At 68.3% G+C, this 56,379-nt stretch carries 53 protein-coding genes and 2 tRNA genes (1 of these 55 only partly in view); 20 read left to right on the top strand and 35 right to left on the bottom strand.

Features of this window, described 5'->3' with window-relative positions:
* Both ACFWYS_RS15930 and ACFWYS_RS15925 read left to right on the top strand, forming a co-directional pair.
* Positions 1–32, top strand: the end of a protein-coding gene (locus tag ACFWYS_RS15930; protein WP_384768164.1) for an IclR family transcriptional regulator. 727 nt of this gene lie to the left of the window's left edge; only the last 32 of its 759 coding nucleotides appear in the window; its start codon lies off the left edge, out of view; the stop codon is at positions 30–32.
* Between the two features lie 109 nt (positions 33–141).
* Positions 142–215, top strand: a tRNA-Lys gene (locus ACFWYS_RS15925).
* Here the strand turns inward: ACFWYS_RS15925 and ACFWYS_RS15920 are convergent.
* From ACFWYS_RS15920 to ACFWYS_RS15900, 5 genes are all read right to left on the bottom strand, one after another.
* Positions 181–1,851, bottom strand: coding sequence for an AMP-binding protein (locus ACFWYS_RS15920; protein ID WP_384768160.1), 1,671 nt, complete (start codon positions 1,849–1,851; stop codon positions 181–183). The genes ACFWYS_RS15925 and ACFWYS_RS15920 overlap by 35 nt on opposite strands.
* A 40-nt stretch (positions 1,852–1,891) precedes the next feature.
* Positions 1,892–2,452: a DUF3592 domain-containing protein gene (locus ACFWYS_RS15915; RefSeq protein ID WP_384768157.1), complete on the bottom strand. Its 561-nt coding sequence runs from the start codon at positions 2,450–2,452 to the stop codon at positions 1,892–1,894.
* A gap of 89 nt (positions 2,453–2,541) precedes the next feature.
* Positions 2,542–3,147: a lytic polysaccharide monooxygenase gene (locus ACFWYS_RS15910; RefSeq protein WP_384768154.1), complete on the bottom strand. Its 606-nt coding sequence runs from the start codon at positions 3,145–3,147 to the stop codon at positions 2,542–2,544.
* A gap of 119 nt (positions 3,148–3,266) precedes the next feature.
* Positions 3,267–4,397 carry an SPFH domain-containing protein gene (locus ACFWYS_RS15905; RefSeq protein WP_384768151.1) on the bottom strand — a complete coding sequence of 377 codons (1,131 nt, stop codon included), beginning with the start codon at positions 4,395–4,397 and terminating at the stop codon, positions 3,267–3,269.
* A gap of 180 nt (positions 4,398–4,577) precedes the next feature.
* Positions 4,578–5,942 carry a peptidoglycan-binding protein gene (locus ACFWYS_RS15900; protein ID WP_384768148.1) on the bottom strand — a complete coding sequence of 455 codons (1,365 nt, stop codon included), beginning with the start codon at positions 5,940–5,942 and terminating at the stop codon, positions 4,578–4,580.
* Between the two features lie 183 nt (positions 5,943–6,125).
* Here ACFWYS_RS15900 and ACFWYS_RS15895 point away from each other — a divergent pair.
* From ACFWYS_RS15895 to ACFWYS_RS15880, 4 genes are all read left to right on the top strand, one after another.
* A tRNA-Lys gene (locus ACFWYS_RS15895) sits at positions 6,126–6,199 on the top strand.
* Positions 6,200–6,432: 233 nt separating this feature from the next.
* Positions 6,433–7,149, top strand: coding sequence for a FadR/GntR family transcriptional regulator (locus ACFWYS_RS15890; RefSeq protein WP_384768145.1), 717 nt, complete (start codon positions 6,433–6,435; stop codon positions 7,147–7,149).
* Positions 7,150–7,472: 323 nt separating this feature from the next.
* Complete coding sequence (locus ACFWYS_RS15885) at positions 7,473–9,473, top strand: glycosyltransferase family 2 protein (protein ID WP_384768142.1); 2,001 nt, start codon at positions 7,473–7,475, stop codon at positions 9,471–9,473.
* Complete coding sequence (locus ACFWYS_RS15880) at positions 9,470–11,407, top strand: galactose oxidase-like domain-containing protein (RefSeq protein WP_384768138.1); 1,938 nt, start codon at positions 9,470–9,472, stop codon at positions 11,405–11,407. The genes ACFWYS_RS15885 and ACFWYS_RS15880 overlap by 4 nt, the downstream gene beginning before the upstream one ends.
* A 115-nt stretch (positions 11,408–11,522) precedes the next feature.
* Here ACFWYS_RS15880 and ACFWYS_RS15875 read toward each other — a convergent pair whose 3' ends face one another.
* A complete protein-coding gene (locus ACFWYS_RS15875; protein ID WP_384768135.1) occupies positions 11,523–12,554 on the bottom strand; it encodes a glycoside hydrolase family 6 protein in 1,032 nt (343 codons plus the stop codon).
* Positions 12,555–12,737: 183 nt separating this feature from the next.
* On the opposite strand from ACFWYS_RS15875, the gene ACFWYS_RS15870 reads away from it, so the two are divergent.
* Positions 12,738–13,505, top strand: coding sequence for a GAF and ANTAR domain-containing protein (locus ACFWYS_RS15870; RefSeq protein ID WP_384768133.1), 768 nt, complete (start codon positions 12,738–12,740; stop codon positions 13,503–13,505).
* A 234-nt stretch (positions 13,506–13,739) separates the two neighbouring features.
* Here the strand turns inward: ACFWYS_RS15870 and ACFWYS_RS15865 are convergent, their stop codons facing one another.
* The 13 genes from ACFWYS_RS15865 to ACFWYS_RS15805 form a co-directional block, all read right to left on the bottom strand.
* Positions 13,740–14,408 (bottom strand): class F sortase, encoded by a 669-nt coding sequence (locus tag ACFWYS_RS15865; protein WP_384768130.1) that lies wholly within the window; start codon positions 14,406–14,408, stop codon positions 13,740–13,742.
* A gap of 2 nt (positions 14,409–14,410) precedes the next feature.
* Complete coding sequence (locus ACFWYS_RS15860) at positions 14,411–14,965, bottom strand: hypothetical protein (RefSeq protein WP_384768128.1); 555 nt, start codon at positions 14,963–14,965, stop codon at positions 14,411–14,413.
* Positions 14,966–15,057: 92 nt separating this feature from the next.
* The gene (locus ACFWYS_RS15855) at positions 15,058–15,837 is read right to left on the bottom strand and encodes an HAD-IIA family hydrolase (protein WP_384768125.1); all 780 of its coding nucleotides are present in this window, start codon (positions 15,835–15,837) and stop codon (positions 15,058–15,060) included.
* Between the two features lie 83 nt (positions 15,838–15,920).
* Positions 15,921–17,459, bottom strand: coding sequence for an alkaline phosphatase family protein (locus ACFWYS_RS15850; RefSeq protein ID WP_384768122.1), 1,539 nt, complete (start codon positions 17,457–17,459; stop codon positions 15,921–15,923).
* Positions 17,460–17,606: 147 nt separating this feature from the next.
* Positions 17,607–18,668, bottom strand: coding sequence for a 2-aminoethylphosphonate ABC transporter substrate-binding protein (locus tag ACFWYS_RS15845; RefSeq protein WP_384768119.1), 1,062 nt, complete (start codon positions 18,666–18,668; stop codon positions 17,607–17,609).
* A gap of 38 nt (positions 18,669–18,706) precedes the next feature.
* On the bottom strand, positions 18,707–19,504 hold the full coding sequence (locus tag ACFWYS_RS15840) for an ABC transporter permease (RefSeq protein ID WP_384768117.1): 798 nt from the start codon (positions 19,502–19,504) through the stop codon (positions 18,707–18,709).
* The gene (locus ACFWYS_RS15835; RefSeq protein ID WP_384768113.1) at positions 19,491–20,273 is read right to left on the bottom strand and encodes a 2-aminoethylphosphonate ABC transporter permease subunit; all 783 of its coding nucleotides are present in this window, start codon (positions 20,271–20,273) and stop codon (positions 19,491–19,493) included. The genes ACFWYS_RS15840 and ACFWYS_RS15835 overlap by 14 nt, the downstream gene beginning before the upstream one ends.
* Entirely contained in the window at positions 20,266–21,327 is a 1,062-nt protein-coding gene (locus ACFWYS_RS15830; RefSeq protein ID WP_384768110.1) for an ABC transporter ATP-binding protein, read from the bottom strand. The genes ACFWYS_RS15835 and ACFWYS_RS15830 overlap by 8 nt, the downstream gene beginning before the upstream one ends.
* Positions 21,324–22,031, bottom strand: a complete 708-nt coding sequence (locus tag ACFWYS_RS15825; protein ID WP_384768107.1) for a phosphonatase-like hydrolase — start codon at positions 22,029–22,031, stop codon at positions 21,324–21,326. Before ACFWYS_RS15825 ends, ACFWYS_RS15830 begins: the two co-directional genes overlap by 4 nt.
* Positions 22,032–22,036: 5 nt before the next feature.
* Positions 22,037–23,161 (bottom strand): TIGR03364 family FAD-dependent oxidoreductase, encoded by a 1,125-nt coding sequence (locus tag ACFWYS_RS15820; RefSeq protein ID WP_384768104.1) that lies wholly within the window; start codon positions 23,159–23,161, stop codon positions 22,037–22,039.
* Between the two features lie 174 nt (positions 23,162–23,335).
* Positions 23,336–24,091 (bottom strand): GntR family transcriptional regulator, encoded by a 756-nt coding sequence (locus tag ACFWYS_RS15815; RefSeq protein WP_384768101.1) that lies wholly within the window; start codon positions 24,089–24,091, stop codon positions 23,336–23,338.
* Between the two features lie 94 nt (positions 24,092–24,185).
* Entirely contained in the window at positions 24,186–24,986 is an 801-nt protein-coding gene (locus ACFWYS_RS15810) for a hypothetical protein (RefSeq protein ID WP_384768098.1), read from the bottom strand.
* Positions 24,987–25,101: 115 nt separating this feature from the next.
* Positions 25,102–26,178, bottom strand: a complete 1,077-nt coding sequence (locus ACFWYS_RS15805) for an ROK family transcriptional regulator (protein WP_384768096.1) — start codon at positions 26,176–26,178, stop codon at positions 25,102–25,104.
* A 209-nt stretch (positions 26,179–26,387) separates the two neighbouring features.
* On the opposite strand from ACFWYS_RS15805, the gene ACFWYS_RS15800 reads away from it, so the two are divergent.
* Both ACFWYS_RS15800 and ACFWYS_RS15795 read left to right on the top strand, forming a co-directional pair.
* Positions 26,388–27,479: a Gfo/Idh/MocA family oxidoreductase gene (locus tag ACFWYS_RS15800; RefSeq protein ID WP_384768093.1), complete on the top strand. Its 1,092-nt coding sequence runs from the start codon at positions 26,388–26,390 to the stop codon at positions 27,477–27,479.
* The gene (locus ACFWYS_RS15795; RefSeq protein WP_384768090.1) at positions 27,476–28,003 is read left to right on the top strand and encodes a heme-degrading domain-containing protein; all 528 of its coding nucleotides are present in this window, start codon (positions 27,476–27,478) and stop codon (positions 28,001–28,003) included. Before ACFWYS_RS15800 ends, ACFWYS_RS15795 begins: the two co-directional genes overlap by 4 nt.
* Before the next feature lie 90 nt (positions 28,004–28,093).
* Here the strand turns inward: ACFWYS_RS15795 and ACFWYS_RS15790 are convergent, their stop codons facing one another.
* The 4 genes from ACFWYS_RS15790 to ACFWYS_RS15775 form a co-directional block, all read right to left on the bottom strand.
* Positions 28,094–28,951, bottom strand: a complete 858-nt coding sequence (locus ACFWYS_RS15790) for a fumarylacetoacetate hydrolase family protein (protein WP_384768087.1) — start codon at positions 28,949–28,951, stop codon at positions 28,094–28,096.
* A gap of 208 nt (positions 28,952–29,159) precedes the next feature.
* A complete protein-coding gene (locus tag ACFWYS_RS15785; RefSeq protein ID WP_384768084.1) occupies positions 29,160–29,873 on the bottom strand; it encodes a YidC/Oxa1 family membrane protein insertase in 714 nt (237 codons plus the stop codon).
* A 168-nt stretch (positions 29,874–30,041) separates the two neighbouring features.
* Positions 30,042–30,353: a DUF6412 domain-containing protein gene (locus ACFWYS_RS15780; RefSeq protein ID WP_384768082.1), complete on the bottom strand. Its 312-nt coding sequence runs from the start codon at positions 30,351–30,353 to the stop codon at positions 30,042–30,044.
* 43 nt (positions 30,354–30,396) lie between these two features.
* The gene (locus tag ACFWYS_RS15775; protein WP_384768079.1) at positions 30,397–31,218 is read right to left on the bottom strand and encodes a class E sortase; all 822 of its coding nucleotides are present in this window, start codon (positions 31,216–31,218) and stop codon (positions 30,397–30,399) included.
* Between the two features lie 273 nt (positions 31,219–31,491).
* On the opposite strand from ACFWYS_RS15775, the gene ACFWYS_RS15770 reads away from it, so the two are divergent.
* Complete coding sequence (locus tag ACFWYS_RS15770; RefSeq protein WP_384768076.1) at positions 31,492–32,964, top strand: beta-1,6-galactanase; 1,473 nt, start codon at positions 31,492–31,494, stop codon at positions 32,962–32,964.
* Positions 32,965–33,108: 144 nt separating this feature from the next.
* Here the strand turns inward: ACFWYS_RS15770 and ACFWYS_RS15765 are convergent, their stop codons facing one another.
* A complete protein-coding gene (locus ACFWYS_RS15765; protein ID WP_384768073.1) occupies positions 33,109–33,543 on the bottom strand; it encodes a hypothetical protein in 435 nt (144 codons plus the stop codon).
* A 185-nt stretch (positions 33,544–33,728) separates the two neighbouring features.
* Positions 33,729–34,670 carry a helix-turn-helix domain-containing protein gene (locus tag ACFWYS_RS15760; protein ID WP_384768070.1) on the bottom strand — a complete coding sequence of 314 codons (942 nt, stop codon included), beginning with the start codon at positions 34,668–34,670 and terminating at the stop codon, positions 33,729–33,731.
* Between the two features lie 479 nt (positions 34,671–35,149).
* Here ACFWYS_RS15760 and ACFWYS_RS15755 point away from each other — a divergent pair, with 479 nt between their 5' ends.
* Positions 35,150–36,172: a hypothetical protein gene (locus ACFWYS_RS15755; RefSeq protein ID WP_384768067.1), complete on the top strand. Its 1,023-nt coding sequence runs from the start codon at positions 35,150–35,152 to the stop codon at positions 36,170–36,172.
* 53 nt (positions 36,173–36,225) lie between these two features.
* Here ACFWYS_RS15755 and ACFWYS_RS15750 read toward each other — a convergent pair whose 3' ends face one another.
* Together ACFWYS_RS15750 and ACFWYS_RS15745 are read right to left on the bottom strand one after the other, a co-directional pair.
* On the bottom strand, positions 36,226–36,708 hold the full coding sequence (locus ACFWYS_RS15750; protein ID WP_384768065.1) for an HNH endonuclease signature motif containing protein: 483 nt from the start codon (positions 36,706–36,708) through the stop codon (positions 36,226–36,228).
* A 108-nt stretch (positions 36,709–36,816) separates the two neighbouring features.
* The gene (locus tag ACFWYS_RS15745; RefSeq protein WP_384768063.1) at positions 36,817–37,554 is read right to left on the bottom strand and encodes a DUF222 domain-containing protein; all 738 of its coding nucleotides are present in this window, start codon (positions 37,552–37,554) and stop codon (positions 36,817–36,819) included.
* Positions 37,555–38,287: 733 nt separating this feature from the next.
* On the opposite strand from ACFWYS_RS15745, the gene ACFWYS_RS15740 reads away from it, so the two are divergent.
* Both ACFWYS_RS15740 and ACFWYS_RS15735 read left to right on the top strand, forming a co-directional pair.
* The gene (locus ACFWYS_RS15740; protein ID WP_384768060.1) at positions 38,288–38,755 is read left to right on the top strand and encodes a very short patch repair endonuclease; all 468 of its coding nucleotides are present in this window, start codon (positions 38,288–38,290) and stop codon (positions 38,753–38,755) included.
* Between the two features lie 236 nt (positions 38,756–38,991).
* Positions 38,992–40,998 carry a DUF262 domain-containing protein gene (locus ACFWYS_RS15735; RefSeq protein ID WP_384768058.1) on the top strand — a complete coding sequence of 669 codons (2,007 nt, stop codon included), beginning with the start codon at positions 38,992–38,994 and terminating at the stop codon, positions 40,996–40,998.
* Positions 40,999–41,035: 37 nt separating this feature from the next.
* Here ACFWYS_RS15735 and ACFWYS_RS15730 read toward each other — a convergent pair whose 3' ends face one another.
* The 3 genes from ACFWYS_RS15730 to ACFWYS_RS15720 all read right to left on the bottom strand — a co-directional run bounded on the left by ACFWYS_RS15730 (position 41,036) and on the right by ACFWYS_RS15720 (position 45,124).
* Positions 41,036–41,647, bottom strand: coding sequence for a protein NO VEIN domain-containing protein (locus ACFWYS_RS15730; RefSeq protein WP_384768055.1), 612 nt, complete (start codon positions 41,645–41,647; stop codon positions 41,036–41,038).
* 223 nt (positions 41,648–41,870) lie between these two features.
* Complete coding sequence (locus ACFWYS_RS15725) at positions 41,871–43,715, bottom strand: DEAD/DEAH box helicase (RefSeq protein ID WP_384768053.1); 1,845 nt, start codon at positions 43,713–43,715, stop codon at positions 41,871–41,873.
* Positions 43,715–45,124: a transcriptional regulator gene (locus tag ACFWYS_RS15720; protein WP_384768050.1), complete on the bottom strand. Its 1,410-nt coding sequence runs from the start codon at positions 45,122–45,124 to the stop codon at positions 43,715–43,717. Before ACFWYS_RS15720 ends, ACFWYS_RS15725 begins: the two co-directional genes overlap by 1 nt.
* Before the next feature lie 119 nt (positions 45,125–45,243).
* Between ACFWYS_RS15720 and ACFWYS_RS15715 the strand changes: the two genes are divergently transcribed.
* Together ACFWYS_RS15715 and ACFWYS_RS15710 are read left to right on the top strand one after the other, a co-directional pair.
* Entirely contained in the window at positions 45,244–45,933 is a 690-nt protein-coding gene (locus ACFWYS_RS15715; protein WP_384768048.1) for a hypothetical protein, read from the top strand.
* A gap of 189 nt (positions 45,934–46,122) precedes the next feature.
* Positions 46,123–47,547, top strand: coding sequence for a DNA cytosine methyltransferase (locus tag ACFWYS_RS15710; protein ID WP_384768046.1), 1,425 nt, complete (start codon positions 46,123–46,125; stop codon positions 47,545–47,547).
* Between the two features lie 55 nt (positions 47,548–47,602).
* On the opposite strand, the gene ACFWYS_RS15705 is transcribed toward ACFWYS_RS15710, so the two are convergent.
* From ACFWYS_RS15705 to ACFWYS_RS15695, 3 genes are all read right to left on the bottom strand, one after another.
* Positions 47,603–48,196: a hypothetical protein gene (locus ACFWYS_RS15705; RefSeq protein ID WP_384768043.1), complete on the bottom strand. Its 594-nt coding sequence runs from the start codon at positions 48,194–48,196 to the stop codon at positions 47,603–47,605.
* Between the two features lie 123 nt (positions 48,197–48,319).
* On the bottom strand, positions 48,320–49,738 hold the full coding sequence (locus ACFWYS_RS15700) for a PIN-like domain-containing protein (RefSeq protein ID WP_384768040.1): 1,419 nt from the start codon (positions 49,736–49,738) through the stop codon (positions 48,320–48,322).
* 145 nt (positions 49,739–49,883) lie between these two features.
* Positions 49,884–50,516, bottom strand: coding sequence for an ATP-binding protein (locus ACFWYS_RS15695; protein WP_384768038.1), 633 nt, complete (start codon positions 50,514–50,516; stop codon positions 49,884–49,886).
* Between the two features lie 218 nt (positions 50,517–50,734).
* On the opposite strand from ACFWYS_RS15695, the gene ACFWYS_RS15690 reads away from it, so the two are divergent.
* The gene (locus ACFWYS_RS15690; protein ID WP_384768035.1) at positions 50,735–51,580 is read left to right on the top strand and encodes a helix-turn-helix domain-containing protein; all 846 of its coding nucleotides are present in this window, start codon (positions 50,735–50,737) and stop codon (positions 51,578–51,580) included.
* Positions 51,581–51,790 carry a DUF397 domain-containing protein gene (locus ACFWYS_RS15685; RefSeq protein ID WP_384768032.1) on the top strand — a complete coding sequence of 70 codons (210 nt, stop codon included), beginning with the start codon at positions 51,581–51,583 and terminating at the stop codon, positions 51,788–51,790.
* 519 nt (positions 51,791–52,309) lie between these two features.
* Here the strand turns inward: ACFWYS_RS15685 and ACFWYS_RS15680 are convergent.
* Positions 52,310–53,479: a serine hydrolase domain-containing protein gene (locus tag ACFWYS_RS15680; RefSeq protein WP_384768029.1), complete on the bottom strand. Its 1,170-nt coding sequence runs from the start codon at positions 53,477–53,479 to the stop codon at positions 52,310–52,312.
* Positions 53,480–53,551: 72 nt separating this feature from the next.
* Positions 53,552–54,895 (bottom strand): transcriptional regulator, encoded by a 1,344-nt coding sequence (locus ACFWYS_RS15675; protein WP_384768026.1) that lies wholly within the window; start codon positions 54,893–54,895, stop codon positions 53,552–53,554.
* A 252-nt stretch (positions 54,896–55,147) separates the two neighbouring features.
* Here ACFWYS_RS15675 and ACFWYS_RS15670 point away from each other — a divergent pair, with 252 nt between their 5' ends.
* From ACFWYS_RS15670 to ACFWYS_RS15660, 3 genes are all read left to right on the top strand, one after another.
* A complete protein-coding gene (locus ACFWYS_RS15670) occupies positions 55,148–55,639 on the top strand; it encodes an ATP-binding protein (RefSeq protein WP_384768022.1) in 492 nt (163 codons plus the stop codon).
* Positions 55,640–55,683: 44 nt separating this feature from the next.
* Positions 55,684–55,956: a hypothetical protein gene (locus tag ACFWYS_RS15665; RefSeq protein WP_384768019.1), complete on the top strand. Its 273-nt coding sequence runs from the start codon at positions 55,684–55,686 to the stop codon at positions 55,954–55,956.
* Between the two features lie 147 nt (positions 55,957–56,103).
* Positions 56,104–56,271, top strand: a complete 168-nt coding sequence (locus ACFWYS_RS15660; protein WP_217458995.1) for a hypothetical protein — start codon at positions 56,104–56,106, stop codon at positions 56,269–56,271.
* The last annotated feature ends 108 nt before the right edge of the window (positions 56,272–56,379 follow it).

Raw genomic sequence — 56,379 nt, 5'->3', positions numbered from 1 at the left:
CGGCCCCGGTGCTGCTGTCCCTCGCGATCTAGCCCCGGCCCGGCACCCGCTCCAGGTGGTCAGAAGCACCCCTGCGGACCAGGTACTATTTTCTCCGTCGCCCGCCGCGAGAGCACAGTGAACGCGGTCGGCGGGAGTCATGCGCCGCTAGCTCAGTTGGTTAGAGCAGCTGACTCTTAATCAGCGGGTCCGGGGTTCGAGTCCCTGGCGGCGCACCGGTGAAGGGCCTCTCGTGGGAGCGAGGGGTCCTTCGGCGTGTGGGAGGGCGTTCGCCTCGGTCAGGAGTCGGTACGTCCGCTCCCCCTGTGGCCGCCACCACACCGGGTCGGCGCACCGTACGCCCTCCTTCCGCAGCCGGGCCCGGTGGATCTTGTTCGTGGCCGTGACCGGCATCCGCTCCGCCACCCGTACGAACCGGGGCGCCATCTTGGTCCCGAGATCGGGCTGGGCGGCCAGGAAGTCCGTGAAGGCCACCGGGTCGAAGGTCCCGGCGATCGTCGCCATCACCTGGTCTCCGGTCACCGGATCCGGCACGGCGTACACGGCGACGGCAGCCGCCCCCTCGTAGCGCGCGAGGATGTTCTCGATCAGCGCTGCGGCCAGGTTCTCGCCGTCGACCCGGATCCGGTCGTCCGTCCGGCCGGCGAAGTAGAGATAGCCGTCGCGGTCCCGGTAGAAGAGGTCGCCGGTCCAGTACCAGCCGTCCCGCCGCCGCTCGGCCTCCGCCTCGGGGTTGCGCCAGTACCCCTCGAAGGGGTTCGGCGCCCGGTTCACCAGCTCCCCGATCGCCTCGTCACCGTTGAGCAGCCGCCCGGCCGGATCGAAGACGGCGGCCGGGCACTCCTCGCGCGTCCCCTGATCCAGTACGAGGAGCCCGGGCCCCGCCCGCCCCACGGCCCCCGGCGGCGTCCCCGGCGACCACTGCACGGCGGCCCCGCCCTCGGACGACCCGTACCCCTCGACCAGCCGCACCCCGAACCGCCGCTCGAAGGCCACCGCGTCCCGCGCCCCGGCCTCGGTACCGAAGCCGAGCCGCAGCGAGTGGTCCCGGTCGTCCGCACGCGGCTCGGTGGCCAGGACGTACTGGATCGCCCGGCCAACGTAAGTGAAATACGTCACCCCGTACCGGCGTACATCCGCCAGGAACCCCGACGCCGAGAACCGCCGTCTGAGCGCCACCCCCGCGCCGCTCGCCAGCGCCGGCGCCCAGTCGGCGATCACCGCGTTGCCGTGGAACATCGGCATGCAGACGTAGTGCACCCCGTCCGGCCCGAGCCCGAACTGCTCCGCCAGGGAGCGGCCGGCGGCGGCCAGGCGGCCCTGGGAGCAGAGCGCGGCCTTCGGGGCGGCGGTCGAGCCCGAGGTGAAGTAGAGCAGGAGGCGGTCGGCGGGGGTGGCCCGGGAGGCGTCCGGCCGGGCGTCGGCGTAGGGCGCGAGCAGGTCGTCGTACTCCTCGGTGCCGCTCACCAGGAGGCGTACGCCGGGCAGGTCGAGGCCCTTCAGCAAGGGCAGCCGGGTCCGCTCGGTGATCAGCAGGCGGCACTCGGTGTGCAGGATGTCGCGGGCGAGTTCGGCGCCCCGGCGGGTGGGGTTGATCCCGGCGACGGCGGCTCCCGCGAGGGCGGCCGCGCCCAACCACATCGGGTACTCGGGGGTGTTGTCCAGCAGCACGCCGATGTGCGGCTCGGCGCCGGGCGGCAGCAGGTCGGCGAGCAGCGCCGCCCGGACTGCGGCCCCGGCCGCCGTCTCGTGCTGCGTGAGCGTCTGCCCCTCGAACCACAGCCCCGGCCGGTGGTCACCCCACCGCGCCGCTATGAGCTCCGCGACCGTGCGTTCCGTGGTGGACTCCATGGGCGCGCACGGTAATTGACGCAGCGTCAAATGGGGAGCGTCACGGCTCCATGAAGACATCGTCCCCGGTGGGGAAATCGTCTCCGGTGGGGAAATCGCCCTCGCCGGGGACATCGTTCCCGCCGAAGAAGCCGTCCCCGCCGAAGAACCCGTCCTCGATGGAGAACATCGAGTGCGCCACGAGGATGAAGACGATGGCCACGAGGATGAACACGCCGAGGAACGCCAGAATGCACCCCGTGCCCGCCGCGAGGCGTCCGGGCGCCGGAGGCCTGGCCGTGGCCTGCTGCGGATCGTCCGCCACGTAGTACACGGTGACGATGTCGCCCTCGACGATCGTCCCGGGCCCGCCCCCCTCCTCGAACCGGACGCTGCGGCCGTCCCGCGTGATGAACTCGTAGACGTGGTGCAGGGTCGTGTGCACCGCGCTGTCCCCACGGCCGCCACTGGTCGTGGTGTACGTCCGCAGACAGCGCGCCTCGGCGGTCAGGCCGCTGTTCCAGGCGCGGCTGACCCGCATAGAGCGACGGATCACCAGGACCGCGCCGCAGCCCGCGATCCCGATCATGATCGCGGGCACGAGGTAGAAAAAGACTTCCATGAGGTCCCCCGAAGGCCGTGCACGGCCCCCGTTCGGCCGGCGTGGGAGGAACCTACCCACGCCGACCTGGTCTTTTACTCAAGAGAACCTCAGAACGTGACGTCCGAGCAGGCGTAGAACGCGTTGCCGGTGTCCGCGATCGTCCACACCGCGAGGATCACGTGGTGACCGCTCAGCCCGGACGGCAGGGTGCCCGAGTGCGACAGGGTCTGCGGCGGGCGCTGCCCGTTGTAGGGCACGGTGAAGAACGGGGTGAGGTTGAGGTCGGAGCGGGTCAGGTTGTGGTTCTGGTTCCAGCCCGGCTTGGTGACGTAGTACTTGAAGTCGGTCGTGGCGTGCATGGCCGTGAACTGCCAGCGGAAGGTGTAGCTCTGACCGCCCGTCACCCTGGTGGTGGGCCAGGCCGCGCCCGACGGCGTCTTCGGTGCGCTGAGCTGGGCGAACTGCCCCAGTCCCGCGTTGCATATCTGCCCGTCGGCGGGACCGGAGCCCGGGAAGCCCTTCGGGCCCTCGACGCTCTGCGGCTCCCACTGGATGGAACCGCAGTTGGTGACGGTGCCGTTCTGGCAGAGCTTCTGCCTGCTGATGGGGAGGTCGGTGTAGCCGTGGCTGCTGGCGCCTCCGGCGGAGAGCGCGAAGGCCCCGGCCGTGGTGAGTCCGAGTGCGGCGGCGTACCACTTGGTCTTTCTGCGCATGCTGCTGCTCCTGGGAACGTGGGGGAAGTTCGGCGAGCTTGCAGGTCTAGACCAAGTCCCAGATTATTGCTGACCCTTGAACATGTCCATACCAATCGAGGAACCTGTTCGACCGGCTGTCAGGCGCCCACCTCGCCCCGTCCCATGCAGAACGCCACCGTCAAGTCCTTGACCAGCGCCTTGCGTTCGTAGTCGTCGAGCTCGACCAGACCCCGCACCGTCAGCCGGGTCACCGTGTCCTCCACCGAGTCCACGACCGAGGTGAGCACGGCCGCCCGGTGCTGCGCGTCCAGCGCGGCGATACGGCGGCGATGCATGGCGGCGGCCACCTCCGGGGCGTACTCCACCCGCACCGGCCGTACCGAGAACACCTCAACGCCGACCGCGCCCGCGTCCCGCACCACCAGGCGGGTCAGCGCGTCCGAGGCCGCCTCGGCGGACCCCCGCGAGGCACCCGGCAGTTCCACCGGCACCCGGGCCAGCGCCGCCTCGACGCACTCGCGCAGATATGTCTCGTGGTCCTCCACCCCGAGCATCGCCCGCGCGGTGTCCTTCACCCGCCACACCACCAGGACGACCACCCGCAGCTCGACCCCGCCGCCGTCGGCCGCCGGCATCGGCTCGCTGCGCCAGTGCCGCAGCCGTACGTCCACGCGTCGGCGCAGCAGCAGCGGGTTGACCCACAGCAGTCCGGTGCGCCGGACCGTCCCCCGGTAGCGGCCGAACAGCCCGAGCACCCAGGCCCGCCCGGTCCGCCCCCGCGCCAGCCCGCCGAATCCGAAGAGCCCCAGCGCCCCGGCCCCCGTGTACGCCGCCCACTGCACCGGCCCGAGGCCCGCGCCCGCGGACGCCGGCAGCCGCAGCGCCTCCACCGCGAGCGGCGGCAGCGACCCCGACCACCACGAGGTGGCCAGGCACCCGACCGCCCCGCAGGCCCCGGCGAGCACACCGGCCGCCCCGGGCAGCACCCTCGCCGGCATCTCCGCCAGGCCGGGGTCCATCTCCGGCACGGGACGCGGCTCCGGCCGCACCGGCTGGCGCACGCGCGGCTGCTCGCCGGTGCCCTGACGGCGCGCCACCACCGTGGGTCTGATCGGCACGGACACCGTGGGGGGTTCGTCGCGGAAGAGGAGGTGGACGGGGATCTCGGTGGTCACCTCGTTCTGGATCAGCCGCCCGGGGCGAGCCGCCGTCGTCCCTCCGTCCGGGACTCCCTCCGAGTCGGACGAGTGGGAAGTGGTCGTGGTCATGCGTGCCTCCAGCCTCCGCGCCAGACGCGTCACAGCAGGGGTTGTCGGGGATGCAGGGGTGCGGGGGTGTCGGGATGTCGGGGGTGACGGGGAGGTCGGGGGTGACAGGGATGTCGGGATGTCGGGGACGCCTGGGAGCGGCCGGGCCCCCGGTACCTCGGGAACTTCGGGAACTCCGGGTCAAGAGAAGAGCCGCCGCCAGGTCTCCGGCCCCGGATAGCCGTCCGCCGCACCGCCCCGCCAGCCCTGTCTGCGCTGGAACGCCTCGACGGCACGCCGGTCCGCCTCGCCCCAGCTCGGTCCGGGCCCGGCCTTGTAGAGCTTGCCGAACCCCTTCTTCACCAGTTGCTCGCCGAGCTGGGTGACGTACTTGTTGCTGACGCCCGGCCGGAACATCGCCCGCCCCGGATACCCCGGCACCCCGTGCGACGCCGGCTTCCCGGGCGGACGCGGCCCGGCCGCCGCGACCTGTACGTCCTTGCCCTTGCCGGTCACCAGCAGCTCCCAGGTGTGCGGCCCCGGCAGCCCGTCCGCCTCCCGGCCCCGCCAGCCCTGCGCCAGCTGGAAGGCCCGGGTGGCCCTGCGGTCCGCGTCCGTCCAGCGTGGGCCGGGGCCGTCGGAGTAGTGGGCGCCGGCACCGCGTTCGACGAGCAGGCGGCCCAGCTCGGTGACGTGCTTGTTGTTGGCGCCGGGTCCGAAGTACGCGCGTCCCGGGTACGGCGTCCCGTGCTCCGGCTTCCCCGGATCCGGTGTGTGCGGTGTCTGCGGGTCGGCGGTGACCGGCTCCTGGCCGGTGTCCGGTTCCGCGCCCGTCGAGCCGGTCACCAGCCCCTTGTAGCGGTAGGCGACGTAGCGGTCGGAGTGGGTCCAGTAGGCGTACGGGGTGACCTTGCGGCGGGCGTGCGGGCGGGTCGCCTCGTAGGCGACGTAGTGACTGCGCGTATGGTCCGCCCAGCCGCCGAAAATGACGACATGCGAACCCTGCTGCGGGTCCGCCGGATTGTGGAACAGCAGCATGTCGCCGGGCTGGAGATCCTCCCGATTAATGCGTACGGCGTACTGGCCGAGGCTTCCGGTCCATTCATTCCGGGGCAGTTTCCAGGCCATCGAGACGAAGCCGGAACAGTCCTGCCGGTATCCGTCCGACCAGTACCGGGACATGTTGTACGGCACCTTCGCCGCGACCCATTTCCTGGCCCGCTTGATGATCTCCGCGCGCGTGGTCTTCGGCGTCTTCACCGCGCCCGGCATGGCCGGCTGCCCTCCCGGGCCGTGCAGCGGGGCCAGGCCGCCCTGGGGTGACGCGGGCTCGTCACCTGCGGGAACGCCGGGTCGGTCGTGGGCGTGGGGGGCGGCGAGGGCGGGGGCCGGCTGGCCGACGGCGAGGGTGGCGGAGGCGGCTGCGGCGACGATCAGAGCGCGGTTCGCGGCCGGGTGGCGGCCGGTCGTGGAATGCGGCAGGACGCGTCTCCAGTGAACGCATCCGGGGCAGTCGCAGTCACTCTCCGGATCGAATTCCTCGAATACCGGAGTCCGAGTCTCCATGCGATTCCCCTCACACTCCAGATGGAAATGTCCGCGGCTGTACACACCGTCAGTTTCACAACTGTCTTCCGGACTCGCATGTTGACGGTCCGAATGGTTTACGGAGCCCGCGACCACTCCCCGGCCCCCCGGCCGGCGGTCAGGAGCACCCCGGAAGGTCATGTAGAGTTACGACGTCAGCAGGCGCCGCTAGCTCAGTTGGTTAGAGCAGCTGACTCTTAATCAGCGGGTCCGGGGTTCGAGTCCCTGGCGGCGCACAGACAGTGAAGGCCCCTCGCGGAAGCGGGGGGCCTTCGCTTTTGCGGCAGATCACCCAGAGCCTCCCGGGGTCTCCCGGGACGTGCAGAAGCGGCTGGGGGTCCGGGGGTTATCCCCCGGGGAATGCAGCATCAGCGGGTCCGGGGTTCGAGTCCCTGGCGGCGCACAGACTGAAGCAGCCCCTCGTGCAAGCGAGGGGCTGTTCTCGTGTTTGGCCGGATACTCTCTGGCCATGGCAGCGCGTGACCTTCAGGAGCGGATCAAGAAGCTCATCATCGACCGCCGGCTGCCCTCCGGGGCCCCGCTGCCGACGGAGCCCGAGCTGATGGCGCACCTCGGTGCCAGCCGGAACTCCGTGCGCGAGGCGCTCAAGGGGCTGCAGGCGATGGGCATCGTGGAGATCCGGCACGGGTTCGGGACGTATGTCGGCGCCATGTCGTTGGCGCCGATGATCGAGGGGCTCGCCTTCCGCACGGTCGCCGGGCACTACCGCGGCGAGGACACCCTGCTCCAGCTGCTGCAGCTGCGGGAGGCCGTGGAGAGCGGGCTGGTGTCGCGGCTCGCGGGGCGGATCCCGGATGCCGATCTCGTTGAACTGGACGCGCTCGTCGACCGTATGGAAGAGCAGGCGGCGCGGGGCGGCGACGGTATCGCCGAGACCGACCGGGCGTTTCACGCCACCCTCTACCGGGGGCTGGACAACGCGTTGCTGGGCGAGGTCATGGAGGCGTTCTGGGACGCCTTCCACCGCGTCCACACCGATCTCGGCGGGGCGCCACAGGATCCCCTGGTCACCTGTCGGCAGCACCGGGAGATCGTGGACGCGGTGCGGTCGGGAGACGCGATACGGGCAGAGGAGGCCATACGGGAGCACTTCGGCAACATCCGCGCCCGTGTGTCCACAACGGATACACAACACCCCCACAGGTGTCACAATGAGCGCGTATGACCGGTAAACACCTCGTTTCGCATCTTGCGATCATGTGCGACGACGTAGAACCTGGTGATTGGTTTTTCAAGATGCTGCGCATTCGCGGCAGTTGGGGGGCAAGGAGCCGGTTGCCGGTTTTTGCCGGGGAGTAGGGGGCCCCGTTCATGACCACATGCCGAGGGGGGCATGATGCAACCGGAAGGTCGCAGTTCCATGTCTAAGGTGTGGAGGATGTGGTGACTGCGGCCCACCACTGATACGCCTGTGAAGGTCGAGGGGGATCGACACAGTCGTAAAGGAACCGACAGACACGCGGTGACCTGCGTGTGGGGGGATGACTCATGACGTCGACGCCGACGGGCGCCCGGCAGAACTTCGACCCGTCTCAGACCACTCAGCTACGAGTGCCTTCGCAGACCCGGACCGGAGCCTTCCGCCGAATCAAGAAGACGCTGCCGAAGTACGACTACGAGCACTACAGTCGGCTGGCCGGCCCCCTCACGCAGCCGGATCCGAACAAGCCGTACCGGGTCGAGTACCGCTCGCTGATCTCTCAGGAGCCGCACCGGATCAGGGTCGCGCTGATGCTCGCGGCGGCCCCGGTGCTCTCGCTGGTGCTGCTGTTCTGGCTGCTGCAGCCCGAGCACTGGACCGAACGTGACTACCCCGCCTATGACTTCCTGCCGGCGCTCGACATAGTCATGCTCGTCTCGATCGGTCTGATCGAGTTCTTCCGCTGCATGAACGTGCTGTCCAACGCGCACGCCACGCTGGTCGCCCGCGACCCGATCCCGGTGGTGCCGGAGACCGGCACGAGAGTGGCCTTCCTCACCTCCTTCGTGCCCGGCAAGGAGCCGCTGGAGATGGTGACGAAGACCCTGGAGGCGGCCGTCAAGCTGCGCCACCGGGGCCTGCTGCACGTCTGGCTGCTCGACGAGGGCGACGACCCGGAGGTCAAGGAGGTGTGCGCCCGGCTCGGCGTGCACCACTTCTCCCGCAAGGGCGTCGCCAAGTGGAACCAGCCCAAGGGCCCGCACCGCGCCAAGACCAAGCACGGCAACTACAACGCCTGGCTGGACGCGCACGGCGACGACTACGACTTCTTCGCCTCGGTCGACACCGACCATGTGCCGCTGCCGAACTACCTGGAGCGGATGCTCGGCTTCTTCCGCGACCCGAACATCGGCTTCGTCATCGGCCCGCAGGTGTACGGCAACTACGACAACTTCGTCACCAAGGCCGCCGAATCGCAGCAGTTCCTCTTCCACGCCCTCATCCAGCGCGCCGGCAACAAGTACGGCGCCCCGATGTTCGTGGGTACGTCGAACGCCGTACGCATCAAGGCGCTCAAGCAGATCGGCGGCCTGTACGACTCGATCACCGAGGACATGGCGACCGGCTTCGAGATCCACCGCCACAAGAACCCGGCGACGGGGAAGAAGTGGCGGTCGGTCTACACGCCGGACGTGCTGGCCGTCGGTGAGGGCCCGAGCGCCTGGACGGACTTCTTCACCCAGCAGATGCGCTGGTCGCGAGGGACGTACGAGACGATCCTCAAGCAGTACTGGAAGGGCTGGTACTCGCTGCCGCCGAGCAAGCTCTTCAACTACACGATGATGATCATCTTCTACCCGATGTCCGCCCTCAACTGGATCCTGGCGGCGCTGAGCTGTGCGCTGTTCCTGGGCCTGGGCGCCTCGGGTGTGAACATCGACCCGACGATCTGGCTGATGCTCTACGGCAACGCCTCCGCGCTCCAGATCGGCCTGTACGTCTGGAACCGCCGCCACAACGTCTCGCCGCACGAGCCCGAGGGCTCCGGCGGTGTGGCCGGCATGGTGATGTCCGCGCTGTCGGCGCCGCTGTACGCGAAGGCGCTGATCGACTCGGTGCTGCGCAAGAAGAGCAAGTTCGTGGTGACGCCCAAGGGTGACTCCGCGAGCCCCGACCGGTGGTTCGGGACCTTCCGTTACCACTGGTACTTCATCGTCATCTTCGGCGCCTCGATCACGGCCGGATTCGTGTACGGGCACTCGCACCCCGCGATGATCACCTGGGCGACGTTCGCCATGCTGATCACCGCGACGCCGATCTTCGCGTGGCGCTACATGCTGCGTCAGGAGAAGAAGAAGCCCGCCGCGACCGTGCCGGCCCAGCCCACGCCGGCCCAGCCGGCGTCCTACCAGCCGGAACCGCAACCGCTGCCCACTCAGCACGCGTCCCATGCCCCGCATGCGACGCACGCGCCGCAGCAGAAGCCGAGCTGGGCCGCTTCGGGCAACAGCGGCAATGACCAGACCATGCAGATCGCCCTTGGTGGACTTGGGGGACGTAAGGAATGAACGACCGTGCAGGCCGCCGCCGCGCCCGTCGACTCGCGATAGGTACGGCGGTGGTACTCGCGCTGGCCGGGATGAACGGGCCGTGGCTGTACCGCTTCGGGACCGAGAAATACCACCAGTACCAAATCAACAAACCGGAGTACAAAGCCGAGAACGGCCACTGGGAGATCGTCGACTTCCCCGAGGAGTACCGGCAGAACACCATCCACGCGGCGCTGCTGCACACCGGCAAGGTGCTGCTGATCGCGGGTTCCGGCAACAATCAGGACAACTTCGACGCGAAGCAGTACGACACCCGGATCTGGGACCCGGTCAAGGGCACGATCAAGAAGGTGCCGACGCCGAACGACCTGTTCTGCACCGGCCACACCCAGCTGGCCAACGGCAACCTGCTGATCGCGGGCGGTACGAAGCGGTACGAGAAGCTCAAGGGTGACGTCACCAAGGCCGGCGGCCTGATGATCGTCCACAACGAGAACCCGGACGAGCCGATCACGCTGCCCGCGGGCACCAAGTTCAGCGGCAAGGAGAACGGCAAGACGTTCGTCTCCAAGGACCCGGTGCTGGTGCCGCGTGCGAAGAAGGTCTTCGACAAGGCGACCGGCAAGTTCCTGCGCAACGACCCCGGTCTCGGCCGGATCTATGTCGAGGCGCAGAAGAAGGGTGCCAAGTACCAGACCGGCACCCAGGACAACTACCGCATTCAGGGGCTGTCCGGCGCCGACGCCCGCAACACCTACGGCATCGCGCAGAAGATCGCCCTGGACAAGAAGGACTTCCAGGGCATCCGGGACAGCTATGAGTTCGACCCGGTCGCCGAGAAGTACATCAAGGTCGACCCGATGCACGAGGCCCGCTGGTATCCGACGCTCACCACCATGGGCGACGGCAGGATCCTCAGCGTCTCCGGCCTCGACGACATCGGTCAGCTGGTGCCGGGCAAGAACGAGCTGTACAACCCGAAGACCAAGAAGTGGACCTACACGGCGAAGACGCGTCAGTTCCCGACGTACCCGGCGCTGTTCCCGATGCTGAACGGCAAGATCTTCTACTCGGGTGCGAACGCGGGCTACGGCCCTGACAACGTGGGCCGCGATCCGGGCATCTGGGACGTGGACACCAACACGTTCACCAAGCTGCCCGGGCTGAGCGACGCCAAGCTGATGGAGACCGCGGGCACGGTGCTGCTGCCGCCGGCGCAGGACGAGAAGTACATGGTGATCGGCGGCGGTGGCGTCGGCGAGTCCAAGGAGTCCAGCAACAAGACGCGGCTCATCGATCTCAAGGCGAACGACCCGAAGTTCGTGGACGGGCCGTCGCTGGAGAAGGGCACGCGGTATCCGCAGGCGTCGGTGCTGCCGGACGACACCGTGCTGGTGTCGGGCGGTTCCGAGGACTACCGGGGTCGTGGTGACTCCAACATCCTCCAGGCGCGGATCTACCACCCGGACACCAACGAACTCGACCAGGTCGCCGACCCGCTGGTGGGCCGCAACTACCACTCGGGGTCGATCCTGCTGCCCGACGGCCGGGTGATGTTCTTCGGCTCGGACTCGCTGTACGCCGACAAGGCCAACACCAAGCCGGGCAAGTTCGAGCAGCGCATCGAGATCTACACGCCGCCGTATCTGTACCGGGACGCGCAGCCGTCGCTGTCGGGCGGGCCGCAGACCATCAGGCGCGGCGGGACGGGCACGTTCACCTCGCAGCACGCCTCGTCCGTCCGGAACGTACGGCTGATCCGGCCGAGCGCGTCCACGCACGTCACGGACGTGGACCAGCGGTCGGTGAAGCTGGACTTCAAGAAGTCCGGCGACAAGCTCACGGTGACTGTGCCGACGAACCGGGATCTGGTGCCGTCGGGGTGGTACATGCTGTTCGTGACGGATGACCAGGGGACGCCGTCCAAGGCGCAGTGGGTGAAGGTGCCTTAGGTGTCATAGATGCCATGAATGCCGTAACGCTCCCGCACCTCGTTCTTCGGGTGCGGGAGCGTTTTGGCTTGTCGCGCACACGCGGCGGAGCCGCATATGTCACAGCCCCGCGCCCCTAGGGCGTTGTGGCTTTCGCGAGTTTCAAGGCGTAGTCGGCCCACCACTCGCCCGCCTTCGGGCCGCCCTTGCACTCGCCGTCGGACTCGCCGGGGCGCTTGACCCAGACGAACGCGTCCACCAGCTGATCCGGTGTCTTCGTCGTCGGCGCCTCGCCCAGCGCGCGGCCGGGCGGGTTGCACCAGCGCTCGTCCGGCTTGCCCTCGGTGTAGGGGCCGTTGCCGTTGCGGCTGGTGTCGATCACGAAGGGCTTGTTGCCCACCTTGGCGGAGAGCTGTTTGCCGTACGCGATCGAGTCCTTGGTCGTGTAGAAGTTGGAGACGTTGACCGAGAAGCCGTCGGCCTGGTCGATGCCCGCCCACTTCAGGGGCTCGAAGATCTGGTCCGGGTGGCCCCAGCCGGCGTTGCCCGCGTCCACGTAGACCTTGGTGTTCTTCAGGGACTTGAGCTTGCCGATGGCGCCCTTGAGGAGGTCGTAGCGCTCCTCGTGGAACTCGTCCGGGGTGCAGCCGTCGACCAGGTGCAGCAGGGCGTCCGGCTCCAGGATCACCGTGGTGGACCGGTCCCCGATGCCCTTGGCGACGCCGTCGATCCAGGTCCGGTAGGCGTTGCCGTCGGCGGCGCCGCCCTGGGAGTACTGGCCGCAGTCGCGGTGCGGGATGTTGTAGAGGACCAGCAGGGCGGTGCGCCCGGCCTTGTCGGCGGCCTCGGTGAAGCCGCGGGCCTCCTGCTCCGGGTTCTCCGGGCCGATCCATTCGCCCGTCGGCTGCTGCGCTATCTTGCGGATCTCCTCGGCGTCCTCCTTCTTGCCGTCCTTCTCGAAGTCGGCCACCTGCTGGGCCGCGTTCCCGTCCGGGTTCACCCAGAACGGGTCGGTGTCCTTGGGCTGTTGGGTTATCCCGGCGTCGGCCTTGTCGTCCGGCTCGTCTCCGTCCCCGGAGGAACAGCCCGCGATCAGCAGTGCCGCCCCCAGCAGCACCGCGGACGTCCGCGTACGAGCGCCCCTCCAGGCCCCCCTCTTCAGGTACATCCAGCTCCCCCTCGGGTGCACGTTCCAAGACTCAATCCTGACATACGTGTCGCGGGGCTTACGAGGTCGCCGAGCCTTGTCGGAGAGCTGTTACAGGCACCGTTACGGCTCCGATGAGCAGGGTAGGCGTGCGCCTTCGGGCCTCGGCCGCCAGGGGAGACAAGGGGAAGGGGAACGTGCGTCATGCACCAGGTCACCCGGGAGATCAGGCTGGCGGAAGCGTTGGTGGAGTCGGCGGACACCCTGATCGACGGGTTCGATGCGGCGCACTACTTACCTCGGGTCGCCGACCACTGTGTGGAGTTACTGGCCGCGCGGGCCGCCGGGTTCATGCTGATCGACAAGACCGAGGCGGTGTCGCTGGCGGCGAGCGGCGCCCAGCGGGAGCTGGCGCTGGATCTGCTGGAGGCGCAGCACGGGGGCGGGCCCTGTCTGGACAGCTACAGCTCCGGAAGGCCGGTGAAGCCCGTCTCGATCAGGGCGGCCCGGGCGGCGGGGCGCTGGCCGGAGTTCACCGAGCGGGCGCTGGCGCATGACATCGAGACCACCTTCGCGGTGCCCCTGCGCCGCCACGAGCGGCTGCTGGGTGCGCTCAACGTGTTCCTCACCACGCTTCCCGTGGACGACCCGCCCGGCGGCGGCATCGACCTGCGGCTGGCCCAGCTCATCGCCGACTGCGCGGCCCTCGGACTGCAGAACCACACGACGTACGTCCGATGTCGTACCCTCTCCGGTCAGTTGCAGCAGGCGCTGTCCAGCCGGGTGCGCATCGAGCAGGCCAAGGGCATGCTCGCCGAGCGCTGGAACACCGTCGCCGACCACGCCTTCGTGGCCCTGCGCCAGTACGCGCGACGTCGTCGGCTGCCGCTGGACCGGGTCGCGCAGGCGGTCATCGACCGGGTCGCGGACGACGCCGAGCTGCGCCGGGAGGCGAAGCGGGCACAGGACTGAGACACGGGCCCATGGCATGGAACTCGCCTCTAGGCCCCGGCCCGCTTCCGTTCTAGAGTCTTGCCCGGACGACCCCAGCCCCCGGTCGGACAGCCTCCACTGGTCACCCCAGACCTCCCGCGCCGGACGCCGGGTTTCTCCCGCAACCCGTGCGCGCGCGGTCGAGGACCAGCCCGGTCGGCGGCTTCGGGGGAGCGGGTCGTCGACCGGGCCTGGTGGTGGCCCCGCACTGGGTCAGAGGCCCGTGCCCGTCAGGTACGCCGACACGATCACGTTCGCCGTGTAGGCGTGGGCCGCCGGGTCGAAGGTGCCGCCGCAGGTGATCAGGCGGAGTTCGGCGCGGCCGGCGTGGCGGGCTCCGTAGGCCTGGTGGGCGTCGAAGCGGTCGCGGGTGAGGACCCGGACGGTGTCCACGGTGAACTCGGCGACCCTGCCGTCGTCACGGAGGACCCGGATCGTGGCGCCCGGCTTGAGCGCGGCGATGCGGTGGAAGACGGCTGGCCGGGTCGCGGTGTCGGCATGGCCCACGAGCAGCGCGGCCCCGGCGGCCCCCGGCTTCGCGCCGGACGCGTACCAGCCGACGGTGCCGGGCCGGTCGTAGGGCGGCGGATCGATCGCCCCCCGCGGATCGAGTCCACGGGCGACGACCGGTGCGCGTACGTCGAGATCGGGGATGTCCAGGCGTTGCGGCAGCGCGTCCCCCAACGGCCGGGCGGCGGGCGGCAGCTCCACCTGCTGCGGCCGGCCGACCGCGGCGACGTCGCCCGACACGGGGGCGGACATGGCCTGCCGCACCTCGGTGATCTCCCGCCCCCACAGCCACAGCCCGAGCAGCAGTACGGCCCAGGCCGCGCCCATGAGGAGACGGCCGCCGCCGCGCCGGGAGTGTTCCGACTCGGCCATCGTCAGCGCCGCTGGCGGCCGCGGCGGGCGCTCCTGAGCGCGACGGCGGTGGCGGCGACGCCCGCGAGGACCAGCCCGGTCACGGTGTGCGCCGTACCGGGACCGGCCTCGCGCGCGTCCACGGCGGCGAGCTTCACCGCGCCACCGCCGCCGGCCTCGACCGGGGCCACCGGGGAGGCGGGGGCCGACGGCTGCGGCCCGTGCCGTACGGACTGCTTCGCGCCCTTCGCCACGACGGTGAGGGCGCCCGTGCGGTCGGCCTCACCGCAGGCGACCCGCACGTCGTAGCTGCCCGCCGCGGCCGTGGACCGGATGCGGCTCTCGCCGACGAGGGTGCCGTCGGGACCGACGGTGAGGCGGGCGTCGGCGACGAAGGCCGGGGAGACGGCCGTGGCGGTCTGCTGCGGGCATCCGCGCACCCGCAGGGTGATGTCGCCGCCCGGGGACGGGGACGACGGTCCGATCGAGACACCCCCGTCCGCAGCGTGTGCCGCCGGGCTGACGGCGACCGCCCCCAGGGCGGCGATCGCACAGAGAGTGACCCGCAGTGATCCCATCGTGAACCTCCAGATATCTGGAGGCTCCCCCCGCGGCACGGGCACCGCATCCTCAACGGGGCCCGCGCTGCTCCGTACGGGTGTGCCGGGTTTCAGATCCGGTCGACGAGGTCCGCGATGGAGTCGACGATCTTGGACGGCCGGTACGGGAAGTTCTCCACCTGCTCGGGCCGGGTCAGCCCGGTGAGCACCAGGAATGTCTGCATCCCGGCCTCCATGCCGGCCAGCACGTCGGTGTCCATACGGTCGCCGATCATGGCGCTGGTCTCGGAGTGGGCGCCGATGGCGTTCAGACCGGTGCGCATCATCAGCGGGTTGGGCTTGCCCGCGAAGTACGGCTGCTTGCCGGTCGCCTTGGTGATCAGCGCGGCGACGGCGCCGGTCGCGGGCAGCGGGCCCTCGGTCGACGGGCCCGTCTCGTCGGGGTTGGTGCAGATGAAGCGGGCGCCGGCGTTGATGAGGCGGACCGCCTTGGTCATGGCCTCGAAGGAGTAGGTGCGGGTCTCGCCGAGGACGACGTAGTCCGGGTCGTGGTCGGTGAGGATGTACCCGATGTCGTGCAGCGCGGTGGTCAGTCCCGCCTCGCCGATGACGTACGCCGAGCCGCCCGGCCGCTGGTCGTCCAGGAACTGGGCGGTGGCCAGCGCCGACGTCCAGATGTTCTCGATCGGCACCTCCAGGCCCATGCGGTTCAGCCGGGCGTGCAGGTCGCGCGGGGTGTACATCGAGTTGTTGGTGAGGACGAGGAAGGGCTTGCCGGAGTCGCGCAGCTTCTTGATGAAGGCGTCGGCGCCGGGGATCGGCACGCCCTCGTGGATGAGCACACCGTCCATGTCGGTGAGCCAGGACTCGATGGGCTTGCGGTCTGCCATGGTGCTGTGACTCTCCTGGCCTGCGTGCGGGATGAGCGAGCTGGGGGCGCCGGAACCACACCGTACCGACGCCCCCAGGGTAATCAGGACTGGCTGATCCTGACCCCGTCGATCACCCAGTACCAGTTGTTTGACCCGGTGTAGCGGAACCGGAAGTTAACGGTGGACGCCCCGGACGGGACGTCGACGGTCACCGACTGGGGCTGGGATACGACATCGGAGGTGTAGCTCTTGACCACGGTGGGGGTGCCGCCGTTGAAGGAGGCGAGGATCTGGGCCGTCTGGGAGCCCTCCTGCCGGTAGAAGGTGGTGAAGTCCAGCCGCACCTTGGTCCTGCCGGTGACGTCGTGGGCGGGGGTCACCAGGGTGGAGTCGTACGTTCCGGAGAAGTTCTTGTCCGCCCATTCGTCGGAGTCGGCGACCGCGAAGACGCCGCGCGCGCGGACGTTGAGTTCACGCCACTGGTCGCGCTGGGTGCGGGACCAGAACTCGTCGGTGGCGAAGGCCCAGCCGCGCCACTCGGTCATGCCGCCGGTACCCATGGCGTTGTTGATGACGGACCAGCCGCTGGGCGCCGTGTGCGTGAAGCCGAGCACGCCGGCCGGGATGCCGGTCTCGTCGACCCGCCCGGTCAGGGAGGGCCGCAGCGCCTCGAAGGGGTCCGTGGACCGCTCCTGGATCGGTTTGCCGTCCAGGCCCCAGGCGGGGTCGACGGCGATGCCGAGCTGCGTGAGGACGGTGGGTACGACGTCGACGAGCCGCGTGTCGATCGGGCGGGCGCCGGCGGCGATGCCGGGCCCGGCGGCGAGGACGAAGGTACGTCGCTCCTCGATGGTGGACCCGCCGTGGCCGCCCGCGTCCTTGTGGCCGTGGTCGGTGGCGACGATCACGGTCCACCGCTCGGTGGTGTAGCCGGGCCGCGCCTCGATGGCGGCGCGCAGCCGGCCGACGTAGGCGTCCTGTACGGCGATCTGGTCGAGGTAGGCCTGGCTGCCCGCGCCCAGGGTGTGGCCGACGATGTCGGACTGGCCGAAGTAGACGAACAGGACGTCCGGGTTCTGGTCGCGGATGATCGCCTCGGCCTCCCCGGCGATGGTGGCGTCGTGCGCGGTGTAGCCGTCGGCGTCGCCGTCGAGGACCAGCTTGGCGTCGGCGCCGGGGGTGACGGTGCCCTGGGCGTCCAGGGGCTTCCAGTCGACGGCCGCGTAGGTGGAGAGCGCGGGGCGGACCTGGGCGAGGCGGGCGAGGAAGCCGGGGTAGGTGCCGTAGTTCTTGCCGGCGAAGGTGTTGTCCTTGACGCCGTGCTTGTCGGGCCATACGCCGGTCGAGATGGTGGACCAGCCGGGGCCGGAGGAGGTGGCGGCCATCGGGCTGGCGTACAGCAGCGAGGTGCCGTAGGTGCCCTCGCTCATCATGGCCTTCAGGTGCGGGGCGTTCGCCGCGTCGATGCGGTCGTGGCGCAGGCCGTCCATGCCGATGACGAGCACCTTGTCCTTGCTGGTGCCGTCGGGGAGCGTGGGGACGGCGTGCGCCTGGGAGGCGGCGGCGGTGCCGAGGGCGAGGGTGGCGGTGGTCGCGGCGGTGGTGGTGAGGACGGTGCGGCGGGACAGGTGTGACGTCACGTGATCCTCCGAGGGGGCTGTGGAGCGAGCGGTCGGGTGCGGGCACGGCGACGCCCCCGGTGGTGGTGCCAGGGGCGTTGCGGTGGTGCGGCTTTGCAGGTGTGGTGTTGGTGATATGGCCCTGGTGGGTGGCCTTGAGGGGGCGAGTCAGCTGCCGGTGGCCGACTTCCAGGCGTCGACATACGTCGTGAGGTTCTTGTCGATGTCGTCCCAGTCGGGTTCGAAGACCTCGACGCCGTCCATGAGCCGGGCGAGCGCGACCGCGTTGGCGTCGGTGGCCTTGACGTCCTGGCGGGCGCTGAAGCCGCCGCCGATCTCGCTGACCTGCTGCTGGGCGCCCTGGCTCAGCATGAAGTCGAGCAGCTTCTTGCCGTTCTCGGTGTGCGGGGCGTCGGTGACGAGGCCGGCGGCGTAGGGCAGGGCGAAGGTGGTGGGCCTGCCGCCGTCCTTCGCCGGGAACCAGATGCCGAGGTTGGGCATGGTCTTGGCCTGGGCGAAGTTCATCTGGACGTCACCGTTGGCGACGAGGAGTTCGCCCTTGTCGACCTTGGGGGCGAGCTTGCCGGTGGAGGCGGACGGGCCGACGTTGTTGGCCTGGAGCCTGCCGAGGTAGTCCATGGCGGGCTGCTCGCCGCCGAAGTCGTGCATCGCCTTGATGAGCACGGCGGTTCCGTCACCGGCGACGCCCGGGGTGGAGTACTGGAGCTTGTTCTTGTACGAGCCGTCCAGCAGCTCCTCCCAGGTCGTGGGCGCCTGCTTCAGCTCCTTCTTGTCGTAGACGAACCCGAAGTAGTTGTTGACGACGGAGGTCCAGGTGGCGTCGGCTCCCTTGTCGGCGCCGCTGACCTGGTCGGAGCCCTTGGGGGCGTACTTCTGCAGCAGGCCCTTGCCGTCGGCCTGCTGGATGAACGGCGGGAGCGTGACGAGTACGTCGGCCTGCGGGTTGCCCTTCTCCCGGGCGGCGCGCTGCACCATCTCGCCGGAGCCGCCCTCGACGTACTCGACCTTGATGCCGGTCTGCTTCTCGAAGTCCTTGAAGACCCGGTCGTACCAGCCGTCGCCGTTCTCGCCCTTGAGGCCGTCGGCGCTGTAGACGGTGACGGCCTTCTCGTCGGAGGAGGCGGAGCCGGTGCCGCACGCGGACAGCGCCGGGGCGGCGAGGAGGGTGAGGGAGAGGGCGATGGCGGGCTTGAGGGTGTTTCTGGGCATGGCGGGGTGAACTCCTTGCACGAGGAGAGATGTTGGGGTCAGCGGTACGAGGCTCTGGTGCGGATGCGCGAGACGGCGAACAGGGCGAGCAGCGTCGCCGTCATCAGGACCACCGCGAGGGCGGACCCGGCGAACAGGGCGCCGCGGTCGGTGGCCGCGTAGATCAGGACGGGCAGCGGGGTCCAGTCGGGCGGGTAGAGCATCATCGTGGCGCTCAACTCGCCCATGGACAGGGCGAAGCAGAGGCCGGCGGCAGCGGTGAGCGAGGGCAGGAGCAGCGGGAGTCTGACCCGCCGCAGGACGTACGCGGGCCGGGCGCCGAGGGAGGCGGCGGCCTGTTCGTAGGCGGGGTCGAGGCGGGCGAGGGCGGCGGACACGGACTGGTAGGAGAAGGCGGTGACCAGGACGGTGTGGGCGAGGATCACGATCTCCCGGGTGCCGTTGAGCAGGAACGGCGGCTTGGAGAACGCGACCAGGATCGCGAGGCCGACGACGACCGAGGGGACGGCGACCGGAAGGACGAAGAGCGCGTCCATGAACCTGCGGTGCCGCTTCTTCAGCGCGGCCGCCGCGAGCGCGGCCCAGGTGCCGGCGGCCAGGGCGAGCAGGCTCGCGGCGGCGGCCGTGACCAGGCTGGTGGTGAGGGCCTGGAGGGCCTCGCCGCGGGTGGCGGTCGCGTAGTGCCCGGTGGTGAACCCGGAGGGCAGCACGCCCGACCAGTTGGTGGCGAAGGAGGCGCCGAGGACGACGAGCAGCGGCAGGGCGAACAGGGGCAGGAACAGGACGAGGAACAGGGCCCATACGGCCCACCTGGCCCCGCGGCTATGCACCAGCACGTCGGCTCACCACCCGGTAGAGGCCGTAGAGGCTCACGGAGATCAGGACGTTGACGACGGCGACCACACAGGCGCCCGGGTAGTCGGACTCCAGGATCGCCTTGCTGTAGACGAGCATCGGCAGGGTCGTGACTCCTTTGGCGCCGGTGAACAGGACGATCCCGAACTCGTTGAGGCACAGGACGAGGACCAGGCTGCCGCCCGCCGCGAGAGCGGGCAGCGCCTCCGGGAGGATCACTCGGCGCACGATGCGCAGGGGGCGCGCGCCGAGCGAACTGGCCGCCTCCAGCTGGGCGGTGTCCAGCTGGGAGAAGGACGCGAGCAGGGGTCGTACGACGAAGGGCGTGAAGTAGGTGACCTCGGCGAGGAGCACGCCCCAGGGGGTGGTGAGGAACTGGAAGGAACCGATGATGCCGGTCGTGCCGTAGATGAACAGCAGGGCGAGGGTGATCAGGAAGGACGGGAAGGTGAGGAAGACGTCCACGAACCGGGCGACGATCCTGGCGCCCGGGAAGGGCACGAAGGCGATGACCAGCGCGAGCAGGAAGCCGAGGACCAGGCAGCCGACGGTGGAGGCGACGGCGATCCACACGGTGGTCCACAGCGCCTCGCGGAAGGCGGCCGAGGCGAAGACGTCGGCGTAGGGCTGGAGGGAGGTGCCGCCGGAGTCGGGCTGGAAGGACTGCTGGACGACGAGGGCGAGGGGGTAGAGGAAGACCAGTGCGAGGAGGGCGACGGGCGGGCAGGCCCACAGCAGCCTTCTAGTCATGGGTGACTCCCGCGGTCAGCAGCACCGCGTCGTCGGGCGAGAAGTGCAGGGTCACCTCGTCACCATGGACCGGCGGATCCTTGAGTTCCCGCAGATCGGCGATGACCCGATGCCCGTCGACCTCGACGTACAGCCGATGCGTGGCGCCGCGCCACTGAATCTCGCTCACCGTCCCCGCGAGCCGGTTGGGTCCCTCGCCGAGGCCGACGAGATGGGGCCGTACGCACAGCGTCGCCTTCGCGCCCGGCGCCGCGCCCCCCGTGTCCACCGTCAGCTCGCCGCCCCCGAAGGCAACACCTCCCGAACCGACCGTCACCGGCAGCAGGTTGGCGTTGCCGACGAAGGACGCCGTGAACTCGTTCGCGGGCGCCCGGTACAGCTCCCGCGGGGTCCCGCAGGCCTGGAGCCGGGCGCTGTCCATCACCGCGATCCGGTCGGCGAGGGTGAGGGCCTCGACCTGGTCGTGGGTGACGTACAGGATCGTCACGTCGGGCAACTCGCGGTGCAGGCGCGCCAGTTCGGCGAGCATGCCGGAGCGCAGACGGGCGTCGAGTGCCGACAGCGGCTCGTCCAGGAGGAGGACGCCGGGGCGGATGGCGAGGGCGCGGGCGATGGCGACGCGCTGCTGCTGGCCGCCGGACAGCTCGCGCGGGTAGCGGCGGGCGTAACCGGCCATGCCGGTCATCTCCAGGGCCTCGGCGACCCGGGCGCGGATCTCGGCCCTGGGTACCTTGGGCGCCTTCCGCGCCTTCAGTCCGAAGGCGACGTTCTCCTCGACCCGCATGTGCGGGAACAGGGCGTACTGCTGGACGACCATTCCGATGCCGCGCCGGTAGGGCGGCAGGTCGGTGACGTCCCGCCCGCCGAGGAACACCCGCCCGGAGGCGGGCCGTACGAACCCGGCGACCGCCCGCAGCGCGGTGGTCTTGCCGGATCCGGACGGCCCGAGCAGCGCCATGACCTCGCCGGGCTCGACGGTGAGGTCGAGCGAGTCGAGGACGACGTTGCCGTCGTAGGCGACGCTGACGGAGTCGAAGCGGATGCCGCCCTTCATGTGAGCACTCCCGTGAGCACTCCCGGCAACTGCGCCACGCCGTCCAGCACATGGGTCGCCCCGGCCGCCCGCAGCGCGCCCGCGTCATGCGCGCCGGTCAGGACGCCGGCGACGACGCCCGCGCCCGCACGGACCCCGCTGAGCATGTCGTAGGAGGTGTCACCTGCGACGGCGATCCGGCGTACGTCATCGGCGGCCGCCGTCCGCAGCAACGCGGTGAGGACCATGTCCGGATACGGCCGCCCCCGGCCCCCGGCGTCCGCGGGGCACAGCGTGAGCGGCACCAGGTCCTGCCAGCCCAGCGCGGCCAGGATCGCGTCCTGGGTGGGGCGCGCGAAGCCGGTGCTCAGTACGACGGTGCGGCCCTGGGCCGTGAGCTCCTCGATGGCCTCGCGCGCACCGGGCAGGGCCGCGACCTCGCCGGCGTCGACCAGTTCGGCATAGGCGGCCTCGAAGGCCCTGTTCGCCTCCTGCGCCGTCGCCTCCTCCCCGAACAGATGCCGGAAGACGGAGATCTTGGACTCGCCCATGGTGGCCCGCACATGCTCAAGACCCGCCTCGGGGTCCGCGCCGACGTGGCGTGCGGCCGCCGCGAAGGCCCGCTCGACGAGGCCGCCGTCGGCGACGGTCGTACCGGCCATGTCGAGGACGACCAGCCGGATGTCCTGCCGCGTCTCCTGCCGGATCTCCTGTTGCAGCGTCATGTCAGTCACCAGCCCAGTTCGTTCGCGGTCGTCTCGGCTATCGCGGGCGAGCAGGTCATGCCGCGCCCACCGGGCCCGGTGACCAGCCACACCCCGTCGCGCACCTGCTGCCGGTGCACCACCCGCCCCGGGTCGGTGCACTGCGCGTACACCCCGGCCCAGCGGCGTCGGATCTTCGGCAGCGGGCGGCCGAGGAGGGACTCGACGACCTCGGTGAGGTGGTCGTAGGGGTCCTCGACGGTGTCGAAGGCGAAGGGGTGCTCGTACTCGTGGGTGTCGCCGATGGTCAGCCCGCCGTCGGCGCGCTGCACCATGAGCAGCTGCATACGGTGGGCCGCGGCGGTCTCGGCCTGCGCCTGACCGGCGTTGAGCGCGTCGAGCGCGGCGGAGGCGTACGCCGGGTAGTAGCGGAAGCTGTCGGCGTCGGCGACCGAGGTGGTGAGCGGTTCGCCGAGCGGGTCGGTCTGCATCATCTGGAGACGGACGCGGCGGACGGGGAGGTCGGGTCCGGCCAGCTCGCGGACCAGGCCGCCGAGCCAGGCGCCGGTGCACAGAATGACGACATCGCCGCTGTGCACGTCGCCGTGGTCGTCACGGACGGCGCTCCCGCCGATGACCTCCCGGACCTCCCTGCTCGGCCTGAAGGTGTAGTTCGGGGACTTCAGCAGCTCCTCGCGCAGGGCGAGCTGTGCGGTGCGCGGCTCGACGGCGGCGTCCCGCTCGCAGTACAGGGCGGCGGTGAACTCGCCGCGCAGAGCGGGGTTCAGGGCCCGTGCCTCATCGGGGGTCAGCAGCTTGTGGCCGCGGGCGGCGGCGTCCTCGCGGGCCACGGCGGCCTCGGCGACGGCGAGTTCGAGGTCGCCGCGGACGGGAGTCAGGGAGCCGTTCGGCCGGAAACCGAGGCCCGGCACCCGAGCCCCCATCCCCTCCCACAGCTCCCGGGCCCGCAGCGCGGTCTCCAGCTCCTCGCCGCCCGCGCGTCCGCTCACCCAGATCTGCCCGAAGTTGCGCAGCGAGGCGCCGCGAGCCTCCGCCTCGCGCTCGATCTGTACGACCTCATGGCCGCGTTCCACTGCTTGCCAGGCGTGCATGGTGCCCACCACGCCGGCTCCGACGACTATCACTCTCACGACGGCAACGCTCCTCGGGATCGGGGAACCGGAAGGGTCCGGCTGACAACGAGAGCGTGAACTGGCCATCACGTTTGGGCTAGACCCGTTATCTGTTCGTGATATTTGGAGAGGGGTGAAGTAGGGTCATTTCTGGACTTTTCTCCAGGCTTTTCAGCCACCTAGCCGGGTTTCTCAGCCACGCAGGTGCGTGGTGAACGAGAACCGGTCGCCGCGGTACAGCGACCGCACCCGCTCCAGCGGCTGCCCTTCCGAGTCCCTGGACACCCGGTGGATCAGCAGCATCGGGAGGGCCGGCGGGGTGCCGATGAGCAGGGCCTCGCGCGGGGTGGCCAGCACGGTCTCGATGCGCTCGTCGGCGTCCCCGAAGGCGATGCCCTGCTGATGGAGGAAGCCATAGAAGGAGGAGTCGGGGTCGAAGTCGGCGTCCAGACGCGGCACCCGGGCCACGGCGACGTAGGTGCTCTCCAGGCCGACCCGCTCCTCGTCGGCGAGCAGAACGCGCTCCATGTGCCAGACGGACTCGCCGTGTTCCAGACCGGTCTCGGCGGCGAGGGAGGCGGGGCAGGGGAAGCGGTCGAGGGTGACGAGGGTGCGGCCGGGGGTGCGCCCCTGCCGTCGTACGCCCTCGGTGTAACTGGCCAGGGACAGGGGCTGTTCGAGCTTGGGTCCGGCGACGACCGTGCCCCGCCCCTGCCGCCGCAGCTTGCCCTCCAGCACCAGCTCGCGGATCGCCTGCCGGACGGTCTCGCGGGCCACCTCGTACTGCTCGGAGAGGTCGCGTTCGGTGGGCAGCGGGTCGCCCTCGCCGAGTCCGTCGATGAGGCCGTCGAGCCGGGCCTTCACCGCGTAGTACTTCGGGATGCGGCCGTGCTCGGGGATGCCGTGGCGCACGGGGGCGCCGGGGGCCTGGTCGTTCGGGTAGTCCACGCAGGGATCGTCGCAGACGGGGAGGCGTGCGGGGGCGGCGCCCTCAGTGGGCCTCTCGGTGGGCCCTCTCGGCGTGCCCCCGTCGGTGGCACCCTCAGCGGCGTCTTCGGGCGACGAGCAGCACGGCGCCTGCCAGGAGGAAGGCGGTGGTGGTTGCGCCGAGGGTGACGGCGGGGGGCGAGGTGAGGCCGGTGCGGGCGAGTTCGTCGGCGAGGGTGAGGTGGTCGCGGGTGGAGTCGGGGTCGGCGCCGGGGGGCGCGGAGGAGTCGGGGGCGACGGACGCGGCGGCGGAAGCGCTGGGGTCGGCCGTACCGGTCCGGTCGCCCGGGTCGGCGTCGATGGTGAAGCGGTAGTCGTTGGACTGGCCGACCCAGTCGCCGTCGCCGTCGTGACGCTGGATGACGGCCGCGTTGGCGGTGACGTCGTTCGGTACGGCGTCCGAGGTGACCGCGAGCCGGACCTTCACGGAGACGGTCTCGCGGGCGCCGACGGTGAAGCCGGGGAAGCCGTCGAAGGCGCCGACGAGTTCGTCCTGGTCGGTGGTCTCGAAGCGGACGCGGCGGGGGCGGGTGCTGTCGGGGGCGCCGTAGAACTCCAGGCGGGGCTGGGACGGCTTGAGGGCGCGTTCGCCGTCGACGAGGACGACGACCGGGTGGATGCCGGTGCAGGTCCGCCCGGTCCTGTTGGTGAGGTCCAGGTACCAGGTGCCGAATCCACCGCCGGCCGCGTAGGAGCCGGGCCCGCCGTGCAGGCGGGTGGTGAGCGGGAAGGTCCGGCCGTCGGTGGCGCAGCTGGGCAGCTCGGCCGGGGAGTCCGCGCGTACGGGGGGCGCTGCGGCGAGGAGGGCGGCTGCTGCGAGGCAGAGGGAGGCTGGTGTGTGCAGTCGCATAAACACATGACCATGCCGGTCGACTACGGCTTCCGGGGGGCGCCATTCCGTACGGCCCGCCAAGTCCCCTCGATCAGCGCACGCCCACCGCCCTCACCCGTCCGCCCTCACCCGTCCACCCTCACCCCTCCGCCCGCCCGAACAACGGCGCCAGCAACAACTGCGCCGCCCCCTCGGCGACCCCGCTCCCCCCGCCGGAGGCGATCCGTACCGGCACCGCGTCCTCGCCCGCACGCCGGGCCCGCTCGTCGAGGACGGCGGCGACCCCGCGTACGAAGGTGTCCGGCGCCGCGGCGACCGTACGGCCGCCCAGCAGCACGAGATCGACGTCGAGCAGCGCGACCAGGTTGCCGGTCGCGACGCCGAGCACCCGGGCCGCCTCCGCCATGTCACCCCGCGCCACCGCCGCCAGGCACAGCGCCTCGACGCAGCCGCGGTTGCCGCACCCGCAGGGCGGTCCGTCCAGCTGGACGACCTGATGCCCGAACTCCCCCGCTCCGGTACGGACGCCCCGGTGCACCGCTCCCCCGATCACGAGCCCGCCACCGAGCCCCGCCCCGAAGTGCAGATACGCGAAGGACGCGCCCCCTCCCCCGACCGCAAGCCCGAGCGCGGCGGCGTTGGTGTCCTTGTCCACCACGACCGGCAGCGAGAGCCGCCGCGCGAGTACGTCACGCAGCGGGAAGCCGTTCCACTCCGGGAACCCGGTGACCCGGTGGAGCACTCCGCGCCGATGGTCGAGCGGCCCGGGCAACGCCACCCCGACACCGAGCAGCGCATCTGGCCGGCCGCCCCCGGCCACCGCCACCAGCTCCCCCACCTCGCGCACGGCCCGCTCGACGACCGTCTCCGCACCGGCCCCCAGATCCAACGGCGCCCGGCGCTGCGCGACCACGGCGCCCGTCAGATCGCAGAGCACGGCCGTCAGCTCGTCCCGGTCCAGCTGCACGCCCACCGCATGCCCCGCCTCCGGCACGAGCCGCAGCACCGTACGCGGCTTGCCGCCCGTCGACGCCCGGTGCCCCGCCTCCGCCGCGAGCCCGTCCTCACGCAGCCGTGCGGTGATCTTGCTGACCGCCTGCGGGGTCAGGCCGGTGCGCTCGGCGAGTTCTAGCCGGCTGATGCCCTCGGGACCGGCCGTGCGCAGCAGATCGAGCACGAGCGCGGCGTTGTGGCTGCGCAGGGAACCGAGCCGCATCGAGGTCCGGCTCCGCCACGCGGCACCACCGGCGCCACCGATACCACCGGCACCACCGGCACTATTGGCACCACGGACACCATCGGCACTACTGGCACCACCAGCACTACTGGCACCACTGGCACCACCGACATCGCCTTCCGTCCTGTTCACGCCCCCATTGTCCCCGGCGCTTGCACTTTGGCAACAGCGTTGCGAAAGTGGGTTCCATGAGTCCCACGAGTTCCCTGAGCGCCGCTCCCCTCCGCGTCGGCCTGATCGGCTACGGCCTCGCCGGCTCCGTCTTCCACGCCCCGCTGATCTCCACCACCGAGGGGCTCGCCCTGGACACGGTGGTCACGTCGAACCCCGAGCGGCAGGAGCAGGCCCGCGCCGAGCACCCGGGCGTACGCGTCGTCGCCACACCCGACGATCTGCTCGCCCGCGCCGCCGACCTCGACCTGGTCGTCATCGCGTCCCCCAACAAGACGCACGTCCCGCTCGCGACCGCCGCCCTGAAGGCCGGCCTCCCGGTCGTCGTCGACAAGCCGATCGCCGGCACGTCGGCCGAGGCGCGCGAGCTGGCGGTGCTGGCCGAGGAGCGCGGCCTGCTCCTCTCCGTCTTCCAGAACCGCCGCTGGGACAACGACTTCCTGACCCTCCGGGGGCTCCTGGCCAAGGGCGAGCTGGGTGACGTATGGCGCTTCGAGTCCCGTTTCGAGCGCTGGCGCCCGCAACTCAAGGGCGGCTGGCGGGAGTCCGGCGACCCGACAGAGATCGGAGGTCTGCTGTACGACCTCGGCAGCCATCTGGTCGACCAGGCACTGGTCCTCTTCGGCCCGGTCACCCAGGTGTACGCCGAGGCCGTCGTCCGCCGCGCCGGTGCCGAGACGGACGACGACACGTTCATCGCCCTCACGCACGCGAACGGCGTCCGCTCCCACCTGTACGCCTCCGCGACGACCGCCCAACTCGGCCCCCGTTTCCGGGTGCTGGGCTCGAAGGCGGGCTACGTCAAGTACGGCCTGGACCCGCAGGAGGCGGCACTGCGGGAGGGCGTGCGGCCCGGCACGGGCACGGCCTGGGGTGTGGAACCCGAGTCGCTGTGGGGCCGAGTGGGCTCCGGCGAGTCCCCCCTGACGGGCGGCGGCCGCGTCGAACCCACCCTCCCCGGGGACTACCCCGCCTACTATGCGGCCGTGGCAGAGGCACTGCTGAACGGCGGCCCCAACCCGGTGACGGCCCTGGAGGCGGCCACCGCCCTCGACGTACTGGAGGCGGCACGTCGTTCGGCACACGATGGAGTGGCGGTGAAGCTGTGACGACGCACAAGACGCCCAAGACTCACAACCCGGAGATCACCCCGAAGTTCCACCCGGAGCTCACCCCGCCCCTGGAGGAGCTGGAGGCCCAGGAACGGCGACTGGTCTTCCGCCGGTTCACCCATGAGGACGCCTGGGCCCTGGGCTCCCTCCTGGTCGAGCTGGCCCGCGAGCGCCAGGCCCCGGTCGCCATCGACATCCACCGCGCCGGCCAGCAGCTCTTCCACGCGGCCCTGCCCGGCTCCACCCCCGACAACGACGCCTGGATCGCACGCAAACGCCGGGTGGTGGAGCGCTACGGCACGTCCTCCTACATCGTCGGCGCCCGCTTCCGCGCCAAGGGCACGACCTTCGAGGAATCCTCCCGCCTGGACCCCGACACCTATGCGGCCCACGGCGGCTCGTTCCCGATCAACGTCGAGGGCGCCGGGGTCATCGGCTCGGTGACGGTGAGCGGACTGCCGCAGCTGGACGACCACCGGATGGTGGTGGAGGCGGTGGAGGAGTTCCTGAGCAAGGAGTAAGGGCGACGCCCTGCTTTTCAGGGGCGCGGGGAACTGCGCGACAAGCCACGACGAAGCCGCGGCCGCCGGCTCACCGCAGCTCCCCGCCCCTCAGGCGTCCTTGAACTCCTGCCGCTGACGACCGAGCCCCTCGATCTCCAGCTCCACCACATCCCCGGCCCGCAGATACGGCTTCGGCTCGGGCCGCCCCATGGCAACCCCCGCCGGCGTACCCGTGTTGATGACGTCACCGGGATACAGCGTCATGAACTGGCTGACATACCGCACGACCTCCCCCACCGGAAAGATCTGCTCGGCCGTCGTCCCGTCCTGCTTCAGCTCACCGTTGACCCACAGCCTGAGCGACAGCTTCTGCGGATCCGGCACGTCGTCCGCAGTCACCAGCCACGGCCCCAGCGGATTGAACGTCTCGCAGTTCTTGCCCTTGTCCCAGGTCCCGCCCCGCTCGATCTGGAACTCCCGCTCGGACACGTCGTGCGCCACCGCATACCCGGCGACATGCGCGAGCGCCTCCTCCGCGGACTCCACATACCGGGCCGTACGCCCGATGACGACCGCGAGCTCGACCTCCCAGTCGGTCTTCGTCGACCGCCGCGGCACGAGCACCGTGTCGTTCGGGCCCACGACCGTGTCCGCGGCCTTGAAGAAGATGACCGGCTCAGCGGGCGGCTCGGCGCCGGTCTCGCGGGCGTGGTCGTGGTAGTTCAGCCCGATGCACACGATCTTGCCGATCCGCCCCAGCGGCGGCCCGACCCGCAGCCCGGCCGCGTCCAGCGCGGGCAGCTCACCGGCGTCCGCCGCCCGACGGATCCGCCCCAGTGCCGCATCATCGGCCAGCAGCGCTCCGTCGATGTCCGGCACGACACCGGAGAGGTCCCGCAGAACCCCCTCGGCGTCGAGCAGCGCGGGCGTCTCCGCTCCCGCCGTACCGACTCGCAGCAGCTTCATGATCACAATCTCCCTCGATCGCGGGGCGCCCGCCGATGGGTGCAGCCATCGGAGGACTGGTCGATCCTCCAAGGTCGACGCCCAGTCCGCAATACCTGGTTCACGTACTGGACCGTAGGTCGACCAGTCGCCCGGCGATCAGTGATCAGTGACCTGTGGTCTGTGAGCTATGAGCTATGAGCTGTGATCAGCAATCAGCGATCTGTGATCAGCGATAGAGCACAGCCCGCTCCACCGCGCTCCACGTCGTACTGGTCACCACGTACAGCGCGGCCGCCAGCGGCACCACCGCCACGGTGAAGAGCGTGAAGAAGGACATGAACGGCATGACCTTGCTCATGGCCCCCATCCCCGGCACCGGCTCCCCGCCGCCCACCGGCACCGCCGGATTCGCGGCCATCATCCGCTTCGTACGGCGGAAATTGAACGCGGCGACACCGGCGACGACCACGAACAGCGCGACATACACGAGCCCAGCACCTCCGAACACTCCCCCGTCATCGAGCGCGTCCGTCCACCGGTCCCCGAGGGGCGCGGCGAGCAGCTGGTGGGTGAGCAGTTCGTTCGCCTTCCCGCCGATCGTCGTGTTCGAGAACAGGTGGTAGAGCAGGAAGAACGCGGGCAGCTGGAACAGGCTGGGCAGGCACCCGGACAGCGGCGACACCTTTTCCTCGGCGTGCAGTTCCAGTACGGCCTTCTGGAGCTTCTCGGGGTTCTTGCCGTGCTTCTTCCTCAGCTCGGCGACCTTCGGCTGCAACTCGGCCCGCGCCTTCTGCCCGCGCGCGGCGGCCCGGGACAGCGGATGCACGAGCAGTCGTGCGAGGGCGGTGAACAGGACGATCGCGGCGGCGGCCGCGGAGGCGCCGAACAGCGGCTGGAGCAGGTCGGCCAACTGCTGAACAAGGTCGGCGAAAACGGACATGGGTGAGCCCTCCGGGGGTCTCGTCGTGCCGGAATGGAGAGAGCTGCCGGGAAACGGCATGGCGGCATGACGACCCGCGCGGGGGTCACAGGTATGACAGGAAAGACACGTACGACAGGTACAGCAGGTGTGAGCTGTCTCGGTGCGTGCGTACGTGCGTGTGTGCCCCTACGCGACGGTCGCCGGGAGGGCGTGACCAGGTGCCCTGGGCCGTGGTCGGCCCGAGGCGTCGGGGTCGCGTTGGGGCAGGAAGGCCGTACGGCGGGCCCGGTCGCGGATGGCCGTACGGACCCGGGTGGGCGGCACCGCGGGCGCTGCCCGCGAGGCCAGCAGGGAGCAGGCGGCGAACGCGGAACCCGCGGCGGCGGTCGCGGCGAGCGCGACGGTCGCGGAGAGGCTGCCGGTGTCGAGCAGCAGGATCTCAAGGAAGAGCAGCACCATCACGGCGGCGGGACGCACACTCGCCCGGTTCCGCATCATCGGCACCCCCCTCCCGTCTCGCCCTGGTGTTCTCGTCCCGATGTTACCGGGGCCGCATGGAGACCAGTTTCCCCCACACCACCAGCCGGTACTTCGACGTGTACTCCGGCGTGCAGGTGGTGAGGGTGAGGTAGTACCCGGGTTCGGTGTAGCCGTGGCCCGGCCTGACCGTGGAGCGCGGGATCGGGCGGACGACGCTTCCGTCATGGGCGGCGGTCTGCGGCAGGGTCCGGTCGACGGCGTACGTGTACGTCGCGCTCCGCGTCTCGACCCTGACCGTGTCCCCGCGAGCGAGCCGGTTGACGTACCGGAAGGGCTCGCCGTGGGTGTTGCGGTGCCCGGCGAGGGCGAAGTTGCCCGCCTGGCCCGGCTGCTGGGTGCCGGGGTAGTGGCCGACGTAGCCCTTGTTGAGGACGCCGCTCTTGCTGACGCCCTCGGCGACGGGGACGCGGAGGTGGAGGCGAGGGATGGTGAGGATGGCGTAGGCCCGGGACCAGTCGGGGGTCGGCGACGACTCGGCGGCGGAGCGACGCCCGGTGCCGGCGGACGACCCGGCCGAGCCGGATGAGCCGGGCGCGCTGTCGGGCGAGGGCACGGGCGTGGCCGACGTCGCCGGTACGGCCGTACCGGAATCGCCGTCGCCGCCGCCTCCGCCTCCTCCGCCGCCCCAGGCCCGCTCCAGCGCCCGGACCTCCCGGTCGGCCCCTGCCCTGGCCTCCCGGTTGGTCCACCACACCTGATGCACGACCAGCAGCAGAAGCACCACCCCGACGGTGACGAGCACCTCCCCGCCACCCCACAGCGCACGCCGCCGCAGCGCACGCCGCCGAAGCCCGCTGTGCCGCACGACGCGAACCCGCACCATCCGTGAGCCTCCTTCACCGGGGCCGCCCGCACGATAAGGGCCGAAGCCCGAGGTCTCCAGACCCATGCACGCCCGCCGCACCCATGCGAGCCCGCCGCGCATCGGAGCCCTGCGCGTCCGGCCCTTCGAACACTTCCTCCACAGGTTTGAGAAAGGGCTGTCGGAACCCTCGACAACCTCACGCGCCACACCCGATGCTTCCTGTCGGCATGTACGGGACAGGCCACGACGCCGGTACGACGACGACCGGCCGTTGAGCGAAGCGGAGAAGTCATGATCCGACGCAGAACTCTGCTGGCGGCGACCGGCGGCGCACTTGTCGGCAGCGCCCTGGCGACGGGCACCGCACACGCGGACGCGACGATCGCCGTCAACCCCGGCACGTCGTACGGCACCTGGGAGGGCTGGGGCACGTCCCTGGCCTGGTGGGCCAACGTCTTCGGCAACCGGAACGACTTCGCCGACGCCTTCTTCACCACCAACTCGGTGACCTACAACGGCACGACCCTGCCCGGCCTCGGCCTCAACATCGCCCGCTACAACCTCGGCGCGTGCAGCTGGAACACGGTGAACGGCGAGTCGATGGCCGAGTCGGCCAACATCCCCGGCTTCAAGCAGATCGAGGGCTTCTGGCAGGACTGGAACAACGAGGACCCCACCTCCTCCGCCTGGAAGTGGACGGCGGACGCCAACCAGCGCGCGATGCTGGTGAAGGCGACGCAGCGGGGCGCGACGACGGAGCTGTTCGCCAACTCCCCCATGTGGTGGATGTGTTCCAACCACAACCCGTCCGGCGCGGCGGGCGGCGGCAACAACCTCCAGACCTGGAACTACCGCCAGCACGCGTCGCATCTGGCGGCGACGGCGTTGTACGCGAAGTCGAACTGGGGCGTGAACTTCGCGACGGTCGACCCCTTCAACGAGCCGGCCTCCAGCTGGTGGACCGCCACCGGCACGCAGGAGGGCTGCCACATGGACCCGGCGGTCCAGGCGGCCGTACTCCCGTACATGCGCAGCGAGCTGGACAAGCGCGGCCTGACGGGCGTACGCATCTCGGCCTCCGACGAGACGAACTACGACACGGCCCGTTCGACCTGGTCCTCCTTCAACTCCGCCACCAAGGCCCTGGTCAACCAGGTCAACGTGCACGGCTACCAGGGCTCGGGCGGCCGCCGCGACCTGCTCTACACGGACGTGGTGACGACGTCCGGCAAGAAGCTGTGGAACTCGGAGACGGGCGACAGCGACGGCAGCGGCCTCACCCTGGCCTCCAACCTCTGCTACGACTTCCGCTGGCTGCACCCGACGGCCTGGTGCTACTGGCAGGTCATGGACCCGTCGACGGGCTGGGCGATGATCGCGTACGACGCGAACACCCTCCAGCCGACCACCGTCCAGACCAAGTACTACGTGATGGCGCAGTTCAGCCGCCACATCCGCCCGGGCATGCGCATCCTCGACACGGGCGTGAGCTACGCGGCGGCGGCCTACGACGCGTCCGCGCGCCGCCTGGTGATCGTCGCCGTGAACACCTCCACCTCCGCCCAGACCCTCACCTTCGACCTGTCCCGCTTCACCACGGTCTCCGGCGGCTCCGGCGGCCTGGTCCCGCGCTGGAACACGGTGACGACGGGCGGGGACCAGTACCGGTCGTACTCCAACACCTTCCTGAGCGGGAAGTCGGTGGCGGTGCCGTTCGCGGCGAAGGCCGTGCAGACGTTGCAGATCGACGGGGTCGTGATCTGAGAGTCGGGGATCCGAGGGTGAAGATCTGAGTGTCGGAAATCTGAGTGTCGGAAATCTGAGGACGGAGCAGGGAGCCGGCGCCGAACCCTGCATGCCGCCGTACGGCAGGACACTCAGGGCTCAGGCGCCGCTCCCCCACCAGATCTAGGCGTTCACGCCAAGGCCGGGCGAGCACAGGGTGGTCGAGGAGTTGGAGATGCACAGGTTGATGGAGAGCCTGGTGCCTTCCCTGACGTCCTTGGTCTTCTGGACGCGGTCGCCCATTCCGCTGGGGCTGATCTTGATGCCTATGGACGCCTCGCCACGCGGGTCGAGGCCGTCGGACATGAAGTCGGAGACGTAGAGGGTGTCGCCCTTGGGGTACATGGTGCCGCCGGGGTCGGCCTGCCAGTGGGCTTCGGCGATGACGTCTCCGTAGCGGTTCTTGGCCCAGATGGTGCCGTCGCCGAGCTGCTCGGCGCGGGAACCGAAGGTGACGTCGGGAATCCCGGCCGCGGCCTTCGGGGCAAGCGGACGGTTGGAGTCGGCGACGGCGGGTGAGGTGAAGACGGCGGCGGTGATGATTGCGGCGCCTGCCACAGCGGCAGTACGCGCGAGGATGGATGCCATAGCTGGTTGTCCCCGTATCAAGTCGTGAAGTCGTGGGCGGTGGCCGCCGGCTGGACCGGGGCGGCCTCCGAGCCATCGGTGAACGTCCTTCCAGGATGCCGGGATGCGGCCGGTGCGTCGTGAGCGCAGCGTGCACAACCGAGTTGGCAATGCGTTCACTCGTCCCCCCGGAAGGCCTGGTGCCGGTGATCCTGGGGGGTCGTGCCATAGGCGGCGCGGTAAGCGCGGCTGAAGTCGGTCGCGCGCGGGAATCCCCAGCGTGCGGCAATGGCGTGGATGGGGGTGGCGTGGAGCGCCGGCTCGGTGAGGTCTCGGCGGGCCGCCTCCAGGCGCAGGCGGCGGATCCAGGCGGCGACTGTGGCGTCTTCCCCGCGGAAGAGCCGGTGCAGATAGCTGGTGGAGATATGGTGCGCGGCGGCGATCCCGGCCGGGGTCAGGCGCGGGTCGTGCAGGTGCTCCCGGATGAACGCCTGGATACGCAGGGTCAGGGCCCGTTGGCGGGTCTCCGGGGGGAGGCTGTCGCCGGTCTCCAGCAGGTGGGCGAAGAGCGCGGCGACCAGATCGACCAGGACGGTGCGCAGCCGGGGCCGGTCGGCGGGCTGGTACGCGGCCGTATCCGCGGTCAGCTGGGTGAGGAACCCCGCCAGCAGGGCACCCATCCCCTCACGGCCCGACACCGGCGCCCCGACGATCCGGCCGGCCATGTCGCGCGACAGCGGCAGCAGAGCCTTGGGAACCTCGACCGCCACCGTCGTGACCGGGTCCCCGCTGCTGTGGATCTCGTTCGGCAGCGAGGTGGAGGTGATGAACAAGTCGTGCGGCTTGTACCGGGTTTCCCGGTGCCGCCACATGCCCGTCCCGGTCCCGTGGAGGATGAACGACAAGTTGTACGCCTCGGGGTCGGACTGCCGGATCAGCTTCGACGTCCGCCGGAAGACCTGCGACTGGAAGGCTCCGGACCACACGGTGACGGCACCGAGGTCCAGCACACGCTGGGAGGCCCGGAAGTCGTCGGCGTGGTCGCTGCGCAGTTCCATGGGGGCATGGGCACGGCCCAACAGCTCGACCCAGTAGTCGAACCGGTCCGGCACAGCCACTTCGTCACTCCGGAACACCATCTCGTCCAACACACTCGTTCCCCGTTTCTGAACCCGCGGTCAAAGGGCTCTCACCAGGCGGTACACGGTGTACTGGACGCCCCGGTTCCATGCCGCGACGGCACTACGGCGCGGGCGCCCGGCATGCGACGGACGCACCGGACGCCGGCGAGTCGGGCCGCCCCGACGGCAGGCGTGACTCAAGCGTGAACCACCTCGTGTAGCAGGCACGGGTATAGCAGGCGCGGGCCCGAGGGCATGAGGCTTGAGCGACACAGGCGCGCCGCGGGGCCGCCCCGAGCACCAGGACGGTGAGGACCGCCGGTGCAACCGGCAACCGAAGCCTGGAGGCCACGTCCGCCAGGACCGCCCCAGCCCGCCGGCGGAACGAGTCGAACCAGCCCACCAACCCACCCCCCGACCGCACTGGCCAGCAGATACCTCTCCCTTTGTCACCGCCCGGCAGTACGGTGTCCCTCATGCGCCCCGACACGCCTGCCGAGAACGTCGACCACCCCGCCGAAGCGGCACGCCTGGAGCGAACCGCCGGCCTCTACCCCGAGGACGCCGAGGCCCTGCTCCTCCAGGCCGCGGCCCACCTGGAACTGTCCGGCGACCGCCCCGCCGCGACCGCGCTCTACGACCGCCTGCTGTCGTCCTCCGTCACCTTGGAGACTCCGTACCTGGTACGAGCCCTCAAGGCGTCCAACCTCTGGGAGTACGGCCACGAGGCGGAGGCGAGGGCGATCATCGAGGGCGTCCGAGCGGCCTCCCCCCGGGACCCGGCACCGTGGGTGATCGTCGCGGAGGCCCTGGAGTCCCACGACGAGCTTGAGCAGGCACAGGAGACGTTCACGGAGGGCGCACGGCTCCTCCTGACAGACGTATCGGAACCCCCGTACGCCACCCACCCCCTCCTCTTCGGCCGCCACCGGGTCCGCCGCATGCTGGGCCTGCCCCACGACGAATGGGACGCCCTGGCCGACACCCTCCACTCGATGCCGGTCTCCCTGGACGAACTCCACGACCCCAAGCGGGTGTGGTCCCTGGGCTCGGACAACCCGGCGGAGCTGGAGGCGGAGATCTCACGGCTACGCGCGGAACTGGGCGCGTATCGGGAGGCACTGTCCCGCCCGTTCCCGGTGGCGGTGCTGCACTGGACGGCGGGCGAGCTGGCGGAACTGGTGACGGCGTACCCGTCGCTGTCGGCCGAGTACCTCACGCATGAGGAGCACCTGGCGACGATAGAGGCGTCCCTGCGAGAGCTGTCGTCTTCGGGCACCCCGAACCTGGGGATCGTGACGGGAACGGTCCCGTCGTACGAGGCCTTCGCTGCGTCGGAGGGGGCATCGCCGGACGACGCGACACTGCTGCCGCAGTACGCGACGACGCTGGCGGCGCGGGGGCGGGCGGTTGCTTGGCCGCCGCAGCGGGGGGCGGGGTGTTGGTGTGGGTCGGGGGAAACGTACGGCGGCTGTCATGGGGCGGAGCTGCAAGGCTGAGGTAGCTGCCCCACTCCCCGACGTCGCTCCTCGCTCATAGCACGCACGCCGACTCACTCTCGGTAGACCGGCGGCGAGTTGGCGTACGTGTGCCCCGTGGGCGCGGTCCAAGTGGTGGTCCCGGTGTGCGCATCCCTGGTGACTCTCCACCCTGGATGGTGGGTCTTGAGCCGATGATGTCGACGGCACAGCGGCTGCAAGTTGTCCGGCACGGTCTGCCCACCACGCTCCGGATGCCGATGATCGAACGGCCGCACATGGTCAAGATCGCAACGGTGCGCAGGCATCCGGCAGCTGGGGAACGCGCAGTGCTGATCCCGGGCGATCACATGCCGTTCGGTCTCGGCGGTGGGCCGATAGGTGGTGGGGTCGGTCTTGATGAGCAGCCCGGTCTCGGGCGCGGTGAGCAACCTCCGCCAGACAGTGCCCGGAGCAAAGGCAAGCGCCCGGGCCTGCGAGGCGGCGATGGGCCCGTACCCCTTGAGCTCGGCGGGCCCGTCCTCATCCCCCACGAGGATGTCGAAGGGCAACGTCACCTGCACCACAACACCAGACCGCCCCGTCTCACCTCCCCTCCCCGCATCTGAACCACCCATCGCACCGGGCCGATTGACGACCAGGTCGAAGAGCGCATCGACCCGCTTCTACTCCAGGCTGCGCCCGTCTTCGACGTAACCCTGGGCCCGGTTCTCGACGGCCTGCTCCATAAGAGCAGCCTGCTGGGCAGGCAGCACCGCCCCGAAGAGCGCCATTCCGTCATCCTGCGGATAGTGCCTGATACCCCGCTCACGCACCCGCCGCTGATGACGCTCTTCTGCCCCCTCCGGATCGGCGCGGTGGATCTCCCTGCGCAGCGCGGCCCGGGTCTGTCCGGCGGCCTGGCTGGGTATCTTGGCCGCCATGACCCGCTCGACCTGATCAGCGACGCTGTCGTCGACGACTGCCAGTTGCTCGGCAAGGGTCTGCGCCTGAATGTAGGAGATCTGCCCGTCGGCAAGCAGGCGGGTGGTGGTCTCATGCCGGTCAGCCAGCAGTGCAGCAGCCTCCAGCCGCCGCGCAGCGGTCAGGTTGGCCAACCGCAGCGCACACGCCACGTCCTCCACGGCCGTGTCCCAGTCAGCGGCGAACACGTCATGCAGCTTCCCGCCCGCCGCCAGGATCATCTCCTCGGGGATCTCACTGTGCGCGGCGATCGCAGCGAGCCCCTGAACCTGCATGGCCTGCAGCCAGGCGAGATGCTGCTCCAGCACGACAAGCGCATCAATCCGCCCCCGAGCCGACAACTTCGCCGGATCAAGCCCGTCCAGCAGCCCCGCGGTCTGAGCCGACGGCCCCTGCTCCCGCAGCCCCGCCACCGATTCATCCAACGGCCCGGACAGCACGACACCACCCGCTCCCAGCCCCACTACGGCACACCAAACTCGCCACAAGCCCCAGCGAATCGACACTGCAATTGTCGCTTACTCAGAGTGATAATGCCAGGTCAATGCAATGACCGAAAGGGTGAACCATTCCCAATCCCAGACGCGGACAGACCCAGCCCACCCGCCGAGCCATGGGCCGCCACACCCAACGGAATGCCGCCAGTCCACCAGGCCCCCTCCACCCGTCACCCGCGCCCACCCACCGACGGACTGCCGCCAGGCCGACCGAACGCCACCCAGTGCGATCGCGCCACCCCACCCACCAGCCGCACGCCGCTTGACCAGCCCGGCGTGCCCCCGAGACACGGACGCGCCCCCAACCCCGCCCCACCGCTCAGCCGACCCAACCCGCCAACCAACCTGGGCCACCCGCCCCTCCGGGCCGCCCGCTCGCTTCTCTCCCGTGCTGGAGCGGGCCGGGTCAAGGGTGGCCCAGAGGGCCATCGGCGCAGCCGACGCGGAACGCAGCGCAGCGGAGTGAAGCGGAGTGAAGCGCCCTTGACGCGGCCCGCGGAAGCACGACACTGACCAAGAAGCGGGCGGCCCCAACGGCACCAAAGATCTCTGTCCAGGTGTGGTCGGCTCTCAGCGGCGCCAACAACATCAGTAGTGACTTGTGGCCTCAGGACCATGCAGTCGCCCCTGCGGGATCCCGCACCCATACACCGCACACCCGACTACCCTCTCTGGTGTGTCCGAAGATCCTGTGTGGGTAGCACCAGAAGGTTCCTGGGCTTCATCCGCAGCCCGGCGCCGCAATATGCAGGCGATCCGAAGCCGTGACACGAAGCCTGAGAAACTGCTCAGACGTCTAGTCCATGCTCGTGGGCTGAGGTACCGCGTTGGTGCACGTCCCCTGCCAGACCTTCGCCGGACCGCGGACATGGTGTTCGGCCCGACCAAAGTCGCGGTCTTCGTCGACGGGTGCTACTGGCACGGTTGCCCGGATCACTACGTCCCGCCGAAGACAAACTCTGGTTACTGGTCCGAGAAAGTCCTGCGCAACATGGAGCGGGACCGGGACACTGATCAGCGGCTCACGGATGCGGGTTGGCTGGTGCTCCGCTTCTGGGAACACGAGTCGGCGGAAGGCTGCGCACTCGCCGTCTACAACGCAGTGGCTGACAGAAGGACGAGCCAACGCAAGGCGTCGCGTTGACGCAGCCAGCTCCTGTCAGCGGCTACGGGCTCTCCAGCCAAGCGCCTCCCATCCAATTGCTTCGCAAATGATGTAAGAGTCCAGGCCACAGCCCCTTTCTTCCTCCCCTACGCTGTCTCCAGCAAGCGCGGTGTCAAAAGCGGCTTCTGTGGGGGAAGTCGGCCAGCCGGGCTCGCATCGAGGCAGAGTGAGGGCTGACTGTCCAGTCGTCACCGCGCGGAACACCGGGGGGCAAGGTGGCGGTTGAGCGCACAAACCGCGACGTCCGGACACTCATCACGCAGATCGCGGCCGGAGAGATCATGCTCCCCGAGATCCAGCGTGGCTACGTTTGGAAGGCATCGCAGGTCGCCAGGCTCATCGAGTCGCTGTATCGCGGGTACCCGGCTGGCTCGCTTCTCTTCTGGAAGACCGACCAGCTCGCCGAGACCCGGGAGGCCGCGATTGGGGCGCCCCAAGCCCTGCCGAGCGTCATGCCCCTCTACCTGCTGGACGGGCAGCAGCGGCTCACCTCACTCTTCCGGGTCCTGACCGATCATCCAGAAGCCCAGGTCGTCTTCAACATCGAATCAGAGGCCTTCCAGAACCAGAGTGCCGCTACCCGGCGGAACAGAAAGTGGATTAAGGTCTACGACGTCGTTGGTCCCGATGCCGACATGTTCGCGATTCATGGCGAGCTGAAGGGGGCTGGGCTCGCTATCCCCGAGCCGGAGATCGGGCGTCGGCTCAGCGCATTGCAGAAGATCACCCAGCGTGACTTCCACATGGAAGTGCTGCACGAGTTCGGGTATGAGGAAGTCGCCGACATCTTCGTCCGCGTGAATAGCGGTGGACGAGCACTCAAGACCACGGACCTCGCGCTCGCGACACTCTCCGCACGCACCCCCGGTTTCCTAGGACAGCTGGAAGCGGAATCAGCTCGCTGGGCCGAGCGCGGGTACGGAGCTCTCGACGTCAACTTCCTCATCAAGGCTCTGACCTTGAGTCTGTCAACAACGGGCACGCGACTTGCATCAGTGGCGAAGCTAACCGCTGCCAGCAGGGAAACGGTCGAGGCCGGATGGGTGAAGGTCCAACGAGGGCTTGCCCATGTCGTGCCACTCCTTGAGGAGAACCTCCTCATCCCGACGACAGCCCTGATCCCGTCACTGGCTGCGCTCCATCCGCTGATCCTCTACTGCGGGCAACAGCCTCACGGGGCAAAGGTCGCCAAGGAAGTCGAAAATGGCCTTCTGTACTGGTTCCTAGCTGCTACCGCCCGCAACCGGTACGGAGGTTCCACAGACACCACGCTGACCCAGGACATCAGAATGCTCGATGCGGAAGATCCTGTAGCAGCGCTGCTCGCGAACCTGGGAATCCGCGATCGTGGCCTCTCTATAACCGCCAGCGACCTGGCCGGCCGCAACCACCAAAGCCCGTACTTGATGTTCTGCTACCTAGCGGCAGCCCATGCAGGCGCTACTGACTGGTGGGATGGCGGCCCCATCTCGGAGAGTGTCGATAAGTCCGGCAAGCCGCAATACAGCCTTGTGCACCCCGCCACGAAGCTGCGAAACCACAGCAGCAAATATTCATCCGCCGAGATAAACGAACTTGCAAACGTCGTCTTCGTGTCTGAGCAGACAGCGAAGAACATCATCGGCAGCCGTTCTCCCGCTGCCTACATGCAGGGCGTGGGGCCCAGCGACCGCACCGCTCATGTAATTCCGAACGACCCTGCCGTTCTGGAAGCCGAGGGATACCGGGACTTTCTGGCCGCCCGAAGGGCCCTGCTGGCAGAACGGATTACTGCGCTGCTCGACCGGTTCCGTCCAGGTTTCCTGGTCGAGGACGACATGGCAGCCCAGGCCTCCGTATCGCAGTCGCTCGTACTCGCCGGCTATACCGGAGCTGGCCGAAGCGTGCTGGCAGCGGAGGCGAAAGTCGACGGGCAGAGCTGGATCGGATGGATTGACCCCACGGATTTCGAAGCAGCGCTTGACGCTGCCGCCACTGGCCTGGCGAGCGATGTCCCCGTCGGCGGTGAGACTGCCCCATTGCGTATCGACGATGAGGGCAGCGTGACCTTCGGACTCGGACCGTTCGTCATCCGCGGGTCGCTCGATCAGTGGCGCACTGCGGTCAAGGACGCGTTCGAGGATGCGCAGTCCCTAGCTGAGTGCCCCGAACCCGATGACGACCAATGGCCTGCCAAACCGGACGAGTTTCTCCTCTCAGACGCAGGAGTGCATGAGGCCTGAACTTCCATCACCGACAGCACTGTCAGCAGCACACCAGCTAGCGTACGGGCGCTCCCCTGAGCAGAGCGGGCGCGGTTGCGACGAGTATCGGCGCGATGCTCGGGATGCCCGGAACGGGTACTTCTGGCGGCACATCGAGTCGGCACGACTCCCACCGCCCCCGGGCAGTGCGGTCCGAGGGGACGTGATCAGCAATCCATTCCTTTGGCAATGCGGCCACCGCCGCGAGTTTCATTTCCGGAGTCAGGCGGACTGTCACCAGCTCCCAAGCCGGGTCACGCAACATGGTCTCGTACTCGTTGCGAGAGATGTAGACGGTGAGCCGACCTACGCGGACCGTAGTCTTCACTTCCAAGTGAGCGGAGTGCCGATATGCATCAATAAAGATGTCGTAGCCGTAACCGTCGGACCAGGCCGCGACGTGTTCCACCCGGCCTTCAGCTGACTCAGAGAGCAGTTCAACAAGCGCGAGTTCTCCGGCTGAGCCGATTTGCGAACGCTTTTCGGTGTCAACTTTGCCCCACACGGCAGTTATCTGCGCGTATGCCTCTTCTTGCGTAAGGCCTAGTGTCTCCGCAGCACGGAGAGCATCCTCGGGTAGTTCGTCCGGTCTGCGAACGAGAAGGTCGGCATCCTGGAACCAGGGCACGCCGCTATGAGCTATTGCGGCATCAAAGACCCTAAATTGCACAGGTACGCCCCCGTGAGGCACCTCCAGGAGCCCCGTCTCCCGGATCCATGTGTAGGCCGCGTCGTACTGAGTTGGAGTGATATCACTGAATTCGCTGTGCGTAGTGAACAGGGCACGGACACGCGCAACGCCGCTGGCTGGGATCCTCTCCAGCCAGCGGATGGCCGCACGCAGGACTGGTTCAGGCGGCACGGGCACGGAGATGACCCATCAGCGCCTGAAGGTCTCGGTGGTCCAGGCCACCACCGACAGCGGGCTCTTCCTCAAGGTCGGCCAGCTGCTGCACAGCAGGGTCATCAAGGATGCTCCCCATGAACTTCAGCTTGTCACTGAGCCGTTGATCAACAATTTCATCGATCGTGCCTTCTGAAGCCAGCACCGTGATTCGCGTCTCCGTTTCGGGAGCGAGACCGAGCCGGTGAATACGGTCGAGGCTCTGGAGGAAGCGGCCAGCCGCGAAATCGCGGTCCACGTAGACGGCGTCATGGCAGTGGTGGTGCAAGCTGATGCCTTCGCCGAGAGTGCCTGGGTTGGACAACAGGACCATGCAGCCAGGGTCTTGCCGGAACCGCTTGAGAGCCTCCTCACGTTCGGTGTCGCCGATACCGCCGTAGACCAAGGCAGGCGAATACTCGCTCAGCATGTTCTCCAGCGTGTTGAGACTCCGCACAAAAGTTGACCAGACGAGCGTCTTACGTCCTTGAGCTGCGTTTCTGCTGACGATGGCGAGCACCTCACGGTACTTCGGTGACATCTCGTAACTCGGAAGATCCCGCATCAAATCGAAGAGCGGTGTGCCCTCAGGCACGGAGAGCGGAGGTACTCGGTACGACAGTGGTTCATACCGTGTGGTCCCGACAGCAAGCAGCGCGGGGCTGGTTGCCGCCATCAGCATGTAAACGATGATTTTGCCGAGTGCAAGGAAATCGCCTTCAGCGCCAGCAGCACGAGCGGAGAACCGGCCGACGAGCGCCTCGTAAACCTCCTGGTGGAGGGGCGGCATAGGAACTGTCCGCAAGTTCGTGGACACAGGCGGCAATCCGAGCTCACCTTTGGTGGTGCGGGTGAACAAAGGGCGCAGGACCTGGCTTGCCTTGGCGAGGTCCCCGCCGGCCACGGCCTGGATGACTTTCTGGCGCCCATGGCCTGGCCACACGAAGCCGAACAGGTTCTCCAGATCCTTGACACCGTTTGGAGCCGGCGTACCAGTAAGAATCAGACGGTGCCTACTGCGCGGCCCGAGTGCGAGGCAAGCTGCGCCATCCGTTCCGTCTGCTCCTCGCTTCATCCGGTGGGCTTCATCGAGCAGCAACATGGACGGTCGCGCAGCTAGCCATTGGCCGAGTTCATTTACGACGCCGTCCTGGCGCAACCTCTCATAATTGACGATGAGGGCATCGGCGGCCGGATCAGCGTCTTTGGAGAACACATCCATGCGCAGGGGATCACTCAGGCATTGCTGGTTCTCGTACACCCAGGACTCGTAGCAAGACTTCGGACCGACGATGAGAAGTCGCTCAATGCCCTTGGCACGTCTTAGTGCATGAAAAATGGCTAGACCGACGCGGGTTTTGCCGGCGCCGGGGACAGAGAAATTGGCGCCATGGCGCAAGGACAGCAGCTTGGCGATGTCCCGACGCTGGAAAGTGGTGAGATCCGCTACCCACTCGGGACCGAGCCGACTATCGACTTCGTCAGGGTCGACTTCCCCGTCTGGACCTGCCGTCGGATCCAGACGTTTGGCGACGGTCTGCGCGTCGACAGCGGAATCCGTCGCCAGTGCCGCCAGTTGAGGGTCCCAGGTGACACGGTTGGGCTCGGGCCAGGTAGCGAGTGCCACCAGGTTCGTCAGGAGGTCGTCAATCTCGACCTCCATGGTTCCTGGCGAGCGCTGAACACTGCTCTGGAACCGAAGAGCAAGACGGCGGAGCTCACCCTCGTAGCCAGTACCAGCCCGGAGCCGCGCGCGGGTCACACCGTCGCCGAACCCAATCTCCAGGCTTGGCGCAGGGGACTGCCCTGCCATCAGTTCTCCCGCGTCGAGTCGAGCAGCCAGGCGACTCCGTTGCCCGGGGAGCTGAAGGTGCGCCCAGCTTGCTTCGCGAGCCGGGCAAGGCTGGCTTTGAGCGTGAGGAGCGCATCGTCAAACGCGTCCTCGTCCAGCGCACGCTTGGCCTTGGCTTCGGCGAACTCGGCGGCACACTGATTCACGTAATCAGCAGCGTCTGTCAGACGCTCTGGAACGGCTACCTGACGCTTCTGGAGTTCTGCGTTCGCCCCAGCCAGCTTGACGGCAGCGTCGAATGTCTTGCGTGCCGTTTTGATGAGCGCATCAGCCTGTGTCACGGCCACCGCGTCCAGAGTGTCGCCAGCTTGCGCCGCTGCTTTGGCCTGGAGCAAGGCATCCGTGAGCGCACGGGTGGTCTTCACTGCTGCAGTGGCATCTGGAATCGCAACACCTGCCAGGCCAGGGATCGACACTGCGGCAGACTCCTGGGCTGCGGGCCTCAGTTCAGCGGGCAGCCGCTCTTCCAGATAGCGGCTGTGGAAGTCAGCTTCTGCCAGGCGCACAGTCGTCTTGGCGTAGTTCAGGACCACCATCGCCAAGCGCGATTCCTTCAGCTGCTCGGCAGCATCACGGTCTGTCTTAGCGAGCTTGGTGTAGTCGCGGTGCAGCTCGCGGAGCTTCTCCTGGTGGTCCTCGAAGTCGACGAGCCGGAGGACAGCGCCGTTCGTCGTCCGGCTGCGGTCGATCGCATCGTTGATCAACTGGTAGACCCAGCGGTCCTGCTGGAGTGTGGTTTTCTTGATGTTGAAGTCACGTGCCACGTCCTCTTCGCGGCGGCCGTCCGCAAGCTCGTCCTCGATCGCAATAAGACGGTTGATGTACGAGTACTCGCGACGCTTGTCACGGCGCAGCTGCAGTGCGAGCTCAACGCTGTTGATATCGCGGCGTGACGTATCCGCAGGGAGCACACCAACCCGGATATCCCTGATGCCCAGGTCCTTCAGCGCTGCGCAGCGGGTATTCCCGTCGACGAGGATGCCATCCGGACTAATGATTCCGGGCTCCCGCTGCCCCACGTCATCGAGCTCGTCCTGAAGCGCCGTGTAGTCAGGGTCAGTCTGGTTCGGGTTCGAGGGGCGGCAACGCAGCAGGTCGTGCAGATACGTTTGCCCGGCCTCACTCCACGGCTCTTCCTCCAGGACCCTATTGCGCTCCGGGTTCAGGGTGCGCTGCGCCCGGATGCGGTGCGTGTCTGGGTTGAAGTAGAGCATGTCGACGGGCATCGAGATGACGTGCAGGTGCTTCTGCTCACCGCGCCATTCCACGCTGACCTTCGCGCCATCCTCGGCCATGGCCTGTTTCAGCCGCTCGTCCACCAGTGAGCGAATCTTCTCGCCCTCGGGCGGGACGCCGAACTTCACAGCCATAGCCAGAGCCTCCAGGAACCAGACGCAGTGTGTCCCAGCATCATGGCAGCACCGGCTGACAGCCGGTGTGCCCATGCCTCACAATCGACTTCTCGATCACTTGGAGAACGGAGCCCGAGGTGGCACTGCCTGCTTGGAACGACCCTGAGTTCAAGGCCGGCACCATGGTCCGCGCAGCTCTCTGGCTCGTCCAAGTGGTCGGCGAGGGCAACACCTTCACCAAGGAGCAGGTTCGCGAGGCGTTTCCGGGGATCTCGCAAGCTGACCGGCGCATACGAGATCTCCGCGACTACAGCTGGGTCCTCTTCACCAACTCCGACGATGCGAGGCTGGCCGCTGAGGACCAGCGCTTCGTCAAGGCAGGTGTCCCTGTCTGGGATCATGCGGCCCGCCGTGCCGCAGCACCGCAGAAGGCCATCTCCAACAAGGAGAAGCAGGCGGTCCTGGCCCGCGACGACTACATGTGCAGTATTTGCGGTATCTCTGGCGGCGAGGCCTACCTGGACGACTCGAACCAGACTGCTGTGCTCTCCGTCACCCGTCGCGAGACCGTACTTCCCGATGGCCGGGAGCAGACCCTGCTCGTCACGGAATGCAAGCGATGCCGCGCGGGAAGTAGCGGCCAGCCTGCCCGCGCCGATGAAATCGTGGCCGATATCCTCGACCTCGACCCAGGCGAACGGAGGCGACTACTCCGGTGGATCGAGCGCGGACGGCGTGGTTCCACTCCACTGGATAGGGCTTGGAACTCCTACCGGCGGCTCCCGGCCGATGCCCGCGATGAAGTACGGGCCGCCCTGGAAGAGTGATCGTTTCTCGGCTGCAGGGGGAACCGTTGGGACAGGTGGGTGTCCTGTGACTCAGCGGGCCACCGTAGACTTCACACTTCTATCTGGCACACCTACCCAACCAGGTGCCGTCAGCGAAGACCGGCGGCTAGGGTGCTGCTGCTGGATCTGTGTTCAAGCGGGTTCCCCCTGTGATAGTGAGCCGAGCGCATGATACTCGGCACCGCGCTGGCCTGGCCGGCGCGCCTGAAAGGAGATCGAATGACGGCGCCAGAGCGCGACAGGCAGCTCGAGGTCGTCGAGATCTGTGCGGGCGCCGGAGGCCAGACCCTAGGGTTGGAGCGGGCAGGATTTCGCCACCGAGTCGCAGTGGAGCTCGATGAGAACGCCGCGACTACGCTGCGCCGCAATCTGCAAGAAGTCCTCGGCTACAGCAAAGAGGAGGCGGCAGACACGGTAGCGGTTGGCGACGTCGCAGACCCCAGCACCTGGAAGCCTTCAGAGTACAAAGACAAGGAAATCGATCTACTCGCTGGCGGTGTGCCATGCCCACCGTTCAGTATCGCAGGCAAGCAGTTGGGCGCTAACGACGAGCGCGATCTCTTTGCCTGGGCAGTGGAACTCTGCGGCGAAATCCAGCCGAAGGCTCTCCTTCTTGAGAACGTACGAGGGCTCAGCGCCAATCGGTTCACGGCCTATCGGCAGCATGTACTGGATCGGCTGCACGAGTATGGCTACATCGGTGACTGGAAACTTCTCCACGCCAACGAATTCGGCGTCTCCCAATTGCGGCCACGATTCGTGCTGGTTGCTCTCAAACGGGAGTTTGCGGAGTACTTTGAGTGGCCGACGCCACACGAGGAAAGGCCACCCACTGTGGGGGAGCTCCTCGAAGACCTCATGGCAAGCAACGGCTGGGAGCAAGACCAAGTCTCCGAGTGGGTCAAGAAGGCCAATGACATCGCGCCAACGATCGTCGGCGGCTCCAAGAAACACGGCGGTGCGGACCTGGGTCCCACCCGGGCCAAGCGGGCGTGGGCAGAGCTCGGTGTGGACGCCATGGGTGTTGCCAACGCAGCCCCAGAGAGAGGGTGGCGGGCTCCGGAAGGAGTCCCGGGCCCCAAGCTCACCACTGACATGGTTGCCCGAATCCAGGGTTGGCACGACATCGAACCGCCTGCGGACAACAGCTCGGCCGCAAACGGCGAGTTCCGCTGGAGATTCCATGGGCGTAAGACTTCTGTGTATCGGCAGATCGGTAACGCATTCCCTCCGCCCGTTGCCAAAGCACTTGGAGTGGCTGTCCGGAAGGCCATCCACCAGGAGGGCGAACGCAAGACCCTCGTAGAGAACACCGACCGGGTCTTGGATCCCGTGTACAAGCTGCTCCGTGGTCTTGACCGCCCTCTGACTGTCGACCAGATCATCGAGAAGCTCGCCAAGCTGGGCACTGCCCTTGAGCAGCCGGACGTCGAACGGCGCTTGAACCATCTCGCTCACGACTTTGCGGTGACGATGACTCCCCGTTCCAACGGTGCCATCGCTTACGCTCTCGGTGAGTTCAAGGCGTTCACCGGCCAGGACGACCATCAGCGGCACGATCTGTTCACCCTGCACCGGGCCAAGATCAGCTAATAATGGTGTCTGCGGGACAGCGCTAGGCAAGGGCACCGTCCCGCAGTTGGAGGGGCTAGTCGGTGAGCCTGGCTATCAAGCTGTTCTTTTGTGCCTGAGCAAGGGTCGATTTGTTGATGACTTTCGCTACGAGTTCCGGCACCTTCGTGTAGTCGATCTCCAAGTCGACCAAGGTGTAGAACTGGCTCCCATCCACCTCAGACGTCGTGAGGTTGAAGCCCAGCTCGCGAAGTTCTCTCGCACGTCGCTCTGAATGGGTCTTGTCCCCGGTCACGACGCGGAGCCTGTCGCTGTCGACTGGCGCGCCGAGAGCACGAAGAAGGATCATGAACAGGAGTTCATGCACGTTGCTGCCGTAGGGGACCTTGAGGAACCGCTCAGGAACCCTGTCGGCGTAACGGTTCCTCATTTCTGCCTCAATGCGGGCCCGTAGTTCAGCGAACTCCAGGCACTCAGAGGGCAGTTGCGACAGCAGCAAAGCCTGCATGGACTGAGCAAGGTGCCGCTTCGCGAACAGATAGGCGTCGATGAGGTCGTCCGGCGAGGAGCCGTCATCCTCGAAGGCAGACCTCAGCTCCCGCACCGCAAAGGCCGACGTCGGCTTGAGACTCTTCCACGCCTCATACTGCTCCTCGTTCGCTGCAGGCACAGCAGCATCCCTTCTTCGTCGTGGGAGCGGAGACGACGACGATCGGTGCGAGGCAGTGAGCCCATGCGCCGATCTTCAGTCCGCCCGTAATCAGTCATCGGGGATCCGCCCCCGCAAGTTCGGTCAATGCGTTGGGCGTTGGTTTTCTGCGGCCTGCTCGGAGGCCAGCGCGCTCAGGATTCCACGATCAGCCGTCGGCGAGGAGCCCAGCAGATCGAGGAACCACGGCGAGATCCACGACGACTCGCGATGGATCCATTCCCCGGATGGCAGCACCGTGCCGGGCTTCCAATCAGGTGCTGGTGCGTCGCCGCCCCGTGTGGCCGCAACGATGTCGACCTCAGGCTCCCCGTCGGTGGCTTGCCGCCGCTGCAGCTGTGCCGTGACACCGATTAGCCACCACTGCGCAAGGCGATCCTCTGGTTCCAGAGACTCCATCTTGGTGCGTAGAACCGAGGAGGCGAGTCCAGCGGACCGATAGGCAGTGACCGGCAATCCGCCGGGCGGGGCAATCTTCGCAGCCGCGCTTGCCGTGACCACTGTGCCGTCATCCAGCCCCGGTGGGGTGAACGTCTCGGACACGCGCCGGATCTCTGCGTAAGTGTCCTCTGCAAGCTCCGCATTCAGATACTCGCCAACACCCGCATAGAAGTCCGGCGGAGTCTCAAGGCGTAGCTCGGCGCCGGCTCGGCGCTGAATCTCGTCCAACAGAGCCGGCCAGGGGCGCTGCTTGCCGTTGCTGGTGTCGTACCAGTCCTCTTTCACATCGTTGGACACGAAGAGCACGCGGCGACTCCCCTCCGGCAGGAGTGCAGCCTGCTCGATCACTTCCTCCCATATCAGGAAGTCGCCAGCCGCTTTCAGCGGTGTGCCCTTGCCAAAGTCCTTAAATCCCGGCGGAATCTGGTTGGGGAACCTGAAAACTACGGCTTCATCCAGTCGCTGTTGGAGCAACTGGTCATCGGGCTGGTGACCGACGCGGTCCCCATAGAGGTCCGCGACCTGAGGCAGGATCGGATCGGCCGTATCGACCTTCACGGGTGTAAGATCGTGCCCGGTTTTGAGCATGTCCAAGTGAGCCTTAAACGCGTCGCGGTACACGGTGAGGTGCTCGTTGACAGCCGCCTCGCTAACCAACTGTTCCAGGGCCTCGATCTCGCCCGGCGCTCTCGCATACTTCTCAAGCTGAGCCCGCACGGTGTCCTTCGCTGCGATAATCGCCTGGCATGCGGTTGTCAGTTTGGCGTTGACGGACTTCGCGGCGTCACCGAGGACCCGTTTACGCGATTCCAGTACGCCACGGCGTCCGCGGACGAACTCAAGACCCACTTGGTATGGCATCCACAGGCGCTCCGAGACCTGACTCAGGGCCGTGAGGACTTCCTCTCGGGACTCTGCCGTGTACTCGTACAGACTGAGCAGCACGTTGGTGTCCAGAACAATCAAAGCATCCTGGAAGAAGACGAGGCGTGCGGTGTCCTGTGGCGACGGCACGGGCTGAAGCCAAGCGTGGAACCGCTGAATCAGTGCCGGATCTTCCATACCGGCTCCCCCCTGGACTCGTGCGATCTCATCCTGAGATCATCCCTGGCACAGTAGCAAGGTGGGGAGCAGGCTAGATTGCCTGGAGAGGAATGCTCCACGAGAGGAGCATTCCGTCCGGATTGTCGCCTGTGGCCTACGACGACTAGGCCGCGTCCGCTTCGGCTTCGAAGTGCATTTGAGCGCGGTCGAGAATGTCGTCAGGATCATGCCCCCGGGCGGCGGTCCAGTGAAGCAAGTCCGCGATCAACTCGACCGCCGACTCATCAAGACCCGCCTCCCGCCCCCTGCCTCGCAGAGCAATGCCGCCGTTTGCCCCCTGGTACTGCTCCAGCGCCTCGGCGGCGCGCTCAAGACGTCGGCAGACACGGCTCTCCCCCGTCGCGATCTCACACCAGACGGCCTTACCTGCCGCAGTCAGCGTCGTGCCCCAATCCAGCGCAACGGCCGCAAGCAGATACAGGCCGCGGCCGCGCTCCCCATCGCCGCCCGCCATGGTGAGCGATGGCACCACCCGGCTCTTGTCGTGGACTTCAAGGCGGAGCCGCTCCCCTCTCCATTCCAGGATCAAGGTCGCCGAGACGCCCTCTCCGACGTGCTTGACGACGTTCGTGGCCAACTCCGTGACGAGCAGCTCTGCTTCGTCGGCGGCCACGGGCATGCCCCACCGGCTCAGCTGCTTGGCGGTAGCTCTCCGCAGCAGGCCCACTTCGGTCGGCGCCGCCTCGAAAGGCAGGACACAGCGGAGTCGGGAACCGGTGACTTCGTAGCCACGCATGGCCACTCCTCCCTCCCAAGCCACGCACATGCTGCGCCTGCCGTATCCGTACGGCTGCATTGCGTAGCGATCTGTGAGCGAGCATGACATAGAGAACTCTCACTGTGTAACTTCTCATGAGAATCTATCGGGTGAATCTGATGGTGGGTCTGCTTCGGCGCTGCCTAGCCTGATGGGCATCTCCGGGCCTGCTGCCCGGCTCATGGCGAAGGAGCCACATGTCCGAACGGACCACGACCCGCCGCCGTCAACTTGGCGCGATGATGCGCAAGTTGCGAGCCCGCAAGGGGCTGACCCTTGAGGAGGCCGGGGGCCTTGTCGGCGTTTCCAAGGCGACGGTTAGCAGGTACGAGACGCAAGCCGGGCCGGTCAAGTGGATCGTTGTGGATGCGCTGTGCCGTGAGTACGGCGCAACTGATGCCGAACGCGGGGCAGTTGTCGGGCTGGCGAAGGACGCCAAACAGCAGGGCTGGTGGAGTTCATTCGCCGACTCCATTCCGGAGAGTATGAACCTGCTGCTCACGCTTGAGGACGAAGCGGTACGAGAGAGTCACTTCTCCTGCGTCTACGTTCCCGGTCTCCTGCAGACACGCGCCTACAGCACAGCACTCCAGAGAGCCAACGAAGTACCGCTGGAGGCAGCCGAGATCGAGCGGCTCGTCGACATCCGCATGAAGCGCCAGGAGATTCTTACCCGACCGAAACCACTTCACCTGTGGGCGATCCTCGATGAGTCCGTGATCCGCCGTGTCGTCGGGTCACCTCAGACGATGAAGGAACAGCTAGACCGGCTGCTCGAAGCGAACGAGTCTCCTCACATCACGCTTCAGATGCTGCCTTTCTCCAAGGGCGCCCATGCCGCAGCGCTCGGCAGCTTCGTCATCATCGGTGGCACTGAGCCCGCTCTCGACGTGGTGTACGTCGACTTCCACACCGGCTCCCTCTTCCTGGAGAAGGACGAGGAACTGGACCGATACAGACTTGCGTTCGAGTACCTCCGGGCACAAGCGTTGGACATGGAGGCCTCCTCCGCCGTGATCCATCGCGCCCGCAAGGAGTTGTAGATGCCCGCCGATCCCCACACCATCTCCGGCCTGACTTGGTTCAAGTCCTCGTACAGCGGTGGCAACGCGACGGAGTGTGTGGAGGCCGCGGTCATCCCCGTCGGCGTGCTGATACGAGACTCTAAGCGCTCAAAAAGTCCCCTTATTGCTATATCAGCGGAAGCATGGAGCAGCTTCGTGGCGAGCGCGCGGTGCATACCTGATAAATGAGGCAGTTAGCTTGAGCCTGTTGGGACCTTGGAATGTCCCGAGGAGCCAGTTCAGGCCTCACGCGGCTCTGGCGCAGACTCCGACTGCGCAGCCCAGAGCCCGGTGACTTCGGCCGGGTCCAGACGTGTCTGCTCACCCACGCGAAAGGGGTGGGCGGGCATACGGGTCAGTCATGCTCAGCGGCTGCGGGCTGACGCTCCGTACGCATCACCGCCGCTGCCTGGGCGGGTGCCGACCAGGCCCGGACGAGGTACCACTCGGTGACCTCCCCCGGCCCTCGGCGGCGGTGAGGGTGACCCGGGTGTGGATCACCAGGTTCTCTGCCGGGGGCGAGGTCGACTGCGGTATCTCGGCCGCGGGCATGGACGTGCAGTCGGTAGTCGCCGGGACCTCGCTGCTACTGCAGACGCTGCACATCGAAGACTACGAATACCTGGCCGTCAGCCGGGAGAATGCGATCTACCCCGCCACGGTCATGTTCCTGCCGTATCGGACAGTAAAGGACCTGCCCCGAACGGGCTATGGCAGTGCCCTTCGCACTGCGTTTACCAGCGATGCCGCACGCACATCGTCGCCGCCGATGATGTTGTTCATGACGTAACCGAAAGCGACGCCATGTTCCGGGTCGGCGAAGCCGAGTGAGCCCCCCCGGCCGGTGTGGCCGAAGGCATTCTGGCCAGTCATGGGGTTGGTCTCGGTGGGCAGCATGTATCCGGTGCTGAAACGGCTGGGGATCAGCAATACCTGGTCTTTCCCGCCAGCCTGCTCCTTGGTCGCAGACTCTAGATTTCCCGGCGTAAGTAGGCGCAGGCCGTCCACCTCGCCGATCAGCGCGGCATACATGCGTGCCAGAGCGCGTGCGGTACCGACGCCGTTGGAGGCTGGGAGTTCCGCGGCCTGCACCTCGGGCGAATCGAAGTCGATCTCGGCTGGGTCGGTGACTGCGTACGCCCTGTTGCTGAACGACTTGGGGTCCCGCCAGGCGGCGACGAGTTCGCGGAGTTCCTCAGGAATCGACTCGGCGGGTACGGCGGTGAGGTCGACGGCCGGTCGCTGGTACACCATGCGGCTGACCCGGTCTCGTTGATCCGCTGGCAGTCCGATGAAGAAGTCCAGTCCGAGGGGGGCGGCGATCTCGTCGGTGAGGAAGCGGCCCGGCGTCTGGCCGGATACCCGGCGGATCACTTCGCCGACAAGCCAGCCCCAGGTCCGGCCGTGGTATCCGTGCGCCGTGCCCGGAGTCCACTGGGGGCGCTGAGCGGCCAGTGCGGCTGCCATGGGGTGCCAGGCCAACGCCTCGTCCAGCGGGACGGGCTGGTCCAGTGTGATCAAGCCGGCCTGGTGGGTCAGCAGCCAGCGCACCAGGATGTCCGCCTTGCCGTTCGCGGCGAACTCCGGCCAGTACTTCGCCACTGGCGCGTCCAGGTCCAGCGCACCGCGCTCGGCCAGCATGTGTGCTGCGGTCGCGGTGGCTCCCTTGGTCGCCGAGTAGACGAGTTGCAGGGTGTCCCGTGTCCACGGCCGTCCGGTTTCGGGATCGGCGACGCCGCCCCACAGGTCCACCACCGGTCGGCCGTACTGGTACACGCACACCGCCGCACCGATGTCCCCGTGCTGGGAGAAGTTCGCCGCGAACGCCTCACGCACCGGTTCGAACCCAGCCGCGACCTCACCGTGGATCGTCGTCATGCCGTCCATCCTGGCATTCGGACTAGGTGCTCCGAGGGGGTGGGTTCGGCCTCGAAGTCCGAGAGGTGACGGTCACGCCGCGACGGGCACGGCCTGAAGGCGCTCGCGGAACTCACGGACAGCGGGGACGGACTTGCGCGGTTCGAGGTGTGCAGAGAACTCCTTCAAGCGGTCCAGCGCCCGTACGGAACTGACACTGCTCTCCAGGAGTTCGGTGCCGTAGTTCGCGGCGTCGAGCGCCCCGTCCAGGTCGCCGCCGGCGAGCCGGGCCTCGGCCAGGCGGCTGGAGCGTACGGCCTTGTCCCGAGGGGCCGCGCTCTTTACGGAGGTCTCCAGGGAGCCCGTCGCGCGCTCCACCTGCCCGGACCGCAGCAGGACCTTTCCCTCGGTCGACTTCAGCTGAGCCTCGCCGAACCAGTCGAGCCAGTCCGGGTCTTCCTCCGTCGTGTGGCGCTCCCAGTGGGACACGGCGCGGTTGAGCGCTGCTCCGGCCTTCGCGTGGTCACCGTCGCGAGACAGCGCCTCGGCCTTGTGCAGGTAGAGGAAGGACTGGGTGTACGGCGACAGCGTTCGAGGGGCGTTGTCGATGGCGGTGGAGATGAGGGCGACGCGTTCGGCGGTCCGTCCGGCCTCAGAGACGTGGACTCCCATCTCCGCGAGGATGAAGGCGCCGAACGCGTCGTCTCCGGCCGTACGGGCGCTGCGCAGGGCCCCGACGTAGTAGCGCTGGCCGACGGAGCGCAGCCCGGCGTCGTAGGCCATCCAGCCGGTCAGGTGGGACACCCGGGCTGCCAGGGCATAGAGGCGGATTCGGATGCTCTCCGTGTATCTGCCGGTGCTCAGGAGGCCGGTGACGAGGGCGAGATCGCCACGTGCCTGTTCCAGGAGTGTGGCGCCGCCGAGCTGGTCGTCGAGGGTGCGCAGCGTGCTGATGCGCTGCTCGATCGTCGAGACCATCGTGTCCGTGACCTGATCCCCGCCCAGGGCCGAGGCGAAGGCGGACGGCGCGTCCACCCAGCTCGCCGCGAGGCCCGTCAGGGCAACGCCGGTGATGGTGAGAAAGCCCCGGCGATCCATGCGGCCACTCCCCACGAGTTCGGACAACGCCTCAACGGTACCGGCCTCGGTCCACGGGGCGGTGAGTCCCGTGACCTCCCAGACCGGCAGCCACCGGGGCCATCCTTCCCTCCGCGCCTGCTCGTACGGGACGCACAGTAGGTCGGCGAGTACGCGCTGGGCGTCCGCGTCCGGCTCTTGCCCCTGCTCCCACTTCCAGACGGTGGTCCGGTTGGTGGCGAGTGGGATTCCGAGCGATCTCCCGTGTGCCTGCATGAGCCGGGCGAACTCCGCCTTCCCCCATCCGCGCGTCTGGCGGAGGAAGCTCAGCGGGTGGGCCGCCAACGGTTCACCAGGCATGTCATCACTCCCGTCATTCTCCTCGCGGCGTATTGGGGAGGCTACTTCGCGTGGCCGCGTACGGGGTGGGCGTCCCCATGAGGAACCCCCTAGAAACGTTCCGCCTTGCTGGATAGGGCCGTTGACTGAGTATCAGCCGTCCACGGAGCCCCGCGATCGCGACAGCTCACGTAACGGTTCTCAGTCGGCGGCTCCGCTCCTGTTTCCCCGTCGGGGGCGGAGCCGCTCTCCAACTCCTCGGAGGCGTCCGCCATGCCCACGCTCGCCCATCGGTTCGTCCTCGCGGGTGAGGAAAGGGAAGTCTCCCTTGCCCGGCGCACGGTCGTCGACAAGGTGCGTGCGTGGGGTGTGCCGTTGAACGACGACACAGCTGACGCGATCCGCCTTGTCGCATCCGAACTCATCGCCAACGCCGTGATCCATGGGGAAGGGCCCGTCACCGTCTCGCTGTACCACCGCCCCGGCCGCTTGGTGATCGACGTGCTCGATGACAATCCCGCTGCTCCGCAGACGAGTTGTGCCCAGGCCGACGACGAGAGCGGGCGCGGCCTGGTATTGGTCGACCTTCTCGCTTCTCGGTGTGCCTGGGAGCCTGTTGGCCAGGGGAAGCGCGTATGGGCGGAGATCGCGCTTCCTAAGGCTGCCCCCGTCATCCGCGCAGCCGTTCTGCGCAGGCTATTCGCGGCACGGCCGAAGCGTGGCGTGGTAGCCGAGCCTGGTCCGCTCACTCTGGCGGTCGCGTGATGGGACGGCACGCTTTACGAGCGAATCCACTTCCTGATCCCGACGTGGTCTTCCGGCCCACCCGCCGCGACATCGACCCCGTCACCAGGCAGCCCACTGATTACGCGCTATGGGATCGCCACGAATGGCAGGCCCGCGGCGAGTGCTGGCTGTGGTGCGGACGTGACGACGTCGAGGTGACGTGGATCGGGCCCGTCCGGTCGAGCGGCATGCACGCGGCCCTCTACGCCTGCCGTGCCTGTCTGTATGACCTGGACCAGCGTGTTCTGGAGATCAACATGCGCGAGGACGTCGGCGGTCTTCCGAATCACCGCTGATCCGCCCTGTCCCTGGCGCCGGACTGCCGCTCATCGCACGTCCAATGACCGCCGCCCCACGGCAACTCACGTCTCCCACGGCCGTGGAGCGGCCATCAACCTCCCGCCAGAGCCCTGGCGGGAGAACCGAAAAGGAAGGAGCACGAGGTGACAGAGCCCACGACACCGCCTCCCGCCCGGAGCAGCCTCCTGGTGGCGGTGAAGGAGCTGACCGCCGTCCACGACCGTTACGACAGCCTCCGGTCGGACAACCAGGGCAGCTCCGGCGACGCGCCGTGGCCCGGTGGCGACGGCAACCTGCACGACAGCGAGTAGGCACCAAGCGGTGTGGGGGGGCCGCGGGGGGGCCCCCCCCCCCCCCCCGCCCCCCCCACAAGGCGCCCACCCCACAGGGTGGCCCCATGTGAAACCCAGGTTTAAAAC

Source organism: Streptomyces sp. NPDC059010, from assembly GCF_042740355.1.
Taxonomy (GTDB): Bacteria; Actinomycetota; Actinomycetes; order Streptomycetales; family Streptomycetaceae; genus Streptomyces.
This window is presented reverse-complemented; position numbering and strand designations above follow the sequence as displayed.

Bases quoted from the DNA above. Each gene is read 5' to 3' on its own strand.
- ACFWYS_RS15920 (WP_384768160.1), bottom strand. From the start codon at position 1,851: ATGGAGTCCACCACGGAACGCACGGTCGCGGAGCTCATAGCGGCGCGG.
- ACFWYS_RS15915 (WP_384768157.1), bottom strand. From the start codon at position 2,452: ATGGAAGTCTTTTTCTACCTCGTGCCCGCGATCATGATCGGGATCGCG.
- ACFWYS_RS15910 (WP_384768154.1), bottom strand. From the start codon at position 3,147: ATGCGCAGAAAGACCAAGTGGTACGCCGCCGCACTCGGACTCACCACG.
- ACFWYS_RS15905 (WP_384768151.1), bottom strand. From the start codon at position 4,397: ATGACCACGACCACTTCCCACTCGTCCGACTCGGAGGGAGTCCCGGAC.
- ACFWYS_RS15900 (WP_384768148.1), bottom strand. From the start codon at position 5,942: ATGGAGACTCGGACTCCGGTATTCGAGGAATTCGATCCGGAGAGTGAC.
- ACFWYS_RS15890 (WP_384768145.1), top strand. From the start codon at position 6,433: ATGGCAGCGCGTGACCTTCAGGAGCGGATCAAGAAGCTCATCATCGAC.
- ACFWYS_RS15885 (WP_384768142.1), top strand. From the start codon at position 7,473: ATGACGTCGACGCCGACGGGCGCCCGGCAGAACTTCGACCCGTCTCAG.
- ACFWYS_RS15880 (WP_384768138.1), top strand. From the start codon at position 9,470: ATGAACGACCGTGCAGGCCGCCGCCGCGCCCGTCGACTCGCGATAGGT.
- ACFWYS_RS15875 (WP_384768135.1), bottom strand. From the start codon at position 12,554: ATGTACCTGAAGAGGGGGGCCTGGAGGGGCGCTCGTACGCGGACGTCC.
- ACFWYS_RS15870 (WP_384768133.1), top strand. From the start codon at position 12,738: ATGCACCAGGTCACCCGGGAGATCAGGCTGGCGGAAGCGTTGGTGGAG.
- ACFWYS_RS15865 (WP_384768130.1), bottom strand. From the start codon at position 14,408: ATGGCCGAGTCGGAACACTCCCGGCGCGGCGGCGGCCGTCTCCTCATG.
- ACFWYS_RS15860 (WP_384768128.1), bottom strand. From the start codon at position 14,965: ATGGGATCACTGCGGGTCACTCTCTGTGCGATCGCCGCCCTGGGGGCG.
- ACFWYS_RS15855 (WP_384768125.1), bottom strand. From the start codon at position 15,837: ATGGCAGACCGCAAGCCCATCGAGTCCTGGCTCACCGACATGGACGGT.
- ACFWYS_RS15845 (WP_384768119.1), bottom strand. From the start codon at position 18,668: ATGCCCAGAAACACCCTCAAGCCCGCCATCGCCCTCTCCCTCACCCTC.
- ACFWYS_RS15835 (WP_384768113.1), bottom strand. From the start codon at position 20,273: ATGACTAGAAGGCTGCTGTGGGCCTGCCCGCCCGTCGCCCTCCTCGCA.
- ACFWYS_RS15830 (WP_384768110.1), bottom strand. From the start codon at position 21,327: ATGAAGGGCGGCATCCGCTTCGACTCCGTCAGCGTCGCCTACGACGGC.
- ACFWYS_RS15825 (WP_384768107.1), bottom strand. From the start codon at position 22,031: ATGACGCTGCAACAGGAGATCCGGCAGGAGACGCGGCAGGACATCCGG.
- ACFWYS_RS15805 (WP_384768096.1), bottom strand. From the start codon at position 26,178: ATGCGGCTCGGTTCCCTGCGCAGCCACAACGCCGCGCTCGTGCTCGAT.
- ACFWYS_RS15800 (WP_384768093.1), top strand. From the start codon at position 26,388: ATGAGTCCCACGAGTTCCCTGAGCGCCGCTCCCCTCCGCGTCGGCCTG.
- ACFWYS_RS15790 (WP_384768087.1), bottom strand. From the start codon at position 28,951: ATGAAGCTGCTGCGAGTCGGTACGGCGGGAGCGGAGACGCCCGCGCTG.
- ACFWYS_RS15785 (WP_384768084.1), bottom strand. From the start codon at position 29,873: ATGTCCGTTTTCGCCGACCTTGTTCAGCAGTTGGCCGACCTGCTCCAG.
- ACFWYS_RS15780 (WP_384768082.1), bottom strand. From the start codon at position 30,353: ATGATGCGGAACCGGGCGAGTGTGCGTCCCGCCGCCGTGATGGTGCTG.
- ACFWYS_RS15775 (WP_384768079.1), bottom strand. From the start codon at position 31,218: ATGGTGCGGGTTCGCGTCGTGCGGCACAGCGGGCTTCGGCGGCGTGCG.
- ACFWYS_RS15770 (WP_384768076.1), top strand. From the start codon at position 31,492: ATGATCCGACGCAGAACTCTGCTGGCGGCGACCGGCGGCGCACTTGTC.
- ACFWYS_RS15755 (WP_384768067.1), top strand. From the start codon at position 35,150: ATGCGCCCCGACACGCCTGCCGAGAACGTCGACCACCCCGCCGAAGCG.
- ACFWYS_RS15725 (WP_384768053.1), bottom strand. From the start codon at position 43,715: ATGGCAGGGCAGTCCCCTGCGCCAAGCCTGGAGATTGGGTTCGGCGAC.
- ACFWYS_RS15720 (WP_384768050.1), bottom strand. From the start codon at position 45,124: ATGGCTGTGAAGTTCGGCGTCCCGCCCGAGGGCGAGAAGATTCGCTCA.
- ACFWYS_RS15710 (WP_384768046.1), top strand. From the start codon at position 46,123: ATGATACTCGGCACCGCGCTGGCCTGGCCGGCGCGCCTGAAAGGAGAT.
- ACFWYS_RS15700 (WP_384768040.1), bottom strand. From the start codon at position 49,738: ATGGAAGATCCGGCACTGATTCAGCGGTTCCACGCTTGGCTTCAGCCC.
- ACFWYS_RS15695 (WP_384768038.1), bottom strand. From the start codon at position 50,516: ATGCGTGGCTACGAAGTCACCGGTTCCCGACTCCGCTGTGTCCTGCCT.
- ACFWYS_RS15690 (WP_384768035.1), top strand. From the start codon at position 50,735: ATGTCCGAACGGACCACGACCCGCCGCCGTCAACTTGGCGCGATGATG.
- ACFWYS_RS15685 (WP_384768032.1), top strand. From the start codon at position 51,581: ATGCCCGCCGATCCCCACACCATCTCCGGCCTGACTTGGTTCAAGTCC.
- ACFWYS_RS15680 (WP_384768029.1), bottom strand. From the start codon at position 53,479: ATGACGACGATCCACGGTGAGGTCGCGGCTGGGTTCGAACCGGTGCGT.
- ACFWYS_RS15675 (WP_384768026.1), bottom strand. From the start codon at position 54,895: ATGCCTGGTGAACCGTTGGCGGCCCACCCGCTGAGCTTCCTCCGCCAG.
- ACFWYS_RS15670 (WP_384768022.1), top strand. From the start codon at position 55,148: ATGCCCACGCTCGCCCATCGGTTCGTCCTCGCGGGTGAGGAAAGGGAA.